Annotated in this window: 54 protein-coding genes (1 of these 54 running past the window's edge); 33 read left to right on the top strand and 21 right to left on the bottom strand. The window is 73.8% G+C overall.

Annotation, left to right across the window (positions count from 1 at the left end; translation table 11 throughout):
* Positions 1–579, bottom strand: the 5' portion of a protein-coding gene (locus DRV96_RS11925) for a pirin family protein (RefSeq protein WP_119291306.1). Its footprint begins 123 nt before the window's first position; only the first 579 of its 702 coding nucleotides appear in the window; the start codon lies at positions 577–579; the stop codon falls past the left edge of the window.
* Between the two features lie 95 nt (positions 580–674).
* Here DRV96_RS11925 and DRV96_RS11920 point away from each other — a divergent pair, with 95 nt between their 5' ends.
* The 4 genes from DRV96_RS11920 (at position 675) to DRV96_RS11905 (ending at position 4,216) form a co-directional block, all read left to right on the top strand.
* On the top strand, positions 675–1,691 hold the full coding sequence (locus tag DRV96_RS11920; protein ID WP_119291304.1) for a LysR substrate-binding domain-containing protein: 1,017 nt from the start codon (positions 675–677) through the stop codon (positions 1,689–1,691).
* Positions 1,688–2,614, top strand: coding sequence for a tRNA glutamyl-Q(34) synthetase GluQRS (gluQRS, locus tag DRV96_RS11915; RefSeq protein WP_235823375.1), 927 nt, complete (start codon positions 1,688–1,690; stop codon positions 2,612–2,614). The genes DRV96_RS11920 and gluQRS overlap by 4 nt, the downstream gene beginning before the upstream one ends.
* A gap of 57 nt (positions 2,615–2,671) precedes the next feature.
* Entirely contained in the window at positions 2,672–3,700 is a 1,029-nt protein-coding gene (locus DRV96_RS11910) for a YcjF family protein (protein WP_119291302.1), read from the top strand.
* 168 nt (positions 3,701–3,868) lie between these two features.
* Positions 3,869–4,216, top strand: coding sequence for an FKBP-type peptidyl-prolyl cis-trans isomerase (locus DRV96_RS11905; protein ID WP_119291299.1), 348 nt, complete (start codon positions 3,869–3,871; stop codon positions 4,214–4,216).
* A gap of 101 nt (positions 4,217–4,317) precedes the next feature.
* On the opposite strand, the gene DRV96_RS11900 is transcribed toward DRV96_RS11905, so the two are convergent.
* Positions 4,318–5,775: a DEAD/DEAH box helicase gene (locus DRV96_RS11900; RefSeq protein WP_119291297.1), complete on the bottom strand. Its 1,458-nt coding sequence runs from the start codon at positions 5,773–5,775 to the stop codon at positions 4,318–4,320.
* A gap of 297 nt (positions 5,776–6,072) precedes the next feature.
* Complete coding sequence (orn, locus tag DRV96_RS11895; protein ID WP_119291295.1) at positions 6,073–6,636, bottom strand: oligoribonuclease; 564 nt, start codon at positions 6,634–6,636, stop codon at positions 6,073–6,075.
* A gap of 83 nt (positions 6,637–6,719) precedes the next feature.
* Between orn and DRV96_RS11890 the strand changes: the two genes are divergently transcribed.
* The 3 genes from DRV96_RS11890 to rsgA are packed head-to-tail and all read left to right on the top strand — an operon-like array spanning position 6,720 to position 9,271.
* A complete protein-coding gene (locus DRV96_RS11890; protein WP_119291293.1) occupies positions 6,720–8,033 on the top strand; it encodes a M48 family metallopeptidase in 1,314 nt (437 codons plus the stop codon).
* Positions 8,034–8,080: 47 nt separating this feature from the next.
* Entirely contained in the window at positions 8,081–8,356 is a 276-nt protein-coding gene (locus DRV96_RS11885) for a 4a-hydroxytetrahydrobiopterin dehydratase (protein ID WP_235823377.1), read from the top strand.
* Positions 8,357–8,365: 9 nt separating this feature from the next.
* Positions 8,366–9,271 carry a ribosome small subunit-dependent GTPase A gene (gene rsgA / locus DRV96_RS11880; protein ID WP_119291289.1) on the top strand — a complete coding sequence of 302 codons (906 nt, stop codon included), beginning with the start codon at positions 8,366–8,368 and terminating at the stop codon, positions 9,269–9,271.
* Here rsgA and DRV96_RS11875 read toward each other — a convergent pair whose 3' ends face one another.
* Positions 9,272–9,931: an SOS response-associated peptidase gene (locus tag DRV96_RS11875; protein ID WP_119291288.1), complete on the bottom strand. Its 660-nt coding sequence runs from the start codon at positions 9,929–9,931 to the stop codon at positions 9,272–9,274. It lies immediately after the preceding gene.
* Between the two features lie 72 nt (positions 9,932–10,003).
* On the opposite strand from DRV96_RS11875, the gene DRV96_RS11870 reads away from it, so the two are divergent.
* The 9 genes from DRV96_RS11870 to DRV96_RS11830 all read left to right on the top strand — a co-directional run bounded on the left by DRV96_RS11870 (position 10,004) and on the right by DRV96_RS11830 (position 16,183).
* Positions 10,004–10,729, top strand: a complete 726-nt coding sequence (locus DRV96_RS11870; protein WP_235823374.1) for an energy transducer TonB — start codon at positions 10,004–10,006, stop codon at positions 10,727–10,729.
* 53 nt (positions 10,730–10,782) lie between these two features.
* A complete protein-coding gene (locus tag DRV96_RS11865) occupies positions 10,783–11,595 on the top strand; it encodes a MotA/TolQ/ExbB proton channel family protein (RefSeq protein ID WP_119291286.1) in 813 nt (270 codons plus the stop codon).
* A 21-nt stretch (positions 11,596–11,616) separates the two neighbouring features.
* On the top strand, positions 11,617–12,054 hold the full coding sequence (locus DRV96_RS11860) for an ExbD/TolR family protein (protein ID WP_119291284.1): 438 nt from the start codon (positions 11,617–11,619) through the stop codon (positions 12,052–12,054).
* Positions 12,055–12,070: 16 nt separating this feature from the next.
* Complete coding sequence (locus DRV96_RS11855) at positions 12,071–12,505, top strand: ExbD/TolR family protein (protein WP_119291282.1); 435 nt, start codon at positions 12,071–12,073, stop codon at positions 12,503–12,505.
* A gap of 40 nt (positions 12,506–12,545) precedes the next feature.
* Positions 12,546–13,517 carry an MBL fold metallo-hydrolase gene (locus DRV96_RS11850; protein ID WP_119291280.1) on the top strand — a complete coding sequence of 324 codons (972 nt, stop codon included), beginning with the start codon at positions 12,546–12,548 and terminating at the stop codon, positions 13,515–13,517.
* On the top strand, positions 13,514–14,305 hold the full coding sequence (locus DRV96_RS11845; RefSeq protein ID WP_119291278.1) for an SDR family NAD(P)-dependent oxidoreductase: 792 nt from the start codon (positions 13,514–13,516) through the stop codon (positions 14,303–14,305). The genes DRV96_RS11850 and DRV96_RS11845 overlap by 4 nt, the downstream gene beginning before the upstream one ends.
* A 38-nt stretch (positions 14,306–14,343) precedes the next feature.
* A complete protein-coding gene (locus DRV96_RS11840; protein ID WP_119291276.1) occupies positions 14,344–14,916 on the top strand; it encodes a TMEM165/GDT1 family protein in 573 nt (190 codons plus the stop codon).
* A gap of 94 nt (positions 14,917–15,010) precedes the next feature.
* The gene (gene gloA, locus DRV96_RS11835) at positions 15,011–15,409 is read left to right on the top strand and encodes a lactoylglutathione lyase (protein ID WP_119291274.1); all 399 of its coding nucleotides are present in this window, start codon (positions 15,011–15,013) and stop codon (positions 15,407–15,409) included.
* Positions 15,410–15,550: 141 nt separating this feature from the next.
* A complete protein-coding gene (locus DRV96_RS11830; RefSeq protein ID WP_119291272.1) occupies positions 15,551–16,183 on the top strand; it encodes an FMN-binding negative transcriptional regulator in 633 nt (210 codons plus the stop codon).
* Between the two features lie 19 nt (positions 16,184–16,202).
* Here DRV96_RS11830 and DRV96_RS11825 read toward each other — a convergent pair whose 3' ends face one another.
* The 4 genes from DRV96_RS11825 to DRV96_RS11810 all read right to left on the bottom strand — a co-directional run bounded on the left by DRV96_RS11825 (position 16,203) and on the right by DRV96_RS11810 (position 19,654).
* The gene (locus DRV96_RS11825) at positions 16,203–16,847 is read right to left on the bottom strand and encodes a hypothetical protein (protein WP_119291270.1); all 645 of its coding nucleotides are present in this window, start codon (positions 16,845–16,847) and stop codon (positions 16,203–16,205) included.
* Entirely contained in the window at positions 16,844–17,827 is a 984-nt protein-coding gene (locus tag DRV96_RS11820; protein ID WP_119291268.1) for an MlaD family protein, read from the bottom strand. The genes DRV96_RS11825 and DRV96_RS11820 overlap by 4 nt, the downstream gene beginning before the upstream one ends.
* Positions 17,828–17,834: 7 nt before the next feature.
* Positions 17,835–18,620 (bottom strand): MlaE family ABC transporter permease, encoded by a 786-nt coding sequence (locus DRV96_RS11815; RefSeq protein ID WP_119291330.1) that lies wholly within the window; start codon positions 18,618–18,620, stop codon positions 17,835–17,837.
* A gap of 83 nt (positions 18,621–18,703) precedes the next feature.
* A complete protein-coding gene (locus DRV96_RS11810) occupies positions 18,704–19,654 on the bottom strand; it encodes a LysR substrate-binding domain-containing protein (RefSeq protein WP_162911029.1) in 951 nt (316 codons plus the stop codon).
* 126 nt (positions 19,655–19,780) lie between these two features.
* Here DRV96_RS11810 and DRV96_RS18075 point away from each other — a divergent pair, with 126 nt between their 5' ends.
* The gene (locus DRV96_RS18075; protein WP_162911028.1) at positions 19,781–20,110 is read left to right on the top strand and encodes a DUF2917 domain-containing protein; all 330 of its coding nucleotides are present in this window, start codon (positions 19,781–19,783) and stop codon (positions 20,108–20,110) included.
* 144 nt (positions 20,111–20,254) lie between these two features.
* On the opposite strand, the gene DRV96_RS11805 is transcribed toward DRV96_RS18075, so the two are convergent.
* Entirely contained in the window at positions 20,255–21,937 is a 1,683-nt protein-coding gene (locus DRV96_RS11805) for a GMC family oxidoreductase (protein ID WP_119291264.1), read from the bottom strand.
* Entirely contained in the window at positions 21,934–22,908 is a 975-nt protein-coding gene (locus tag DRV96_RS11800; RefSeq protein WP_119291262.1) for an alpha/beta fold hydrolase, read from the bottom strand. Before DRV96_RS11800 ends, DRV96_RS11805 begins: the two co-directional genes overlap by 4 nt.
* A 118-nt stretch (positions 22,909–23,026) precedes the next feature.
* Here DRV96_RS11800 and asd point away from each other — a divergent pair, with 118 nt between their 5' ends.
* On the top strand, positions 23,027–23,872 hold the full coding sequence (asd, locus tag DRV96_RS11795) for an archaetidylserine decarboxylase (protein ID WP_119291260.1): 846 nt from the start codon (positions 23,027–23,029) through the stop codon (positions 23,870–23,872).
* 12 nt (positions 23,873–23,884) lie between these two features.
* Here asd and eda read toward each other — a convergent pair whose 3' ends face one another.
* Both eda and edd read right to left on the bottom strand, forming a co-directional pair.
* Positions 23,885–24,508, bottom strand: coding sequence for a bifunctional 4-hydroxy-2-oxoglutarate aldolase/2-dehydro-3-deoxy-phosphogluconate aldolase (eda, locus tag DRV96_RS11790; RefSeq protein WP_119291258.1), 624 nt, complete (start codon positions 24,506–24,508; stop codon positions 23,885–23,887).
* A gap of 11 nt (positions 24,509–24,519) precedes the next feature.
* Positions 24,520–26,343 (bottom strand): phosphogluconate dehydratase, encoded by a 1,824-nt coding sequence (gene edd, locus DRV96_RS11785; RefSeq protein ID WP_119291256.1) that lies wholly within the window; start codon positions 26,341–26,343, stop codon positions 24,520–24,522.
* A gap of 149 nt (positions 26,344–26,492) precedes the next feature.
* On the opposite strand from edd, the gene DRV96_RS11780 reads away from it, so the two are divergent.
* The gene (locus DRV96_RS11780; protein ID WP_119291254.1) at positions 26,493–27,098 is read left to right on the top strand and encodes a gamma-glutamylcyclotransferase; all 606 of its coding nucleotides are present in this window, start codon (positions 26,493–26,495) and stop codon (positions 27,096–27,098) included.
* A 13-nt stretch (positions 27,099–27,111) separates the two neighbouring features.
* Here the strand turns inward: DRV96_RS11780 and DRV96_RS11775 are convergent, their stop codons facing one another.
* Positions 27,112–27,702: a nucleotidyltransferase family protein gene (locus DRV96_RS11775; protein ID WP_119291252.1), complete on the bottom strand. Its 591-nt coding sequence runs from the start codon at positions 27,700–27,702 to the stop codon at positions 27,112–27,114.
* Between the two features lie 168 nt (positions 27,703–27,870).
* Here DRV96_RS11775 and pdxH point away from each other — a divergent pair, with 168 nt between their 5' ends.
* A complete protein-coding gene (gene pdxH, locus DRV96_RS11770) occupies positions 27,871–28,509 on the top strand; it encodes a pyridoxamine 5'-phosphate oxidase (protein ID WP_119291250.1) in 639 nt (212 codons plus the stop codon).
* Here pdxH and DRV96_RS11765 read toward each other — a convergent pair whose 3' ends face one another.
* From DRV96_RS11765 to DRV96_RS11730, 8 genes are all read right to left on the bottom strand, one after another.
* Positions 28,510–30,870, bottom strand: a complete 2,361-nt coding sequence (locus DRV96_RS11765; protein WP_119291248.1) for a PAS domain-containing hybrid sensor histidine kinase/response regulator — start codon at positions 30,868–30,870, stop codon at positions 28,510–28,512.
* Positions 30,871–30,937: 67 nt separating this feature from the next.
* Positions 30,938–31,405: a DUF3299 domain-containing protein gene (locus DRV96_RS11760; RefSeq protein WP_235823373.1), complete on the bottom strand. Its 468-nt coding sequence runs from the start codon at positions 31,403–31,405 to the stop codon at positions 30,938–30,940.
* Positions 31,406–31,649: 244 nt separating this feature from the next.
* The gene (locus tag DRV96_RS11755) at positions 31,650–31,904 is read right to left on the bottom strand and encodes a hypothetical protein (RefSeq protein WP_119291246.1); all 255 of its coding nucleotides are present in this window, start codon (positions 31,902–31,904) and stop codon (positions 31,650–31,652) included.
* Between the two features lie 23 nt (positions 31,905–31,927).
* Positions 31,928–33,133 carry an ABC transporter permease gene (locus DRV96_RS11750; protein ID WP_119291244.1) on the bottom strand — a complete coding sequence of 402 codons (1,206 nt, stop codon included), beginning with the start codon at positions 33,131–33,133 and terminating at the stop codon, positions 31,928–31,930.
* Positions 33,130–33,774: an ABC transporter ATP-binding protein gene (locus DRV96_RS11745; protein WP_119291241.1), complete on the bottom strand. Its 645-nt coding sequence runs from the start codon at positions 33,772–33,774 to the stop codon at positions 33,130–33,132. The genes DRV96_RS11750 and DRV96_RS11745 overlap by 4 nt, the downstream gene beginning before the upstream one ends.
* Before the next feature lie 11 nt (positions 33,775–33,785).
* Positions 33,786–34,316, bottom strand: coding sequence for a peptide-methionine (S)-S-oxide reductase MsrA (msrA, locus tag DRV96_RS11740; protein ID WP_119291238.1), 531 nt, complete (start codon positions 34,314–34,316; stop codon positions 33,786–33,788).
* A 28-nt stretch (positions 34,317–34,344) separates the two neighbouring features.
* Positions 34,345–38,202 carry a DUF748 domain-containing protein gene (locus DRV96_RS11735; protein ID WP_119291235.1) on the bottom strand — a complete coding sequence of 1,286 codons (3,858 nt, stop codon included), beginning with the start codon at positions 38,200–38,202 and terminating at the stop codon, positions 34,345–34,347.
* Positions 38,203–38,511: 309 nt separating this feature from the next.
* A complete protein-coding gene (locus DRV96_RS11730) occupies positions 38,512–40,074 on the bottom strand; it encodes a UbiD family decarboxylase (protein WP_119291234.1) in 1,563 nt (520 codons plus the stop codon).
* A 255-nt stretch (positions 40,075–40,329) separates the two neighbouring features.
* Between DRV96_RS11730 and DRV96_RS11725 the strand changes: the two genes are divergently transcribed.
* From DRV96_RS11725 to prsT, 13 genes are all read left to right on the top strand, one after another.
* The gene (locus DRV96_RS11725) at positions 40,330–41,247 is read left to right on the top strand and encodes a lytic transglycosylase domain-containing protein (RefSeq protein WP_119291325.1); all 918 of its coding nucleotides are present in this window, start codon (positions 40,330–40,332) and stop codon (positions 41,245–41,247) included.
* 293 nt (positions 41,248–41,540) lie between these two features.
* Positions 41,541–42,791: a serine hydroxymethyltransferase gene (glyA, locus tag DRV96_RS11720; protein WP_119291232.1), complete on the top strand. Its 1,251-nt coding sequence runs from the start codon at positions 41,541–41,543 to the stop codon at positions 42,789–42,791.
* Positions 42,792–42,807: 16 nt separating this feature from the next.
* A complete protein-coding gene (nrdR, locus tag DRV96_RS11715; protein ID WP_119291230.1) occupies positions 42,808–43,251 on the top strand; it encodes a transcriptional regulator NrdR in 444 nt (147 codons plus the stop codon).
* Positions 43,252–43,457: 206 nt separating this feature from the next.
* Complete coding sequence (locus DRV96_RS11710) at positions 43,458–44,006, top strand: pilus assembly FimT family protein (RefSeq protein WP_119291228.1); 549 nt, start codon at positions 43,458–43,460, stop codon at positions 44,004–44,006.
* A gap of 108 nt (positions 44,007–44,114) precedes the next feature.
* The gene (locus DRV96_RS11705) at positions 44,115–44,606 is read left to right on the top strand and encodes a type IV pilin protein (protein ID WP_119291226.1); all 492 of its coding nucleotides are present in this window, start codon (positions 44,115–44,117) and stop codon (positions 44,604–44,606) included.
* Positions 44,606–45,184, top strand: coding sequence for a GspH/FimT family pseudopilin (locus DRV96_RS11700; protein ID WP_119291224.1), 579 nt, complete (start codon positions 44,606–44,608; stop codon positions 45,182–45,184). The genes DRV96_RS11705 and DRV96_RS11700 overlap by 1 nt, the downstream gene beginning before the upstream one ends.
* Entirely contained in the window at positions 45,175–45,909 is a 735-nt protein-coding gene (locus DRV96_RS11695; protein ID WP_119291222.1) for a PilW family protein, read from the top strand. The genes DRV96_RS11700 and DRV96_RS11695 overlap by 10 nt, the downstream gene beginning before the upstream one ends.
* A gap of 4 nt (positions 45,910–45,913) precedes the next feature.
* Positions 45,914–47,248, top strand: a complete 1,335-nt coding sequence (locus DRV96_RS11690; protein ID WP_119291220.1) for a pilus assembly PilX family protein — start codon at positions 45,914–45,916, stop codon at positions 47,246–47,248.
* Positions 47,249–47,250: 2 nt separating this feature from the next.
* Positions 47,251–48,399, top strand: coding sequence for a type IV pilus modification PilV family protein (locus DRV96_RS11685; protein ID WP_119291218.1), 1,149 nt, complete (start codon positions 47,251–47,253; stop codon positions 48,397–48,399).
* 40 nt (positions 48,400–48,439) lie between these two features.
* Complete coding sequence (gene ribD, locus DRV96_RS11680; RefSeq protein ID WP_119291215.1) at positions 48,440–49,549, top strand: bifunctional diaminohydroxyphosphoribosylaminopyrimidine deaminase/5-amino-6-(5-phosphoribosylamino)uracil reductase RibD; 1,110 nt, start codon at positions 48,440–48,442, stop codon at positions 49,547–49,549.
* Between the two features lie 149 nt (positions 49,550–49,698).
* A complete protein-coding gene (locus tag DRV96_RS11675) occupies positions 49,699–50,532 on the top strand; it encodes a PEP-CTERM sorting domain-containing protein (RefSeq protein ID WP_162911027.1) in 834 nt (277 codons plus the stop codon).
* Positions 50,533–50,563: 31 nt separating this feature from the next.
* Complete coding sequence (locus tag DRV96_RS11670) at positions 50,564–51,181, top strand: riboflavin synthase (RefSeq protein WP_119291211.1); 618 nt, start codon at positions 50,564–50,566, stop codon at positions 51,179–51,181.
* 97 nt (positions 51,182–51,278) lie between these two features.
* Positions 51,279–54,098 carry an XrtA/PEP-CTERM system TPR-repeat protein PrsT gene (prsT, locus tag DRV96_RS11665; RefSeq protein ID WP_235823372.1) on the top strand — a complete coding sequence of 940 codons (2,820 nt, stop codon included), beginning with the start codon at positions 51,279–51,281 and terminating at the stop codon, positions 54,096–54,098.
* Positions 54,099–54,824: the final 726 nt, after the last annotated feature.

Raw genomic sequence — 54,824 nt, 5'->3', positions numbered from 1 at the left:
GCCGCGCGCGACGTGCACGTAGGCCAGACGGCCGGGCGCTACCGGCAGCGTCGCCGCCTCGTCGCCGTCGAACAGCCCGGCGTGGATCGCCGCGTCGGCGTGGATCGTCAACGCGCCATCGCGGCCGTCGGGCGACGCGACGAGCTTGAGCCGGCCGCGCTTGTCGGCGTCGGTGAAGCGCTTCTGCTCGTAGCCGGGCGGAATGCCGCGGTCGCTGGGCAGGATCCAGATCTGCAGGAAGTGCGTCTCGCGGTCGGTCGCGTGGTTGAACTCGCTGTGCAGCACGCCGGTGCCGGCGCTCATGCGCTGCACCTCGCCGGGCGTGATCGCGGCGCCGTGGCCCATGCTGTCCTTGTGCGCGAGCGCGCCGTCGAGCACGTAGCTGACGATCTCCATGTCGCGGTGGCCGTGCGTGCCGAAGCCGGTGCCCGGGGCGATGCGGTCTTCGTTGATCACGCGCAGGTTGCCGAAGCCCATGAACGCCGGGTCGTGGTAGTCGGCGAACGAGAAGCTGTGGTACGAGCGCAGCCAGCCATGGTCGGCGTAGCCACGGGACTCGGACTTGCGGATCGTGATCATCGGCAGGGCCTCCTTGCGATGGTCGCCATGTTGGGCCCGGCGCGCCGTCGTGCGGGGGTGGCGCGTTGAAGCAGGCGTTCAAATATGATGAAGTCATGCCGACGAGCCGCAGCGCGCTGACGCCCGACGCCCTCGCAATGGTCGACGCGATCGCTCGCACCGGCAGCTTCGCTGCGGCGGCGCGCGAGCTCGGCAAGGTGCCTTCGGCGCTGACCTACAGCGTGCGCCAGCTCGAGGAGGCGCTCGACGTGCTGCTGTTCGACCGCCGCACGGGGCAGGCACGGCTGACCGCGGCCGGCGAGGAACTCGTCGCCGAGGGGCGTCGGCTGCTCGCGCAGCTCGACGCGGTGGCCAACCGCGTGCGCCGCGTGGCCACCGGCTGGGAGACGCAGCTGACGGTGGCCGCCGACGGCGTGATCTCGCGGCTGACGCTGTTCGAACTCGCCGAGGCCTTCTTCGCGCTGCGCCCGAAGCCCCCGCGCGGCCAGACGCCCGACGCGACCCCCGAAGGCCCCGGCACGCGGCTGCGGCTGCGCACCGAGGTGCTCAACGGCACCTGGGAGGCGCTGATGTCGGGCCAGGCCGATCTGGCGATCGGCGTCAAGGCCGAGACGCCGCCGTCGCCCGGCGTCGAGATCCGGCCGCTGGGCGAGATCGACTTCGTCTTCGCCGTCGCGCCGCACCACCCGCTGGCAGCATACGAGGGGCCGCTCCCCGACGCCGAGCTCGTGCACCACCGCGCGGTCGCGGTGGCCGACAGCGCGCAGCGCCTGTCGGCGCTCACCGTCAACCTGCTGCCCGGGCAGGAGGTGTTCACGGTGGCCACCGTGCAGGCCAAGATCGAGGCGCAGCTGCGCGGCCTGGGCTGCGGGTTCGTGCCCGAGCCGCTGGCGCGCCAGCACATCCGCGCCGGTCACCTCGTCGTCAAGCCGGTGCAGCGCCCGCGCGCCAAGGGCGCGTTCGCGTATGCCTGGCGCACAGGCAGCGGTGCCAAAGGTGCGCGCGCGCCGCTGGGCCTGGCGCTGCAGTGGTGGCTGCGGCAGCTCGACAGCCCCGCGACGCGCAAGGCGCTGCTCGAACGCCACGGCGGGCTGCCGCAGCCGGTCGATTGAGCACCACCGCGCGCGTGTCCTACGTCGGCCGCTTCGCGCCGTCGCCCACCGGGCCGCTGCACGCCGGCTCGCTGGTGGCCGCACTGGCGAGCTGGCTCGACGCGCGCGCGCACCGCGGCCGCTGGCTCGTGCGACTCGAAGACACCGACACGCCGCGCTGCGTGCCCGGCGCCGACCGCGAGATCCTGCGCCAGCTCGACGCGCTCGGACTCGCCGCCGACGCACCGCCCACTTGGCAGTCGAACCGCGGCGACGCCTACGCTGCCGCGCTGCAGCGCCTCGTCGATGCCGGGCTGGCCTACCCCTGCGGCTGCAGCCGGCGCGAGATCGACGACGCACTCGCCGCCGCGGGCCGCAAGCCGCCGCGCCACGGCGAGCGCGTCTACCCCGGCACCTGCCGCCCGGAGCGCGGCGGCCTGAAGGGCAAGCCGGCGCGCGCGTGGCGCGTGATCGTCGGCCGCGACGACGACCCCGTGGTTATCGAGTGGCACGACCGGCGCCTGGGTGCGCAGCGGCAGGACGTCACGCACGAGGTCGGCGACTTCGTGCTCAAGCGCGCCGACGGCCCGTGGGCCTACCAGCTCGCCGTCGTCGTCGACGACGCCGCGCAGGGCATCACCGACGTCGTGCGCGGCGAGGACCTGGCCGACAACACGCCGCGGCAGATCCACCTGCAGCGCCTGCTCGGCCTGCCGACGCCGCGCTACCTGCACACGCCACTGGTGCGCGACGCGCACGGCGACAAGCTCAGCAAGCAGACCGGCGCGCCCCCGCTCGACGTCACGCAGCCGCCGGCCGCGCTGCGCGCGGCGGCCTCGGTGCTCGGCCTCGGCGACCCGGCGCCGTCGGCGACGACAGTGGCCGACTGGCTCGCCGCCGCGGTGGCGGCGTGGACGGAACGCTGGCTGCGCGCCGCGGTCTGATGCGGGCTTTGCCGCGCCGACAGGCCGTATTCCCACGAACGAAAGGAACCTCCCCCGATGGACCCCCGTGAACAACGCGCGCTGCTGGGCATCGCGCTGCTGGCTGCGTTCGCCGATGGTGCCAAGGCCGACGCCGAACGCGAAGAGATCCGCCGCCTGGCCGACTCGCTCGGCGCGAGTGCGGCCGGACTGCACGTCGGCACGCTGGTGCACGACGTGCTGCTCAAGCGGCTGACGCTCGCGCAGGCCGCCGGCGAGCTGCGCGCGCCCGAGCACCGCCAGCTCGCCTACGAAGTCGCCGTGTGCGTCGTCGACGCCGACGGCAGCAAGAGCGCCGCCGAGGCGGCCTTCCTCGCCGAACTGAAGCGCACGCTTGGGCTGGCCGACGGCGGCACCGCGGCCGTCGAGGCGCAGGCCGACGCGCTCGCCGAGGCGATCGACCACCCCGAAGGCGGCACGGTGGCCGCGATCGGCACCACCCGCGGCACCACGGCCGCGACGGCCCCCGCCGCAGCGTCGGCACCCGCGCGCCCGGCGCCGGCCACCGTGCTGCTGAGCGACGCCGAGTCGGCCGCACTCGACCAGTCGATCCTCAACCACGCGATCCTGTGCGGCGCGCTCGAGCTGCTGCCGCAGAACTGGGCCACGATGGCCATCATCCCGCTGCAGATGAAGCTGGTCTACGGCATCGGCCAGCGCTACGGCGTCACGCTCGACCAGGGGCACATCAAGGAATTCCTCGCCACCGCCGGCGTCGGGCTCACGTCGCAGTACCTCGAGCAGTTCGGCCGCAAGCTGATCGGCGGGCTGCTCGGCAAGGTCGCCGGCGGCGTCGGCCGCGGCGTCGGGCGCGCGGCCACCGGCGTCGCGTTCAGTTTCGCGACCACCTACGCGCTCGGCCAGCTCGCCAAGCGCTACTACGGCGGCGGGCGGCAGATGAGCACCGCGGTGCTGAAGGACACCTTCGCCGGCCTGCTCGGCCCGGCCAGGCAGCTGCAGCAGCAGTACCTGCCGCAGATCGAGCAGCGCGCGCGCACGCTCGACGCCGGGCAGATCATGAACCTCGTGCGTCAACCGCTGGCGTAGCCCCACCCCCGCAGCGCCTTCGGCGCCTCCCGCTCGAGGGGGCGCCGCCAGCGGAGCGGCGAAGCCCGATCCGCGGCGGCCACGCGGCAAGGGGCGCGCGGTGCCTCGCAGGCACGCGCCCTGGGCAGCTGGCATCATCCGCGACCCGAATACGACGAAAGCCGCACGATGATCACGACCCCCTCCGGCCTGCAGTACGAAGACACCGTCGCCGGCAGCGGCGCCACCGCGACCGCCGGCCGCCACGTCAGGGTGCACTACACCGGCTGGCTTTACGAGAACGGCGCCAAGGGGCGCAAGTTCGACAGCAGCAAGGACCGCGGCCAGCCGTTCAGCTTCCCGCTCGGCGCCGGCCACGTGATCGGCGGCTGGGACGAAGGCGTGCAGGGCATGCAGGTCGGCGGCACGCGCGTGCTCGTGATCCCGCCGCAGCTCGGCTACGGCGCGCGCGGCGCCGGCGGCGTGATCCCGCCGAACGCGACGCTGATGTTCGAGGTCGAGCTGCTCAGCGTCTGACGCGACGCCGGCCCGCCCCGTGAACCGGGAGCGGGCCCGCCGCGGCCTTCAGCCGCGGCGCTGCGCTGCGGCGCCCGACCGCGGCGCTCGACCGCCGCCGTTCAACCGCGGCGTGGCGGCGCCGACCGACCCGCGCGCGGGCGGAATTCGCCGCGCGGCGCGCCGGAACGCCCGTCCGCGCCCCGCGCCATGCCGGCGTGGCGCCGCGCGCGGCGGTCGTCGAAGCGCGCGTCGCCGCGGTCGCCGCGATCAGCGCGATGCGCCGGCGCATCGGCACGGGCCCCCTCGCGGCGGGGCTGCGCGAGCGCCGCACGGTGCGCCGCGCCAGGGCGGTGGCCCCTCGACGGGTGCGCCGGTCGCAGCGACGGCATCGCGCGCTGGGGCTCCAGCCCCGGCAGCGTCGCCACCGGGATGGCCTGCGTCGTGAAGCGCTGGATGCGGTGGATCATGCCGGCGTCGCGCGCCTCGGCCAGCGTCACGGCCAAACCGGCACGGCCGGCGCGGCCGGTGCGGCCGATGCGGTGCACGTAATCCTCCGCCTTCATCGGCAGGCCGTAGTTGATGACGTGGCTGATCGTCGGCACGTCGATGCCGCGCGCGGCGACGTCGGTGGCCACGAGCACGCGCAGCTGCCCGCGGCGCAGCCCGTCGAGCACGCGGTTGCGCCGGCCCTGCGGCATGCCGCCGTGCAGCGACGCGACGCGATGGCCGATGGCGGCCAGGCGGTCGGCGAGCTGGTCGGCGTCGCGCTGCGTGCTCGTGAACACGACCGCCTGCTCGACCTCGCGGCCGGCGAGCAGGCGGTCGAGCAGCGCGTCCTTGTGCGCGCCGTGGTCAGCCCAATGCAGGCGCTGCTCGATGTGCTCGTGGGTGTCGGTATGCGACGCGACCTCGATGGCCAGCGGCTCACGCAGCAGCTCGCCCGCCAGGCGCCCGACGTGGCCGGCGAACGTGGCGCTGTACATCACGGTCTGGCGCGCCTTGGGCGTGCAGCCGGCGATGAAGCGGATGTCGTCGATGAAGCCCATGTCGAGCATGCGGTCGGCCTCGTCGAGCACGAGCATCTCAACCGCGTCGAGCGTGCACTTGCCGCTTTGCACGTGGTCGATCAGCCGCCCCGGCGTGGCGATCAGCACGTCCAGCGGCCCGCGCAGCGCCTTGATCTGCGCGCCGTACGGCACGCCGCCGAGCACGGTGGCCACGCGCAGACCGGGCACGTGGCGGCCGTAGGTCGCGACGGCCTTGGCGACTTGCTGCGCGAGCTCGCGCGTCGGCGCGAGCACGAGGATGCGCGGGCCCGCCGGACGGGCTCCGCAGGCGCCTCGCGGGCCCTGCGGGTGCCCCTTCGGCGCCGCGGCGCACGCGGCGAGCACGCGCTGCAGCGCCGGCAGCACGAAGCTCGCCGTCTTGCCGCTGCCGGTGCTCGACGACACGCGCAGGTCGCGGCCTGCGAGCGCCGGCGGGATCGCGCGCTGCTGCACGTCGGTGGGTTTTTCGTAGCCGGCGTCGGCGACGGCGCGGGCCAGGGCGGGCGCGAGGCCCAGGGTGTCGAAACTCATCTTGCCTTCCAGTTCATTCACGGCACGGCGCAGGCCGCACCGGCAGCGCGCGAGGCGCCGCGGGGTCAGGTCGCGAGAAGAACGGGGGGCAGGCAGCACGGCCGCGCGGGAACGCGACCTGCGAGACACACCGGCTCGAGCGACGGCATCGCCGCCGACCGGTGGCCCCCGCGTCGGGCGGGGGGCGCGACGCCGGCGGAGCCGCCGGCGCAGGTCAGAGGGGATGAACGAACGCCGTCGGGATCGGCGGCGTGAGCCGCATTGTAGCCGCCGGCCGGGATCCGTGCCGGCGCACGCTCAGGCGCGCAGAAAGTGCTGCCGGTAGTACAGCAGCTCGTCGATCGACTCGTGGATGTCGGCCAGCGCGGTGTGCGACTGCTGCTTCTTGAAGCCGTCCATCAGCCCCGGCTGCCAGCGGCGCGCGAGCTCTTTGAGCGTGCTGACGTCGAGGTTGCGGTAGTGGAAGTACGCCTCGAGCTTGGGCATCGAGCGCGCGAGGAAGCGCCGGTCCTGGCAGATCGAGTTGCCGCACATCGGGCTCTTGCCCGCCGGCACGTACTGCGCGAGCCACGCGAGCACCTGCGCCTCGGCGGCGGCCTCGTCGACGGTCGAGGCCTTGACGCGGTCGATCAGGCCGGACTTGCCGTGCGTGCCCTTGTTCCACGCGTCCATCGCGTCGAGCACGGCGTCGCTCTGGTGGATCGCGAGCACCGGGCCCTCGACGCGCTGCGTGACCTGCGCGTCGGTGACGACGACGGCGATCTCGATGATGCGGTCGCGCTCGGTGTCGAGCCCCGTCATCTCGAGGTCGATCCAGATCAGGTTCTGCTCGGAGGGCGGCAGCGGGGAGCCGTCGGTCATGCGTGTCTTTCGTCAATCTTCGTCGGCGCGGCGCGTCCGGTGGGGCCGCCGCTCGGGCATTGTCGCAGCCCTACACTGACGGCATGTCCGAATCCCCCTCTTCGCTGCCGACGGTCCTCTCGCTCGTCTTCGCCGCCGCGGTGGCGCTGTCGTTCTCGCTGCGCCTGTGGCTGGCGACCCGGCAGATCCGCCACGTCGCGCGCCACCGCGACGCCGTGCCGGCACCGTTCGCCGGCTCGGTCACGCTCGAGGCGCACCGCAAGGCCGCCGACTACACCGTCGCTCGCGCGCGCTTCGGCGTGCTGGCCACCGCGTTCGCGACCGCCGTCGTGCTCGGCTGGACGCTGCTCGGCGGACTCGACGCACTCAACGTCGCGGTGCGCGACGTCGTGCAGCCGCGCTTCGGCGACCTGGCCTACCAGCTCGCGCTGCTGGCGGCGTTCGCACTGATCGCCGGTGTGCTCGACCTGCCGTTCGAACTGTGGCGCATCTTCGGCCTCGAGCAGCGCTACGGCTTCAACCGCATGACGTGGCGGCTGTACGTGGCCGACACCGTCAAGGGCCTGCTCGTGGCGGCGGTGATCGGCCTGCCGCTGGCCGCGCTCGTGCTGTGGATCATGGCCGCCTCGGGGGGCTGGTGGTGGCTGTGGGCCTGGGGTGTGTGGGTCGGCTTCCAGCTGCTCATCCTGGTGCTGTACCCGACCGTCATCGCGCCGCTGTTTAACCGCTTCGAACCTCTCACCGACGAGGCGCTCGCCGCGCGCGTGCGCGCGCTGATGCAGCGCTGCGGCTTCGCGGCGAAGGGCCTGTTCGTGATGGACGGCAGCCGCCGCTCGGCACACGGCAACGCGTACTTCACCGGCCTGGGCGCGTCCAAGCGCGTCGTCTTCTTCGACACGCTGCTGGCCAAGCTGACGCCGGGCGAGGTCGAGGCCGTGCTCGCGCACGAGCTGGGCCACTACAAGCGCCGCCACGTGCTGCAGCGCATGGCGCTGATGTTCGCCGTGAGCCTGGCCGCGCTCGCGCTGCTCGGCGCGCTCGCGGCGCAGCCGTGGTTCTATCTGGGGCTCGGCGTCGAGCCGAACCTGGGCGCGCCGAACGACGCGCTCGCGCTGCTGCTGTTCTCGCTCGCGCTGCCGCCGTTCGCGTTCCTGCTCGCGCCGCTGGCCGCGGCGCTGTCGCGACGGCACGAGTTCGAGGCCGACGCGTTCGCCTGCGCGCACGCCGACGGGCGCGAGCTGGCCAGCGCGCTGCTGAAGCTGCACGCCGACAACGCGTCGACGCTGACGCCCGACCCGCTGTACGTGCGCTTCTACTACTCGCACCCGCCCGCGTCCGAGCGCCTGGCGGCGCTGGCCGCGCACACCCCCTCCACGCCCCTGCCGCAGCCGACATGAACGTCCTGAAGACCCAGCACTGCGAGCCGCTCGAAGGCCAGCCGCCGATGACCGACGTGCAGATCAGCGCGCACCTGGCGCGCGTGCCCGGCTGGGCGCTCGTCGACGGCGCGATCGAGAAGACGTTCCGCTTCGACGACTTCCACCGCACGATGGCCTTCGTGAACGCGCTGGCGTGGATCGCGCACCGCGAGGACCACCACCCCGACCTGCGGGTGAGCTACGACCGCTGCACGGTGCGCTTCAATACGCACTCGGTCGGCGGCATCTCGATCAACGACTTCATCTGCGCGGCGCGCGTCGACGCGCTGCTCACCGACTGACGCGAAGGCTTGGGCGCGCCGGCCGAACTCGACATCGCCCGCGTCGTCGCCGGGCACGGGCGCCACGTCGTGCTCGAGACGCCCGAGGGCCGGCGCCTGATCGGCCACCCGCGCGGCAAGAAGAGCGAGTGCGTCGTCGGCGACCTCGTGCGCTGGCAGGCCAGCGGCGACGAAGGCGTCGTCGAGGCGATCGAGCCGCGGCGCAACCTGCTGTTCCGCCAGGACGAGTGGCGCACCAAGTCGTTCGCGGCCAACGTCGACCGCCTGCTCGTGCTGGTGGCCGGCGAGCCGATGTTCAGCGAGTCGCAGCTCGCGCGCGCGCTCGTCGCCGCCGAGGACGCCGACGTGCCGGCCACCGTGCTGCTCAACAAGACCGACCTGCCGGCCGCCGACGCGGCACGCGAGCGGCTCGCGCCGTACGCGCGCATGGGCGTGCCGGTGCTCGAGGTCGCGCTGAAGGCGCGCCCCGACGAGGCACGCGCGCGGCTGGCGCCGCTGCTGGCCGACGGCGCGACGCTGTTGCTCGGCCCCAGCGGCAGCGGCAAGAGCACGCTGGTGAACCTGCTCGTGCCGAGCGCGCAGGCGCAGGTCGGCGAGATCTCGCGCGCGCTGCACTCGGGTCGCCACACGACGACCGCCACCACCTGGTACTGGCTCGACGAGGCGAAGCGCGCGGCGCTGATCGACTCGCCGGGATTCCAGGAATTCGGCCTGCGCCACATCGACGCGCAGCGCCTGCCGGCGCTGATGCCCGACCTGCGCGCGCACGTGCACGCGTGCCGCTTCTACAACTGCACGCACCGCGAGGAGCCGGGCTGCGGCGTGCGCGCGGCGGTCGAGCGCGGCGAGATCGCCGCATCGCGCTACCGCATCTACCTCGAGATCCTCGACGAGCTGACCCGCCCGCGCTGGTGATCAGCGCCGTGGCGGCGCGGGCGGTCGCGGCGCCGGCTCGGCGACCAGCCGCTCGGCCGGGTACGGCACGAGCAGCGCACGCGCGCTGTCCACGTCGCCGTCGAGCCAGCGGTCGTGGTCGGCCTCGTCGAGGATCGCGACCATGCGCTTCTCCTCGCCCGGGCGGTGCATGCGGCCGAACACGGCGTGGCCGTCGGCGTTGACGGTGAGCATCGTGAAGCTCAGCCACTCGCGGCCGTCGGGCGCGCGCCACCAGCCCCACAGCCCGGCGATGCCCATCGGCAGCCCGTCGCGCCGCGCGATGCGCCAGCGCACCGCCTTGCCGCTTTCCCAGTTCGGCTCGTAGACGGCTTCCGCCGGCACGATGCAGCGCCGGCCCTGGCGCCACGCGTCGCGAAAGCTCGGCTTCTCGTGCACCGTCTCGCTGCGCGCGTTGTAGGTGCGCCGGCCGAACGCGAGGTCCCGCGCCCAGTGCGGCACCAGACCGAACAGGCCGAGCCGCGCATCGCGGGCCAGTTCGGCGCGGTCGCGCGCGCGCACGACGAACGGCGCGAAGCCGCCCGGATAGACCTCGGGCGGCACCTCGTCGCGCGGGCGCTGCGCGCCGAAGTGCGCGAGCAGGCGGTCCTGCGCAGTGACGGGCTGGTAGTTGGCGCACATTGTCGGACGGCGGCTTGCGCGCACTGTAGCCCGCGGCCGGCGACACGGCGGCGCGGCACCGACAATGTCGGCGTGAACTACAGCGAGCCGCCGCGACTGCCGATGCGCCACCTCGTCGGGGGGGCCGTCGTCGTGCTGCTGCACGTGCTGCTGGGCTGGGCGTTGGTCAGCGGCCTCGCGCGCCAGGTGGTCGAGGTCGTCGTGCGCCCGATCGAGACGCGCATCGTCGACGACGTGCGCCCGCCCCCACCACCACCTCCGCCGCCCCCGCCACCACCGGCGCCGCAGCGCCCGCCACCGCCGCCGCGCGCCGCGGTGGCGCCACCCCCACCGCCGGCGCCGCCGTCGTTCGTGCCGCCACCCGAAGTCACGGTGCCGGCCCCGGCACCGGCATTCACCGCGACGCCCGAGCCGCCGCCCGCGGCGCCGGTGACGGTCGCGCCGCCGCCGGCCGTGCTGCCGCCGCCGGCGCCGCCGTCCGCCGCGGCCGCGCCGGCCAAGCCGGCGGCTCGGCCCGCGCGCATCGACTTCGCCAGCTGCGCGCGGCCCGACTACCCGGCCGCCGCACGCCGCGCCAACGTCGAAGGCGTCACGCGCATCCGCTTCACGATCGACGCCAGCGGTGCCGTCGTGAAGGCCGAGATCGAGCGCGCGTCGGGCACCTCGCGCGAGCACCGCCTGCTCGACCGCACCGCCGTCGACGCGCTGAGCGCGTGCCGCTTCCAGCCCGGCGTCGACGAAGACGGCCAGCCGGTCGGTGCGACGTCGGTCGTCGAGTACGCGTGGCGGCTGGAGTGACCGATCCTTTTCGTGATGCCGAAATGACCGTGACCGGAACCCCTGGAGAAAGCATGCCCCTGTCGAAGACCGTGCGCGCCGCCGCGGCCGCGCTGCTGCTGGCACTGACCGTGTCGATCGCCGCATGGCCGCCCGCCGCGCGCGCGCAGATGGCGCCCGCCACCGCCACCGCGCCGCTGCCCCCGCCGCCACTGCCCGACAGCGTCGTCGTCGACAACCCGTACGGCCTGCAGGCGCTGTGGGCGCAGGGCGACTGGGTCGCGAAGGCGACGCTGCTCGTGCTGCTCGCGATGTCGGTGGGCAGCTGGTGGGTCATCGTCGTCAAGCTCGTCGAGCAGCGCCGGCTGATGGCGCACGCCGCGGCGGCGCAGCCGTCGTTCTGGCGCGCGCCGACGCTGGCCGACGCCGCGCGCGCACTGCCGGCCGACAGCGCGCTGCGCTTCATCGCCGAGCAGGGCCTGAAGGCCAGCGAGGCGCAGGCCGGCACGCTGGTGGCGAACGTCGACCGGCCGACGTGGATCGCGACGAGCGTGCAGCGCGCCGTCGACGCGGTGCAGCTGCGGCTGCAAGACGGCCTGGCGCTGCTGGCCACCGTCGGCTCGACGGCGCCCTTCGTCGGCCTGTTCGGCACCGTGTGGGGCATCTACCACGCGCTGGTGGCCATCGGCGTGTCGGGCCAGGCGTCGATCGACAAGGTCGCCGGCCCGGTCGGCGAGGCGCTGATCATGACCGCGATCGGGCTGGCCGTCGCGGTGCCGGCCGTCATCGGCTACAACGCGCTCGTGCGGCGCAACAAGGTCGCGATGGAGAAGGTGCGCGCCTTCGGCGCCGACCTGCAGCAGGTGCTGCTCGCGGCCAGGCCCTGAACCCCGCACGGACGCACCGCGATGGCCATCCCGCTGCCCGGCGCCGACGGCGACGACGACGCGCTGAACACGACGATCAACACGACGCCGCTGGTCGACGTGATGCTCGTGCTGCTGATCATCTTCCTGATCACGATCCCCGTCGTCACCGCGTCGATCCCGCTCGAGCTGCCGAAGGAACGCACGACGCCGGCACAGAGCCCGCCGCCGACGATCGTGCTCGCCGTCAACCGCGACGGCGCGATGTTCTGGGGTACCGAATACGTGCCCGACGTCGCGACGCTCGTCGAGCGGCTGAAGGCCGAGGCCGTGAAGACCCCGCAGCCCGAGGTGCACATCCGCGGCGACGCGCAGGCGCGCTACGAGGCGGTCGGCCGCCTCGTGCTCGCGTGCCAGCGCGCGGGCATCCGCAAGGTCGGCTTCCTGACCGAGCCGCCGGCGCGGGCCGCGGCGCGCTGACGACAGGAGCCAGGCGATGGCGATCCCGCCCGGACCCCAGCGCGACGACGACGAGCCGATGGTCGACATCAACACCACGCCGCTGATCGACGTGATGCTGGTGCTGCTGATCATGCTGATCATCACGGTCCCGATCCAGACGCACGCGGTGAAGATGGCGATGCCGGTGCCCGCGACGCAGCCGCCGGCGCCGCCGCGTGCGCCGGTGCGCATCGACATCGAGGCCGACGGCACGCTCGGCTGGAGCGGCGAGGTGCTCGCCGGCCGCGCCGAGCTCGAAGCGCGGCTCAAGCGCGTGGCCGCCGACCCCGACCCACCCGAGGTCCACGTGCGCCCGAGCAAGGACGTGGCCTACGAGCACGTCGCCGCCGTGCTCGCGAGCGCGCAGCGCGTGGGCGTCGCGAAGATCGGCATCGTCGGGCACGAGCAGTTCGTCGACGCGCTGCGCTGAACGCGCGGGCCGCGGCAAGGCGCTGCCTAGAATGCCGCGCATGACGGCCACCCTTCCCGCCTGGATCGAGCCGCTGGGCCACGGCATCCACGCGATCGACACCGGCTTCCACCGCGCGCGCTTCGACGCCGCGTACCTGATCGTCGAGCGCGGGCGCGCCGCGTTCGTCGACACCGGCACGCACTTCGCGCTGCCGCGCCTGCTCGGTGCGCTCGACGCGCTGGGCATCGCGCGCGACGCGGTCGACTACGTGATCCCGACGCACGTGCACCTGGACCACGCCGGCGGCGCCGGCTCGCTGATGCGCGAGCTGCCGCGCGCGACGATGCTCGTGCACCCGCGCGGCGCGCGGCACATGATCGATCCTTCGGCGCTGTGGGCTGGCGCGACCGCCGTCTACGGCGCCGACGAGATGGTGCGCTCGTACGGCGAGATCGTGCCGGTGCCGGCCGAGCGCGTACGCGCGACCGACGACGGCATGACGGTCGAGCTGGCCGGGCGGCCACTCGCGTTCATCGACACGCCGGGCCACGCGCGCCACCACCACTGCGTCTGGGACGCCGCCAGCCGCGGCTGGTTCACCGGCGACACGTTCGGGCTGAGCTACCGCGAGTTCGACGTCGACGGCCGCGCGTGGATCCTGCCGACGTCGACGCCGGTGCAGTTCGAACCCGACGCGCTCGAACACTCGATCGGCCGCCTGCTCGCGCGTGATCCGGCGTGCATGTACCTGACGCACTATGGGCGCGTGGACGACGTGCAGCGGCTCGGCGCGCTCGGGCTCGGCCTGCTGCGCGAGATGGTCGCGATCGGGCAGCGGCTGCGCGACGCCGACGACCGCCACGCGCGGCTGAAGGCCGCGCTCGCGGCGCTGTACGTCAACAGCCTGGACGACCACGGCTGCCGGCGCCCCGCCACCGAGATCGAGGCGCTGCTGGCAATGGACATCGAACTCAACGCGCAGGGCATGGCCGCGTGGCTCGACCGCGACCGCCGCAAGGAGGGCGCATGACGGCGATCCGCTTCGGGCTCGACGGCCGCGTCGTCGTCGTCACCGGCGCCGCGCAGGGCATCGGCGAGGCCTGTGTGCGCCGGCTCGTCGACGACGGTGCCGCCGTCTCGCTGTGGGACGTCGCCGACGACGCCGGCCGCGCGCTCGCGCAGTCGCTGAGCCAGCAAGGCGCACGCACGCACTACGTGCACTGCGACGTCGCGCGCAAGGCCGACGTCGACGCGGCGCTGGCCGCGACGCTGGCCGCGTTCGGACGCATCGACGGCTTGGTCAGCAACGCCGGCATCTTCCGCGCGGCGCCGTTTCTCGAGATCACCGAGGCCGACTGGGACGCGGTGATCGGCGTGAACCTCAAGGGCGCGTTCCTCGTCGGCCAGGCGGTCGCGCGCCAGATGGTCGCGCAGGGCAGCGGCGGCGCGATCGTGCAGATGAGCTCGGTCAACGGGCGCCTGGCGATCCCGACGATCGCCAGCTACAACGCGAGCAAGGGCGGCATCGACCAGCTCACGCGCGCGATGGCGCTGGCGCTCGTCGACCACGGCATCCGCGTCAACGGCGTCGCGCCCGGCACGATCGCCACCGAGCTGGCGAAGAACGCCGTGCTGACCAGCGACGAGGCCAAGGCGCGCATCATGAGCCGCACGCCGATGCGCCGTCTGGGCGAGCCGCGCGAGGTGGCCGACGTCGTCGCGTTCCTGCTCAGCGATGCGGCGAGCTACGTCACCGGCGAGACGGTGCTCGTCGACGGCGGGCGCATGACGCTGAACTACACGATGCCGCCGGCCTGAGCCGCGCCGCGGTCCCCGGCCCGCCTGCGTCCGCCTCCTTGCTCGAAGCCTTCTTCGTCTCCACCGGCGTCGTCGCGCTCGGCGAGGTCGGCGACAAGACGCAGCTGCTCGCGCTGCTGCTGGCCGCGCGCTACCGCAAGCCGCTGCCGATCATCGCCGGCATCCTCGTGGCCACGCTGCTCAATCACGCGGCCGCGGCCGCGCTAGGCGCCTGGCTCGCGCGCACGATCGACCCGCAGTGGATGCGCTGGGGGCTCGGGCTGTCGTTCCTCGCCGTCGCGGTGTGGCTGCTGGTGCCCGACGACGCCGGCGAGGTCGAAGGCCGCGGCCAGGGGCGACTCGGCGTGTTCGCGCTGACGGTGGTGGCCTTCTTCGTCGCCGAGATGGGCGACAAGACGCAGGTCGCCACCGTGATGCTGGCCGCGAAGTACGACCAGCTCGTCGCCGTCACCGCCGGCACCACGCTGGGAATGATGATCGCCAACGTGCCGGCGGTGCTGCTCGGCGACCGCGCGGTCAAGGTGGTGCCGGTGGCGTGGGTGCACCGCATCGCGGCGGCGGTGTTCGCGCTGCTGGGCGTCGCGGTGCTGGCGGGCTACGGGATGTCCTAGGGCCGAACGCCGGCGGCGCTGCAGCGGGGCGCACGACGCGGTACGCTGACGGCATCGCAACCCCCCGTCGCCGGCGCCCGCCGGCCCCACGACGATGAGACTGCTCCACACGATGCTGCGCGTCGGCAACCTGCAGCGTTCGATCGACTTCTACACCCAGGTCCTGGGCATGAAGCTGCTGCGCACGACGCGCCGGCCCGACCAAAACTACGACCTCGCGTTCGTCGGCTACGCCGCGAACCCCGAGCAGGCCGAGATCGAGCTGACCTACAACTACGGCGTCGACCGCTACGAGATGGGCACCGCCTACGGCCACATCGCGATCGGCGTCGACGACGTCTACGCGTCCTGCGCGGCGCTGCGCGAGAAGGCCGCGCAGTACGGCGGCGCGATCACGCGCGAGCCGGGGCCGGTCAAGGGCGGCACGACGGTGATCGCGTTCATCACCGACCCCGACGGCTACAAGATCGAGCTGATCCAGCGCGACGCGTGAACCTCCCCCTACGCGCTTCGCGCGCCCCCTCCCGGGGAGGGGGCACCGCCAGCGGACCGGCCGAGCCGGATCCGCGGCGGTCGCTTGAAGGCGCAAGGCCCATCGGCGACGTGTGCCACATGCTCGACGTGGACCCCTGACATGTACCGGCCCGCGCACTTCGCCACCGACGAGCCCGCGGCGCTGGCCACGCTGATGCGCGCGCACCCGCTGGCCACGCTGGTGCACCGGCACGACGGCGCGCTCGACGCCGACCCGATCCCGCTGCTGTACGACCCGGCCGCGTCGCCCGAGGCGCCGCACGGGTGGCTGCGCGGCCACGTCGCGCGCACCAACCCGCTGTGGCGCACCGCGGACGGCCGCGACGTGCTCGCCATCTTCCATGGCCCGCAGGCCTACGTGACGCCGTCGTGGTACCCGAGCAAGGCCGTCACGCACAAGGTCGTGCCGACGTGGAACTACGCCGTCGTGCACGCACATGGGCCGCTGCGCGCCGTCGACGACGCGGCGTGGCTGCACGCGCTCGTCACGCGGCTGGCCGACACGCACGAGGCGGCGCGCGCGCAGCCGTGGGCCGTGTCCGACGCGCCGCCCGACTACATCGCGCAGATGCTGCGCGCGATCGTCGGCATCGAAATCGCGGTGACGCGGCTCGAAGGCAAGTTCAAGCTCAGCCAGAACCGCGACGCCGCCGACCGGCGCGGCGTGGCCGACGGGCTCGCGCACGACGGGACACCCCAGGGCGCCGACCTCGCACGCTGGATGTCGCGCTGAGCCGCCGGCGGCGCAGCCCTCAGCGCGTGCCGCCGGCGACGTCGATGCGGCGCTGGATGCGTGCCGCCTCGGCCGCGTCGCCGGCGCGCTCGGCCTGCCTGCGCTGCACGTGCAGCCAGGCCAGCAGCGCGCGCCGCCAGCCCTGCGACGACGCGGCGTCGACGGCCTGCGCGACGACCTCGTGCGTCGCTCGTCCCGACTGCAGCAGCACGGCCGCGGCCACGAGGCGGCCCAGCGGGTCGCCGGTGGCCATCGGCGCCTTCGTGTCGCCCGCTGCGGCGCGGCGGTGGTGCTCGGGCAGCCGCGCGGCATCGGCCGGCTCCAGGCGGCCAGCGAGATAGTCGGCATACGCGCGGTCGGCCGCCGTCGCGTCGGCGCGCAGCGCGTCGAAGCCCGGGCACGGCCCCACGTCGAGCCGCGCCGCGTGCGCGGCGCAGCGCATCAGCTCGACGCGCGCGAGCAACTCGGGCCGTCCGGTGCGCGCGACCTGCGTGCGGGCGCGCTCGAACTCGACCGCCTCGACGCGCGCGTGGCCCTCGAGCGCCGCGGCCACGGCGCGGTCGAGCGCGCCCTTCGCGTCGGCGGCCCAGTCGGGCGGCGGCGTGCCAGCGCAGCCGGCCAGTGCCACGGCGATGACGAGCGCCGACACCGCGCGGCCGCTCATGGCAGCTTCACCTCGGTGTCGCGCGCGAACGGCCAGCGGCGGTTGACCTCGCCGATCAGGTGGTCGATGCGGCGCAGCGTCGCCTCGACCTCGGCGCGCAGCGCGTCGAGGTCGACGGTGGCCGCGCGCACGTTGCCGGCGATGCCCTTCGTCTCGTCGAGCACGGCGTTGACCTTCTCGACACTCGCGCGCGCGTCGGCGAGCAGCGCGCGCAGCTCGACGACGCCGGCCTGCACGTCGGCGAGCACGCCGCCGTCGCCGAGCACGCGCGCGTCGGCGCGCGCGACGACGCCGTCGATGCGCGCGATCAGCGTGTCGGTGCGCGCGACGGCGCCCTCCAGACGGCTCACGAGCCGGCGCGCCTGCTGCTCGTCGCCAACGACGGCCCCGAGCGCACCGCCGGGCGCGTTGAGCCGCTCGGCGAAGCGCTGCGCCTGTGCCAGCGTGCCGGCCAGCGGCGCGTCGGCGGCCGTCAGCGCCCTCAGGTTGGCGATCAGGTCGCGCGCGTCGCGCACGAGCTGCGGGATCTCGGCGGTGGCGTCGCCGAGCAGCACGCGCCGCTCGGCACCCGGCGGCAGCGGCGGGTCGCTCAGCACGCCGCTGTAGGCGCGCAGGCTGGTGCCGCCGACGAGGTTACGCACCAGCACGAACACGCTCGACTCGCGCAGCCACTTCGCGTCGCGCACCGGCACGTCGACGACGATGCGCACGCTGCCGTCTTCGGCCAGCGCGATGCGGCGCACGCGCCCGATCGCGAAGCCCGAGAACGTCATGTCCATGCCGACGCTGACGCCCTCGGAGTCGTCGGCGACGAGCACCAGCTCCTGCGTGCGCTCGAACGCGCCGCGCGCGTACAGCAGGTACGTCACCGAGGCGACCAGCAGCAGCGCGAGCGCGACCAGCAGCAGCGTGGCCTTGAGCTCAAGCCGCGCGTCGCGCGCCGGCGTCGGCGGCGCAGGGCTGTCGGGCGCGGGCAGCATCGCGTCGTCAGTAATAGTTGCCCATCAGCGAAGCGATCTCGACGAGCAGCAGCAGCACGAACATGCGCACCAGCGCGCGCAGCTCGACGCGCGTGCGCGAGGCGCCCGGCGGAGCGTCGTACACCGCCGAGGCGATCGGGATCAGCGCGACCGTCAGGCTGAAGGCGAGCGTCTTCAGGCTGAAGATCAGCACCACTGGCGGGTTGAAGATGTGACCCACCGTACGCGTGTAGCCCGCCAGCGCCCACGGTGTCAGGCCGTGGATCGACACGTACGCGATCACGAGCGCGACGACGCAGCTGACGGCAGCCAGCATCAGCACCGCGAACACGCCGGCCGCCACGCGCGGCAGCAGCTCGCCAACCAGCATCGCGCGCGAACGTATCGCCGCCGTGTCCAGGCCCAGGCGCCGGCGCAGCCCCACCAGCTCGGCGCCGGCCGGCAGGCTGTAGCGCAGCGCGACGAACAGCGCACCGGCCAGCGGGATCAGCTCGAGCACGAGCACGCGCACGACCATCTCGAGCGCGTACTGCGACAGGCCGTAGCTTTGCGCCGTGACGATCACGATGCGGATCAGCACGACGCTCAGGAACGCCGACAGCAGCGTGAACCACGCCAGCGTCGGCGCGGTGCCGAGCACGAGCTGGCGCGCCATCTGCGGCCGGTGGCGCGCCGCGTAACTCGACGGCGACAGCGCGAGCACGAGCAGCACCGCGCCGAGGTGGATCACGCGCCACCAGCCGGCGAGCCAGCCCGTGACGGCCCGCCAGGGCGCCAGGCGTGGCAGCGACATCCATGCGTCGCGGGCGTCGGCGTTCGAGTCGAGGCGCACCATGGCCGGATGATAGGCAACGCCGGCGCCGCGTCCCGGCGGCGTCAATCGGCCAGCCGCGGTGCCTGCTGGAACTGCGCGTGCAGCCACGCGACGAAGGCTTCGACGTGCGCGCGCCGCGCCGTCGCCGGGTTGACCACCAGCACATGGCGAAAGCCCGCGGGCATGCGCAGCTGCGGCAGCGGCATCACGAGGTCGCCGCTGGCCACGCAGTCCTGCAGGAACGGCGAGCGCACCAGTGCGACGCCCTGGCCGCGGATCGCGGCCTGCACCGCCTGGTCGACGAACGAGAACACGAGCCGGCCCGCGCGCGGTGCGACGACGCCGGCGCCGGCGAACGCGAACCACGACGCCCAGCCCAGCCGCCGCGCCCCGGCGACGCTGTCGTCGAGGTCGAGCAGCGGCCAGCGCGCGAGGTCGGCCGGCGCGTGCACCGCGGCCTGCTCGAGCAGGCGCGGGCTGAGCGCAGGGGCGACGACGTCGTCGACGAGCAGCGTCGCACCCGGCGGCGTGCGCTCGTGCGGCACCCAGCGGATCGCGAGGTCGACGTCTTCGGCGCGCAGGTCGACGACGCGGTCCGACGCGTCGAGGCGGATCTCGATGTCGGGGTGCGCGCGCTGGAACCCGGCCAGCCGCGGCACCAGCCACAGCGACGCGAACGACGCGTAGGTCGTCAGCGTGACGCGGCGCGCATGGCCGACGCCGCGGATCTCGCCGACGCACTGGTCGATCGACGCGAGCGCCTGCTGCACCGCGCGCTGCAGCGCGGCGCCGGCGGCCGTGAGCTCGAGCGCGCGCGTCTTGCGCACGAACAGCGCCGTGCCGACCTGGCGCTCGAGCGCCGCGACCTGGCGGCTGATCGACGACTGCGTCAGGTGCAGCTCGTGCGCCGCCGCGGTGAACGACAGCCGCCGCGCGGCGGCCTCGAAGCCGCGCAGCGAAGCGAGCGCGATCGGGCGCGTGCGTCGGCCGCGGGGAGCGGATCGGGTCGGCATCGCCGGACGATACATGCACGAGACGCATGCATCAACTGCATTCTTTTCGTTTGTCGGCGCCGATGTCTTCGTCGTTGAATGCCTGCGTGCGTCACTCACCGATGCACGCAACGAATGGAGAACGCGATGGACACGATCGAACTCGGCGCCGGCCAGCTGCTGGTCGTCGACCGCGCCGCGCGCCAGCGCCTGCGCGTGCTGTGCGGCCGCCTGTGGCTCACGCATGAGCGCGACGCGGCCGACACCGTACTGGACGCCGGCGACGAGGTCGCGCTGGGCAGCGGCCGCGTCGTCGTCGAGGCGCTGGCTGCCGCGCGGCTGCAATGCCTGCGCGCCGAGCCCACCGCCGTCGCGGCGCGCACGCTGCCGGCACTCGCGCGCGCGGCGCGGCGCGTGCGCGCGCATCTGGCCGCCGCGGTCGCGCGGCTGCAGCTCGGCCCGGCGCCATGCCACTGACCCGCGGCGCCGACACCGGCCGACGTGCTGCGCGCGCCGGGGCTCGACACCGCCGCCTGCATCGTCTCAGGCGCGCTGGCGTGGCGGCACGCGCTCGAGGCGGCAAGGGCCGCGCACGCCGCGCGGGTCTGACGGCGGTGGCCGTCAGACGCCGGCGGCGATCCAGCGCGCGGCCTTCTCGGCGATCATCAGCGTCGGGCTGTTGGTGTTGCCGCTCGTGATCGTGGGCATCACGCCGGCGTCGACGACGCGCAGCGCACGCACGCCGCGCACGCGCAGGTGCGGATCGACGACGGCCAGCGGGTCGTCGGCGCGGCCCATGCGCGTCGTGCCCACCGGGTGGAAGATCGTGCTCGCGATGTCGCCGGCCAGCCGCGCGAGCTCGTCGTCGCTCTGGTACTGCACGCCCGGCCTGAACTCCTCGGGGCGAAAGCGCTGCATCGCCGGCTGCGCGACGATGCGCCGCGTCACTCGCAGGCTGTCGGCGGCCACGCGCCGGTCGGCGTCGGTGCTCAGGTAGTTCGGCGCGATCGCCGGCGCGTCCTCGAAGCGCGGCGTCTTGATGCGCACGTGGCCGCGGCTGGTCGGGTTCAGGTTGCACACGCTCGCGGTGATCGCGTCGAAGCGGTGCAGCGGCTCGCCGAACGCATCGAGCGACAGCGGCTGCACGTGGTACTCGATGTTGGGCCACGGCTGCTGCGCGTCGCTGCGCGTGAAGGCACCGAGCTGGCTCGGCGACATGCTCAGCGGGCCGGTGCGCCACAGCGCGTACTCGAGCGCCATGCGCACCTTGCCCCACCCCGAGTGCGCCAGCGTGTTGAGCGTGCGCGCGCCGTGCACCTTGTAGACCGCGCGGATCTGCAGGTGGTCCTGCAGGTTCTCACCGACGCCGGGCAGATCGTGCGCGACGGCGATGCCCAGCGACTGCAGCAGCGGTGCCGGCCCGATGCCCGACAGCTGCAGGATCTGCACCGAGCCGATGCTGCCGGCCGCGAGGATAACTTCGCCGCGCGCACGCACCTCGACCGCGTGGCCGTCGCGCACGACGCGTGCGCCGGTGCAGCGCAGCGCGCCGTCGGCGTCGCGCTCGAGCAGCAGGTGCGGCACGCGCGCGCCAGTCCACACGGTGAGGTTCTTGCGGTGCCGCACCGGGCGCAGGAAGGCCTTCGCCGCGTTCCAGCGCCAGCCCCCCTTCTGGTTGACCTCGAAGTAGGCGACGCCCTCGTTGTCGCCGCCGTTGAAGTCGCGCGTGGGCGGGATGCCCGCCTGCTGCGCCGCGAGCGCGAAGGCGTCGAGCACGTCCCAGCGCAGCCGCTGGCGGTCGACGCGCCACTCGCCGGTGCTGCCGCGGCGGCCGTGGCCGTGCAGCGCGGCGAACGCGGGGTCGCGCTCGCCGTCGCCGCCGGCATCGAGCCGCCAGTGGTCTTCGTGCGCGACGAAGTCGGGCAGGCAGTTCGCCCACGTCCACGCGTCGTCGCCCGTCAGCGCGGCCCAGCCGTCGTAGTCGCGCCGCTGGCCGCGCATGTAGATCATGCCGTTGATGCTCGAGCAGCCGCCCAGCGTGCGCCCGCGCGGGTAGCGCAGCCGGCGGCCGTTGAGCCCGGCGTCGGGCTCGGTGTGGTAACACCAGTCGGTGCGCGGGTTGCCGATGCAGTACAGGTAGCCGACCGGGATGTGGATCCAGGGATAGTCGTCCTTGCCGCCGGCTTCGAGCAGCAGCACACGCTTGGCGGGGTCGGCGCTCAGCCGGTTGGCGAGCAGGCAGCCGGCGGTGCCGGCACCGATCACGAGGTGGTCGAACGTGAGGTCGCTCGGGGAAGGGCTCATGGGTTGGCATTGTCGTCGGCGGCGCGCAGCAGCGCGTGCACGGCAGCGACGACCTCGCGCTGGTGGCCCAGCAGCAGGTGGCCGCCGCGCTCGAAGCCGACGAAGCGCGCGCCGGGGATGTGCGCCGCGCTGTAGCGCGCCGACTCGAAGGTACCGAAGCCGTCGTCACGCGCGCTGATGGCCAGCGTCGGCGCACCGATCGCCTCGAGCGCGACGCGCGCGGCGCCGGTGGTCAGCCGCGAGTCGTTGAGCAGGCCCAGGCGCCGCGCGCTGACCGGCAGGATCTGGTGCAGCACGGTGTCGGCGCGGCCTCGCTCGTTGGCATCGGCGGCGTGGTAGACGGCCGGCGGCGTCGCGAGCACGAGGCGGCGCACGACGTCGGGCGCGAAGCGCGCGAGCAGCCAAAACGGGGCGTCGGCGCCGATCACGGCGTCGAGCGCGGCCAGCGCCCAGTGGGGCATCGGCACCGCCGGGTCGGGGCGGTAGACGGCGGGCACCATCAGCACCAGTGCGCGCGTGCGCTGCGGGTGGCGCAGCGCGAAGTGCAGCGCCGAAACGGCGCCGGCCGACACGCCCATCACGGCCGCCGCGCGCACCCCGAGCGCGTCGAGCAGGCACGCGAGGTGGTCGGCCTGGTGCTCGCCCGAGGGGTCAGCGGGCATCGGCGTGCGCAGGTAGCCGAAGCGCGACGGCGCGATCACGCGATAGCCCAGCGCGGCGTAGTCGGCGCCGAGCGTGAGCCCCTGGTCGAAGCCGCCGCCGCTGCCGTGGATCACGAGCAGCGGTGCGCCGTCGGCGGGGCCGGCCTCGGCGACCTCGACCGCCCCGCAGGCGGTCGCGACGACGCGGCTGCCGCTGGCCACGCGGGCGTGCTGCTCGCGCAGGTCGCGCCGGTACTCGCCGGCCAGCCAGAGCGCACCCAGCGCCGCGGCGAGCAGCGCGACCCCGACGACGGCGCCGCTGCGTCCCATGCGGGCATTGTCGGTGCGCGGCCGCGGCGCCGGTGGCGGTGCATCGGCGCGCCGATACACTGCGCGGCCTTGCCGGCGGCGGCGTTGCGCGCCGCGCGCACCCCACCGACTGCCCGCGATGTCCGACCGCCTCGCCGTTCTCGCCCAGCACCTGCTGCCCAAGCTCGCGCTCACGCGACTGATGGGCCGCCTGGCCGACGCCGAGGCCGGCGCGGCGACGACGGCCGTGATCCGCTGGTTCGTGCGCCGCTACGGCGTCGACCTGACCGAGGCGGCCGAGCCGGATGCGGCGGCGTACCGCACGTTCAACGCGTTCTTCACGCGCGCGCTGAAGCCCGGCGTGCGGCCACTCGCCGATGCAGCGTGGATCTGCCCGGTCGACGGCGCGATCAGCCAGTTCGGCGCGCTCGACGGCGAGCGCCTCGTGCAGGCCAAGGGCCACGACTACACCGCCACCGCGCTGCTCGGCGGCGACGCCGCGCTGGCGCGGCGCTTCCACGGCGGCCACTTCGCGACGCTGTACCTGAGCCCGAAGGACTACCACCGCATCCACATGCCGGCCGACGGCCGGCTGCGGGCGATGACGCACGTGCCGGGGTCGCTGTACTCGGTCAACCCGACGACGGCGCGCGCGCTGCCGGGGCTGTTCGCTCGCAACGAGCGCGTCGTGTGCGTTTTCGACGGCGCGACGGGGCCGTTCGTGATGGTGCTGGTCGGCGCGACGGTCGTCGGCAGCATGGCCACCGTCTGGCACGGCGTCGTCAACCCGCCGCGCCCGGGCACCGTGCGGCGCTGGACCTACGGCGACGACGCGCCGCGGCTGCGCCAGGGCGACGAGATGGGCCGCTTCCTGCTCGGCTCGACCGTCGTGGTGCTGCTGCCGCCGGGGCCGCTCGCGTTCAACCCGCAGTGGGCGCCGGGCCGCCCGATCCGCATGGGCGAGGCGATGGCCGACGCGCGCTGAGCGCGCGGCGCGTCAACCGCGCAGCGCCGCCGCCTCGCGCGCGAGTGCCGTGATGCGCGGCCAGTCGCCGGCGTCCAGCGCGTCGGCCGGCGTCAGCCACGAGCCGCCGACGACCCGCACGTTGGACAGCACGAGGAACTGCGGCGCCGTCTCGGCCGTGATGCCGCCGGTCGGGCAGAACGCGACGTCGGGAAACGGGCCGGACAGCGCCCGCAGCATCGGGATGCCGCCGGCCGCGGTCGCGGGGAAGAACTTGAGGAACGAGTAGCCGTCGGCCTGCGCGCGCATCACCTCGCTCGCGGTGGCCACGCCGGGCAGCAGCGGCAGGCCCGCGTCGCGGCACGCGGCGCCGACCTCGCCGGTGTAGCCGGGGCTGACGGCAAAGCGTGCGCCGGCATCGCGCGCCGCGCGCGCGTCGGCGGCGCTGCGCACCGTGCCGGCACCGACGATCGCGTCGGGCACCTCGCGCGCGATCGCCTCGATGCACGCCAGCGCCGCCGGCGTGCGCAGCGTCACCTCGAGCACGCGCACGCCGCCGGCCACGAGCGCACGCGCCAGCGGCACCGCGTCGGCGACGCGCTGCAGCACGATGACGGGAATCACCGGGCCGTGGCCGGCGAGCTCGAGCGGGTCCATCGGCCCCGTGCTCAGGCGGGCAGCCACGTGCAGGCGCCCTGCTCGGCGCTGGTGACGAGCCGGCGCATGCCGGCGAACAGCTCGCGCCCGAGGCCGTGCGCGTGGTCGTCGGCCTGCGCGGGGTCGATCGTGGCCGGTGTGCGCGCCGCCCACTCGGCGGCATCGACGAGGGCGTCGAGCGTGCCGGCCACCGCGTCGACGCGGACGCGGTCGCCGTCGCGCAGCTTCGCGAGCGGCCCGCCGTGCAGCGCCTCGGGCGTCACGTGGATCGCCGCCGGCACCTTGCCCGACGCACCGCTCATGCGCCCGTCAGTGACGAGCGCGACGCGGAACCCCTTGCCCTGCAGCACCGAAAGCGGCGGCATGAGCTTGTGCAGCTCGGGCATGCCGTTGGCCGCCGGCCCCTGGAAGCGCACGACGACGACGACGTCGCGCTTGAGCTCGCCGGCCTTGAACGCCGCCTGCATCGCCTCCTGCGACGCGAACACGCGCGCCGGCGCCTCGACGACGTGGCGGTCGTCGGGCACGGCCGAGGTCTTGATCACCGCGCGGCCGAGGTTGCCTATCAGCAGCCGCAGCCCACCCGTCTCCGAGAACGGCCGCGCGGCCGGGCGCACGATCGTCTCGTCGCCGCTCGCGGCCGGCAGCGGCTGCCAGCGCAGTGCGTCGCCGTCGAGCGCGGGCACGCGGCCGTAGGCGGCGAGGCCGCCCTCGGCCACCGTCATCACGTCGGCGTGCAGGCAGCCGGCGTCGAGCAGCTCGCGCAGCACGAAGCCGGGACCGCCGGCGGCCTGGAACTGGTTCACGTCGGCGCTGCCGTTGGGGTAGACGCGCGCCAGCAGCGGCACCGCGGCCGACAGGTCGGCGAAGTCGGTCCAGTCGATCACGATGCCCGCCGCGCGCGCAACCGCGACCCAGTGGATCAGGTGGTTCGTCGAGCCGCCGGTGGCCAGCAGCGCGACCATCGCGTTGACGATGCAGCGCTCGTCGACGAGCCGCCCGATCGGCGCGAAGCGCGGCGTGCGCGCCGTGATGCCGAGCAGCGTGCGCACCGCCTCGCGCGTCAGCGCCTCGCGCATTGCGGCGTGGGGGTGCACGAACGCGCTGCCCGGCACGTGCAGACCCATCGCCTCGAGCAGCATCTGGTTGCTGTTGGCGGTGCCGTAGAAGGTGCAGGTGCCCGGGCCGTGGTAGGCCGCCGACTCGGCCTCGAGCAGCTGGTCGCGGCCGACGAGCCCCTGCGCGGCGAGCTCGCGCACCCGGGCCTTCTCGCTGTTGGCCAGGCCCGAACTCATCGGCCCGGCCGGCACGAACACGCACGGCAGGTGGCCGAAGTGCAACGCGCCGATCAGCAGCCCCGGCACGATCTTGTCGCACACGCCGAGCAGCAGCGCGCCGTCGAACACGTCGTGCGTCAGCGCGACGGCGGTGGCCATCGCGATCGTGTCGCGCGAAAACAGGCTCAGCTCCATCCCCGGCGTGCCCTGCGTGACGCCGTCGCACATCGCCGGCACGCCGCCGGCGACCTGCAGCGTGGCACCCTGGCGGCGCGCCTCGTCGCGCAGCACGGCCGGGAAGCCCTCGTACGGCTGGTGGGCCGACAGCATGTCGTTGTATGCGGTGACCACCGCCAGGTGCGGCGCGCGCTCGGCGACGACGCGCAGCTTGTCGGCCGCGGGCAGCGCCGCGAACGCGTGCGCGACGTTCGCGCAGCCGAGGCGGTCGCTGCCGCGCGGGCGGGCGATCAGCCGCTCGACGCGCTCGAGGTACGCGCGCCGCGTGGGCGCGCTGCGGGTGCGGATGCGCTCGGTGATCTCGGCAACGGCGGCTCGCATCGGGGGCTCTCCGGAGGCGCGGCACGGCGGCCGGCGGCCGCCTGTAACCGGTGTGGCGATTCTGTGGTAACCGAGTTACATCGTCAAACGCTGTGCACGCAAACGCAGGCTCGCGCGCTGAGATCATTGCCAGACGCGTCCCGGTTCCGATGACCCCCCAGCCACCCACCGTCCATCGCGACCCGCAGCACCTGCTGCACCACGTGCGCGCGCAGTGGGGCGGGCGCGGCGACCTGTGGGTGTTCGGCTACGCGTCGCTGATCTGGCGCCCCGAGTTCGAGCCCGACGAGCAGCGCCCGGCGTTCGTGCACGGCTATCACCGCGCGCTGCGCATGGTCTCGCGCATCAACCGCGGCACGCCCGAGCGCCCGGGGCTGGTGTTCGCGCTGCTGTCGGGCGGCGCGTGCCGCGGCCTGGTCTACCGCATCGACGCCCACCGCGCGCACGACGAACTCGAGCGGCTGTGGGCGCGCGAGATGCCCACCGGCGTCTACGAGCCGCGCTGGCTCGAGTGCCGCACGCCGCAGGGTCCGGTGCGCGCGCTGGCGTTCACGCTCAGCCGGCGCAGCCCGAGCTACACCGGCCCGCTCGCCGACGACGCGCTCGTCGAGATCCTGCGCGAGGCGCGCGGGCGCTACGGCACGACGCTCGACTACCTGGTGCGCACCGCGCAGGCGCTGCGCCACCACGGCATCGCCGACCGCGAGATCGAGCGGCTGGTGGCGCTCGCGCGCCGCCACCGGCTGCTCGACTGAACGCAGCGCGCCGCTAACGCGATGCGCTCGTCACCGCGGTGCCGCCGGCGGCGGTGCGCAGCAGCGACATCGCATCGACCGGTCCGGCCTCGCGCAGCGTGCCGGGGTCGTCGACATCGACGCCCATCGATGGGTAGCGTGCGACGAGGCGGCGCGCACCGGCGGCACCGTCGAGCACGACGAGCTCCGAGTACAGCTCGGCGGCGAAGCCCACCGGCTGCCCGGGCCGGCCGGCGTGCTGCGCGTAGGCCACCGGATGCTCGTCGAGCGCGCGCGCGACGGCGGCGATCGTCGACGGCTGCACGAGTGGCATCTCGGCCGGCAGCAACACCCAGCCGCGCGCATCGGCGCACGCGGCCACGCCGGCAGCGATCGTGCGGCCGAGCCCGCGTGCGGCGTCGTCGTCGCTCAGCACGACGACGTCGTGCACGGCGGGGTGCGCGCGCACCTGCGGCGCGTGCGCCAGCGTCGTGACGACGACCACCGGCAGCAGGCTCGCGAGCGCGTGCTCGATCGTCGTGGCCAGCACCGCCGGCACGAGCCCGAAGGCCCGCGCACCGCCACCGGCAGCGAGGACGACGACAAAGGGTCGGGACGGCGACATGGCGTTGCGGGCTTCGGGCGGGCAGCGCGTGGGCGCCCGCCCGCTGCACCGAGGATCGCCGTCATGTGCTGCCGACGGAACCCGGACCTGTACCTAAGGCCCACTCCGTACGCGCAACGGCGTACCCCGTCGGGGGGATGGCCACGCGCGGGCGGGTATCCTCTTCGCATGAACCCCCGCATCGCCGAACTGCGCAAGAGCTACGAGAAGGCCGAGCTCGACGAGTCGAGCGCGCTGCACGACCCGCTGGCCCAGTTCCACCTCTGGCTGACGCAGGCCATCGAGGGCGAACTGCCCGAGCCCAACGCGATGACGCTGGCCACCGTCGGCGCCGACGGCCGGCCGTCGACGCGCGTCGTGCTGATCAAGGGCTACGACGAGCGCGGCATCGTCTGGTACACGAACTACGAAAGCCGCAAGGGGCGCGAGCTCGCTGTCAATCCCTATGCCGCGCTGCAATTCCACTGGGTCGAGCTCGAGCGCGTCGTGCGCATCGAGGGCCGCGTCGAGAAGACGAGCGCCGAGGAGTCCGACGCCTACTTCGCCAGCCGCCCGCTCGATTCGCGCATCGGTGCGTGGGCCTCGCCGCAGAGCCAGGTCATCGCGTCGCGCGCGGTGCTGGTGGCCAACGCGGCGAAGTACGCGGCGCGCTTCGCGTTGCACCCGCCGCGCCCGCCGCACTGGGGCGGCTTCCGGCTGGTGCCCGACGCGTGGGAGTTCTGGCAGGGCCGCAAGAGCCGGCTGCACGACCGGCTGCGCTACCGTCGCGACGGCGAGACCTGGGTGCGCGAGCGCCTGGCGCCCTGATCAAAGCGTCGTGTCGGCGCCACCGGCGCGGCGCTGGATCAGCGCGTCGATGCCGGTGAGGAAGCGCGTGACGTCGATCGGCTTGGTCCAGTAGTCGTCGCAGCCGGCGTCGAGCGCGGCGCGGATGTCGTCGGGCAGCACGTTGGCCGACAGCCCTATCACGGTGCAGTCGACGGTGCGCGGGTCGGCGCGCAGCCGTCGCAGCACCTCGTGGCCGTGCAGGTCGGGCAGCTGCATGTCGAGCAGCACGACGTCGGGCGGGTCGGCGAACGCCTGCGCGAGGCCGTCGGCGCCGTCGACCGCGGTGCGCAGCCGCAGCTGCGGCCGCAGGCCGAACAGCCCCTCGAGCAGCGCGCGGTTGACCTCGTTGTCCTCGATGCACAGCACGGACAGCGGCGCGAGCGCGCCGGGTGCGGTGTCGACCGCCGGCGGCGGCATCGACGTCGACGCCTTCGGCGCGGCGGGGGCCGCGGGCAGCCAGACGCAGAACTCGGAGCCCTCGCCGGGCGTGCTGTCGACCTCGATCGAGCCGCCCATGCGCTCGACGAGCCGGCGCGCGATCGCCAGCCCGATGCCGTTGCCGGCGATGCCTTCGCGCTCGACGCCGAGCCGCTCGAACGGCTGGAACAGCCGCGCGCGCTGCTCGGCGCTCAGGCCGCGGCCGCTGTCGCGCACGACGACGGCGCACTGGCGCTGGCCGTCGCGCGTGCGCTTGCGGCTCTCGAGCCGCACCCAGCCGCCGCGGCGGTTGTACTTGACCGCGTTGGTCAGCAGGTTGCTCGCGACCTGCAGCAGCCAGCGCGCGTCGGCGCGCACCGTGCCGCCCAGCCGTGCCGGCGCCTCGACGCGCACGCCGTGCTGCGCGGCCAGCGTCGCGACCCACGGCAGCGCCTGCGCGGCCACCGACGCCAGCGACACCGCCTCCCACTGCGGCACGCGGTCGGCGGCGTCGACGGCCGCGAGTTCGAGCAGGTCGTCGATCAGCGACAGCAGGTGGCGCCCGGCTTGGCGGATGCGCGCGACGTGCTCGGCCTGCGCCGGCGAGAGCGCGCCGCCGGCGTCGGCAGACAGCAGGTCGGCGAAGCCGAGCACGGCGTTCATCGGCGTGCGCAGCTCGTGGCTCACGCGCGCCAGCAGCGCCGCCTGCGCGCGGCCGGCCTGCTCGAGCCTTTCGCGCTCGCGACGCTCGGCCTCGGCGACGTGGCGGTCGGTCACGTCGACGTTGACGCCGAAGGCGTAGCGGCGGCCGTCGCGCTCCTCGCGCCCGGCCCAGCTGTAGATCCAGCGCTCGCGCCCGTCGGCGGTGCGCACGCGGTAGTCGTGGTGCCGCACCGGACGGCCGCTGCGGTCGGCCTGCGCCGCCTCGGCCAGCACGCGCTGGCGGTCGTCGGGGTGGACGAAGCGCTCGACGAACTCGGTCCACGACGGCGGCGCGTCGTCGTGCAGCAGGCCGTGCAGCTCGAGGTTCGGCACGTTCCACCACATCTCGCCGGTGTCGACGTCGCGGCTGAACAGCCCGATGCCGGCGGCATCGGTGATCAGTGCGAGCCGCTCGGCCAGCCGCGCCGCGTTCTCGCGCTCGGCCACCAGCTCGGTCAGGTCGATCGACACGCCGTGCAGCTGCGTCGCGCGCCCGGCGGCGTCGCGCGCGGCCACGCGCCGGGTCAGCAGCGTGCGCCAGCTGCCGTCGCTGCGGCGGTAACGCGCGATCACGTCGACCGGGGCGTCGCCGTGGACGGCCTGCTCGAACGCCGCGGCGACGGCGGCGCGGTCGTCGGGGTGGATCGTCGCGCGCACCTCGTCGAGCGGCACGCCGTCCGGCGGCGGCGCCGCACCGCGCACGGCGCCACCCGAGGTGCTGAAGTGCAGCCGCATCGTGGCCAGGTCGATGCGCCACACCGTGATGTCGGCCAAGTCGACGGCACGCTCGAGCTCGGCGCTGCGTTCGCGCGCGGCCTGCGCCTCGGCGGCGGTCTCGGTCTCGTCGATCAGCACGCCGCGCACCAGCACCGGCGTGCCGTCGTCGTCGAAGTGAACGTCGACGTACGAGCGCACGTGGCGCACGACCCCGTCGCGGCGGCGCAGGCGGAAACGGATGTCGGCGCGCGGCTGCCCCGTGGCGCGCACGTGGGCGTGGAACTGGCGCAGCCGCTCGACGTCGTCCTCGTGGGCGTACGACAGCGCCTCGTCGAGCGACGGCGTGCCCTGCGCCGGGTCGAGCCCGTGCAGCGCGAACATGCCCGCGTCCCAGCGGCCCGCGCCGGTGCGCAGGTCGCGCTCGAACACGCCGATGCGCCCGGTGCCGCGCAGGGCGTGCGGCACCGGCGGCAGGCGGGACGGCGGTCGGCGGGGAGCGTCCATCGGCGGGGTCGGGCGCCGCGCAGTGTAGCGACCGCGGCGCCGCGGGCCGACGCCGGCGCCCGCCGGCTCAGCGCACCTCGGCAGCCTCGCTCAGGCGGTAGAACAGGCCGTAGCGGTCGTCGGTCAGCACCGCCAGGCGCCCCTCGAGCGTCACCGCGTCGACGCTGTAGCGCACCGGTGCGCGCGTGCGCACCTCGACCAGGCCTTCGGGCCCGGCGGGCACGCAAAACGAACACGTCGTCGGCACGGCCGACAGCAGGAAGTGCGACTGCCGCTCGCCCGGCTCGAGCGGCAGCATGAAGCCCTGCAGCCTGACCGTCTGCCCGTCGAGCGCCTTGACCGGGTCGGGAAACGTCGGCACGACGCGGTGGCCACTGACGCGCGTCGTCACCATCGCGAGCAGCTTCCAAGAGACGACACCCTCGCGCTCCTGCAGCGGCGCAATCGCGCTGCGCGGGTCGTGGTAGCCCGGCCCCTGCCCGGGCAGCGGCGGGGCGGCGGGCTGCGCCACCGCGGCCAGCGCAGCGGCCAGCAACGCCGCCGCCAGGCCGGCGCGGCCGCCCCTGCCGCTCGTAGCACTCGCGGCCTTCGCGCCGTCCGAGCCCGCACAGGCCGAGCCCGGCGGCTCCGCGCCCGCCTGCGCGGGCGCGGACCAGGCGAGGGCCGGCCGCGTCCCCGCGGCCGACCGGGGCTTGGAGCCGCAGACGCCCATGCCGCTCGCAGAGCTCGCGGCCTTCGCGCCGTCCGAGCCCGCGCAGGCGGGCTTGGAGCCGCGGCGCTCAGTGCTCATGGCGCATGCCGCAGTAGCGGCCGATCGCCAGCCCCTTGCACTCGGTGCGCAGCCGCTCCTGGCACTCCTGCTCGGGCTTGCCCGCTTCGAGGCAGCGCGCCGCGTTCTCGTGCGCGGCGGCCATCGCGCGGTGGCGCTCGATGTCCTTGCGCACGTGCTCCGACACCTTGGGCTGCGCGAATGCACTCGCCGACGTGGCGATTGCGGCCAGCGCCAGCCACCATCTCCATCGGGCCTCGTTCATGGTCGACGAACTCCCCTGTTCCTTCATCGTGCCGCTTGCAGCAGCGTCGTCACGTCCAGCGTCGCGGCACGCCGCGCCGGCCACGCCGCCGCGATCCACGCGAGCGCGAACGCGGCGATCACGAGCACGGCCTCGGCAGCGCTGAACCACGTGCCGGTGACCGCCAGCGAACGCTCGGCGGCCAGATACCAGCCTGGCAAATGTGTCAAGCCGTGGCCCAGCGCCAGGCCACCGGCGACGCCGAGCGCCGCGAGCCACGACGCCTCGGCCGCGACCAGCGCCGCGACGCGCGCCGGCGGGGCGCCCAGCATGCGCAGCATCGCGAGGTCGCCCTCGCGCTCGCGCACCGCGTGCGTCAGCGCGACGAACACCGACAGCGCCGCCACCAGCACCATCAGCGCGCCGAAGCCGCGCAGCACCTCGGTGCCGGCGCCCACCAGCCGCAGCAGCCGCGCCGACTCTACCGCCGGCGCCGCCGCCTGCAGCCCGGCCTGCGCGTTGACCCAGCGTGGCAGCGTGGCTGCCGCCAGCGGCGAGCGGTAGCCCACCAGCAGCAGCGTGACCTCGCGCTCGGCTTCGAGCACGGCGCGGTCGGTCTCGTCGGTCGCGGTGTCGTCCTCGTGCACCTGCCACACCGACTCGAGCGCGGTCAGCACGAGGCGGTCGAGCACGCAGCCGCAGCGCGCGAGCACGCCGGCCACGGTGTATGGCGTGCCGTCGTGCGCGTGGCCGTCGCGGCCGAGACCGTGCTGGCCGGCGAAGGTCGCGCCTGGCGCGAGGCCGGTGGCCGCGGCGACGTCGGCACCGAGCACCGCCTGCATCGGCGCGTCCCATGCACGTCCACGCGCGAGCGTCGCGCCGTACAGCGCGAGGTAGTCGGGCGTCGTGCCGACGATGCGAAAGCCCTGCACGCTGTCGCCGAGCGAGAGCGGGATCACGCGCTCGACGAGCGGATGCGCGCGCAGCGTCTGCACCGCCGCCAGCGGGATGTTGCCGGTCGGCACGTCGAGGTGGAACACGCCCGACAGGATCAGCTGCAGCGGGCTGCCCTTGGCGCCGACGACGAGATCGATGCCGGCCAGGTCGCGCTGCACGGCGCGCTCGACCTGTTCGCTCACGAGCAGCACGAACGTGATCGCGCCCAGTCCGAGCGCCAGCAGCGCGAGGTTCAGCGCCGCGGCCAGCGGCCGCGCCCACAGGTAGCGCCACGCGAGCGCGGCCAGGCTCACGCGTGCGCCTCCAGCCGCAGTTCGACGGCGTCGGGCAGCGCGGCGGCCACGCGTGCGTCGTGCGTGGCGACGACCAGCGTCGCGCCCTGCTCGGCCGCGCCCTCGGCGAGCAGCGCGACGACCTCGCGCGCGTGGTCGTCGTCGAGGCTGGCGGTGGGCTCGTCGGCCAGCAGCAGCCGCGGGCGGCGCAGCAGCGCCCGCGCGAGCGCGACGCGCTGTGCCTGGCCGACGCTCAACTCGCGCGGCCGCCCCGCACCCAGCCCCGCGAGGCCGAGCCGGCGCATCAGCGCGTCGATGCGCGCGCGGTCGACCGCTTCGCCGGCGGCCACGTACGGCAGCGCGAGGTTGTGCGCGACGTCGAGCGCCTCGCTCAGGTGCAGCCGCTGCGGCACGAAGCCCAGGTGCGCGCCGCGCCACGCGTCGCGCTGGCGCGCGCTCATCGCGAGCAAGTCGGCGCCGGCGGCGACGACGCGGCCCGCCGTGGGCGTGAGCAGCGCAGCGACGATCGCCAGCCACGTCGACTTGCCGCTGCCCGAGGGCCCGCGCAGCAGCACGCGCGCGCCCTGCGGCACGTCGAGGTCGGGAAAGGCGATCGCCGGCCCGCCGCGGTAGGCGTGGCGCAGCCCGTGCACCGCGAGCATCGGTCGCGCTTTCAGCCGCGCACGCGCGCGGCGAACTGGCGCCGGAACTTGTCGACCTTCGGTGCGACGACGAACGCGCAGTAGCCCTGGTGCGGGTGCTTCGCGAAGTAGTGCTGGTGGTACTCCTCGGCGCGCCAGTAGTTGGCCACCGGCAGCAGCTCGGTCACGACACGCCCGCCGTGCGCGGCGTCGACCTCGGCCAGCACCTCGCGCGCGACCGCCTCCTGCGCCGCGTCGTGCACGTAGATGCCCGAGCGGTACTGCGGCCCGACGTCGTTGCCCTGGCGGTCGCGCGTCGTCGGGTCGTGGATCGCGAAGAAGATCTCGAGGATCTCGCGCAGCGAGATGCGCTGGGGGTCGAAAGTCACGCGCACGACTTCGGCGTGGCCCGTGGTGCCGGTGCACACCTGCTCGTAGGTCGGGCGCACGACGTGCCCGTTGCTGTAGCCCGACTCGACGGCGAGCACGCCGTCGACCTGCTCGTAGACCGCCTCCAGGCACCAGAAGCAGCCCCCGGCCAGCGTGATCGTCTCGGTCGTCATCGTCGTCGTTCCTGCGCGGCGCATTGGGTCAGCGCAGCGCGAGCGAAAGTTCCGCGCGCGGCGTCCACGGTGCGGTCTCGCCCGCCGCGTCGGCCGCGCCATCGGCGGCGCCATCGGCCGCCGGATCGCCCGCCGCGGTGCCCGCCGCGCCGGCCGGCGCCGCGGCGCCGCCGGCGCGCAGCTTCGGCGCACCGAGGAACAGGCGGTCGGGCTCCATCCCGCGCGCGACCAGCGCCTCGCGCACCGCCAGCCCGCGCTGCAGCGCGAGCTCGCGCGCGGCATTGTCGTCGACGGGGATCGCGGCCAGCAGGCGCGCCTCCATCTCGGCCAGCGGGATCGCCTTCGGCAGCCCGAGCACGTTGCGCGGCTTGTCGGGCAGCGGCGTCTCGCGGTACAGGCGCGCGATGAGGGCCTCGCGCGCCTGGCCCGTCAGCGGCGGCAGCGGCGCGTCGGCCGCCGCGCCGGCGCGCAGCGCGTCCTTGCGCTGCTCGGCCACGAGACGCGCCTGCAGCGCAGTGCGGCGGATCGCGTCGCGCTCGAGTTCGCGGTCGGCGCTGCCGGCCACCGTCATGCGCAGCGCCGGGCGATCGGCCATCGCCTTGGCGACGCGGTCGAGCACGTCGGCGGCCGACGGCGCGAACGCGGAGGTGCCGGCGACGAATTCGACGCGGCTGAGCTCGGGGCCGCCGCCGCCGGCAAAGACCGCGAACGGCGCCGTGACGACCTTGACGATCAGGTTGCCGACGATGCGCCATACCAGCCCCCAGATGCTGAACTGCGGGTCGTTGATGCTGCCGCGGATCGGCAGGTTGATGTCGACGACGCCGTTGCGGTCCGACAGCAGCGCGAGCGCGAACTTGATCGGCAGCTTGGTGGCCAGCGGCGAGTCGACCTTCTCGCCGAAGGTCAGCTGGTTGAGGATGACCTGGTTGCGCGCCTCGAGGCGACCGTCGGGGTCGATGCGGTAGGCCACGTCGACGCTCAACTTGCCGCGCTCGATCGTGTAGCCGGCGTACTTGCCGGCGTACGGCGACAGCGGTGCGAGCTCGAGCCCGGTGGCGCGCGCCTGGATGTCGAGCGCGAGCGGGTCGGCGCTGGGGTTGAGCGCGCCGCGGATCTCGAGATCGGCGGTGCCGGCCGCCTTGCCGCGCAGCTCGAGCGCGGCCATCTCGCGCGTGCCGCTGCGAAACGCGCCGAGGCGGCCGTTCAGCGCGGTCAACTCGGCGTGGTAGTTCGGGCGGATGAAGCGGTCGGTGAAGTCGACGCGGCCGTTGACGAACTGCACGCCGCCGACGGCGAGGTCGAACGGCCACGACGCACCGAACCCCGCCGAAGCAGCCGCAGCGCTCGGTGCCGCATCCGAAGCGGGCGCGGCAGGAGGCGGTGCCGCATCCGGCGCCGCACCGCCCGGCGCCGCGGGCGCGGGGGTGGGCGCGCCGCCCGCTGCGCGCGCGCCGGCGACGTCGCGCAGGTTGAAGCGGCCCTGCTCGTCGAGCAGCAGCCGCGTGTCGAAGTCCGACCACACGACCTCGCCGAGTTCGATCGAAGGCCGCCCGCCGGCGGGGACCTCGACGGCCACCTGCCGCAGCGCCAGCGACTGCCAGCCGATCAGCTCGCTGCCGGTGCGCGCGTCGCTGCCACGCGTGTGCACGCGCACGTCGCCGAGCGCGCCGTCGCCGCGCACCGACACGGCCCAGCCCTGCGGCGCCTGCCGCACGTCGAGCGGTCCGCGCCAGCTCGCCTGCGCGCGCACGACGTCGACGTCGAGCGCGGTGCCGACGTAGGGCATGAACGCGTGCAGCGGCAAGCGCTCGGCGTCGAGCGTGCCGGTGAAGCCCAGCGGCTGCACGCGCGCGCGGCCGCGCAGGTCCAGACGCCCCTCGGTGCGCGTGGCGGTGGCGTCGTCGGCGGCCGTCGCGGCCGCCGCCGTTTCGATGCGCGTGGCCAGCTGCACGCGCGCCGCGGGCGCCTGCGGCCCCTGCGGCCACTGGAAGTCGCGCACGTCGGCGCGCAAGCCGCGCAGCTCGAAGGCGACCGCCGCGGGGGCCGCCGCGCCAGTGGGCGCGGCGGCCGCGGGCGGCGCCGGGCGCTCGTCGGCGAATTGCAGCCGGCCGCCGTCGATGCGCAGCTGCGCGGCCTGCAGCTGCCACGGCGCCTGGCCCGCGCCGGCCGCGGCGGACCCACCGGCCGCGTCGGCCCCGCTGGCGCCGGCGGCGGTGAACCACTGCAGCACGTTCCAGCGGCCCTGCGCGTCGCGACGCAGCCGCGCGCTCGGCTGCGTCAGCGTCAGTTGCGCCAGGCGCACGCGCCGCGCGCGCAGGTCGACGGTGGCGTCGGCGACCTCGAGCCGCCGCCACGCGGCGGCCGGCTCGCCGCGCGGCGCGTCGCGCACACGCAAGCCGTCGACGGCGGCCGACGGCAGCGCCACGACGAGCGCCGGCGCGTCGCCGCCGGCCCACTCGAGCGCGAGCTGCCCGGCCAGCCGTCCCTCGACGCGTGGCGTGAGCGCCGCTGCCAGATACGGCGCGACGCGCTGCAGCTCCAGCGGCTGCACGTCGACGCGCACGCGCGCGCGCTCAGCCGTGAACTCGCCCTCGCCGCTGACCGTCGTCGCCGCCGCCCCGCCCGCGTCGACGGGGCCGGCGATGCTGAACTGCAGCGGCACCGGCGCCGTCGTCGGCCACGCCAGCGGACCGACCGCGGCCGTGATCGGTGCGAACTGCCAGTCGACCGCCGGCCGCACCGCGGCGTCGCGCCAGCGCAGCCGCGCGTCGTCCAGTTCGACGCGCTCGACGGCCACCTGCCACGGCGACGCCGCGGGCGGCGGGGACGTCGAGGCGGCGCTCGGCGAGGCGGTGCCCCACGCGGGCACCACCAGTTCGCCGCGCGCGTCACGCCCGAGCTCGAGCTGCAGCCCCCGCAGCGCAACGCCGCCGAGTTGGACGCGCCGCTGCAGCGGCTGCACGTCGGCAAGCGCGACCTCGAGTGCAGCCCAGCGCACGCGCGGCGCCAGCGTCGCGTCGCCGCTCACGACGCCTTCGAGCGCGACGTCGCGCGCCGTCGCCTGGCCGCTGAGCGTCACGCGCGGCTGCCGGTCGGCACCGACCTCGAAGTCGATCTGAACCTCACCGGCCAGCCGTGCCGAGCGCAGTGCGAACGGCCAGTCGCGCGGCAGGTACGGCAGGTACGGCGCGAGGTCGAGGTCGCCGATGCGCAGCGTCATGCGCGTGCGCCGGTGGGGCGCGAACGGCGTCGACACGCCGCCGGTGTCGAACGCGGCGCCGTTGAGGACGAACGCGAGCCGCGGCTCGACGTCGATGTCGGCGTCCAGCGGCAGACTCGACAGGAACGGCAGCCCGAGGTCGAAGGCACGCACGTCGTGCACCACGCCGGCGCCTTCGTCGGCGACGTGCAGTTCGCCATCGCCGACGCGGATGTTGTGCAGCGCGAACTTCGGCGGCGCGTCGGCGGCTGGCGCCGCACCGGCGTCGGCCGCGGCCAGCCGGGCGCGGATGTCGTCGACGTCGGTCGAGCCGTCGGTGCGCACGCGAAGCCGCAGCCGCGGCGCCTCGACGGTGAGCCGATCGAGCACCGGCGCGCCGGCCCACAGCGAGCGCCAGCGCGCATCGACCGCCAAGCGCCGCAGCTCGAGCTGCGGCGGTTGTGTCGCGTCGCGCGCGGCGACGCGCACGTCACCAAAATCGACCGACAGACGCCACAGCGACGTCTCGACACGGCCGATCGTCACCTCGCGGCCGAGCAGCGCCGACAGCCGCTGCTGCGCCTGCGACTGCACCAGCGCGGGCAGTCCCCAGACGACGGCCGCCGTCACGGCGGCCGCGAACACCGCCGCCGATGCCAGCCAGACCCTGATGCGACGACTCACGCGGTCAGTGTAGTGGCGCCGGCGAGCGCCCCCGGCGGGCGGCCGCCGGGGCAGGCGACGCAGAGGGCAACACCGATCAAGCGCGGCCCAGAAAAAGGAAACCCCTCCGCGCCGAAGCGGGGAGGGGCTGGCGGCTGACGCCGCCGATTCGGGGATCCGGAGAGATGTGGTCCGGGGCCCCTGGGGGGCAGAAGACTGCCTCCACCTGAAGGCCTGCCCGCGGCAGGCGGGTAAACCTTACCGCCGCCGCCAGCAGCGGGCAAGCCCGATCGGCAGGTGCAGCGCGAAATTCGATCTATCGCGACCGGCTCAGCGCTTGGCCGGCTGCATCAGGTCGTCGAACAGGCCGGCCACGCGCGCCTCGACGGCCGCGTCCATCGCGATCGGCCGTCCCCACTCGCGGCTCGTCTCGCCGGGCCACTTGTTCGTCGCGTCGAATCCGACCTTGCCGCCGAGCCCCGACACCGGCGACGCGAAGTCGAGGTAGTCGATCGGCGTCGAGTCGACGAGCGTCGTGTCGCGCACCGGGTCCATGCGCGTCGTGATCGCCCACACGACTTCCTTCCAGTCGCGGATGTCGACGTCGTCGTCGGTCACGACGATGAACTTCGTGTACATGAACTGGCGCAGGAAGCTCCACAGGCCGAACATCACGCGCTTGGCGTGGCCGGGGTAGCTCTTGCGGATGCTGATGACGGCCAGCCGGTAGCTGCAGCCCTCGGGCGGCAGGTAGAAGTCGACGATCTCCGGAAACTGCTTTTGCAGGATCGGCACGAACACTTCGTTCAGTGCGACGCCGAGCACCGCCGGCTCGTCGGGCGGCTTGCCGGTGTAGGTGGAGTGGTAGATCGGCTCGCGCCGGTGCGTGAGGCGCTCGATGCGAAACACCGGGAACCAGTCCTGCTCGTTGTAGTAGCCGGTGTGGTCGCCGAACGGCCCTTCGAGCGCGTGCCAGTAGCCGCCGATTTCCTTCATCGGCACGCCGTGCTCGCTGGTGGCGGTGGCCCCCGGCTCGGCCGGCGGGATGTGGCCCTCGAGCACGAACTCGGCGCTGGCCGGTACGTCGAGTCTCGTGTCGCCCTCGCCGACCGACGACGCGACGACTTCGGTGCGTCCGCCGCGCAGCAGACCTGCGAACTGGTACTCCGACAGCGTGTCGGGCACCGGCGTCACCGCGCCGAGGATCGTCGCCGGGTCGGCGCCGAGCGCGACGGCGATCGGGAACGGCCGCCCGGGGTTCGCGCGCGCGAAGTCGCGGAAGTCGAGCGCGCCGCCGCGGTGCGCGAGCCAGCGCATGATGACCTCGCGCCGGCCGATGACTTGCTGGCGGTAGATGCCCAGGTTCTGCCGCCGCCTCGGGTTCGGTACCGACTGCGGCCCGCGCGTGATCACGAGCCCCCATGTGATCAGCGGCCCGGCGTCGCCGGGCCAACACCACTGCACCGGGATCTGCCCCAAGTCGACGTCGGCGCCGTCGAGCACGACCTCCTGGCACGGGGCCGAGCGGACGTTGGCGGGCTTCATGTCCCACAGCGCCTTGGCCATCTGCAGCAGGCGGCCAGCGTCCTTCAGACCCTTCGGCGGCTCGGGCTCCTTCAGGCTCGCCAGGACGCGTCCGACGTCGCGCAGGTCGGCGAGGCTGTGCGCGCCCATGCCGCGCGCCACCCGTTCGGGGGTGCCGAAGAGGTTGCCGAGCACCGGCGTCGTGTAACCGTCGGGCCGCTCGAACAGCAGCGCCGGCCCGCCGGCGCGCAGTACGCGGTCGCACAAAGCCGTCATTTCGAGGCGCGTTGACACCACGTTGGCGACGCGACGCAGCTCACCAGCCGCCTCGAGCTGCCCGATGAAGTCGCGCAGGTCGCGGTACTTCATGCCTTTCGAGAATTAAATTATGTTTCTTTATGCTTGACCGGTTATTTTTGGCGTTCCTAGAATCCGCCCAACCCGAATCGATAAGGGTTTACCCGTCGCCGCCGCAAGTTGGGACGCCGACGACGGACGCTGCAGCGCAGGCCATGCGCGCCGCTGCAGGCTGCACCGAGGTGCAGCAAACCATTATCGCCACCGCATCGCGGCCGTCTGCCGACGACCGCCTCCGCAGCGGTGACTTGAAGAAAGGAGCGTGTGATGAGCGTTCGCGATATCGCACACAAGGCCCGCGAAGGCGCGTCGGTGTTCTTGCGCGACGTCGGCCACGGGCTGCTCGAAGTCGGCCACAACGGGCTGGCACTGCTGGGCTTCACGGTGCTGCTGGCCGCGGTGTTCGCCGTCGGGCACGACGACCTGCGCCACCGCGCCGAGGTCGCCGCGCTGGACTGGCTGCAGTCGCGGCAGGAAGCGCGCATCGACGCCGACGCCGACCTCACGGTCGCGCTGGCCGAGCCGACGGCGGTCGAACGCGCCACGGCGACCGACCCCGGCGCCCTCGACCGCCAGCAGGCGGCCGTCGCGCAGTGGATCTCGCGCCGCTACCGCGTCGCGCTCGAACCGGTGAGCCGTCTGGTGCAGGAGGCCTGGCACCTGGGCGAGCGCGCCGGGCTCGACCCGACGCTGATCCTCGCCGTGGTGGCCATCGAGTCGCGCTTCAACCCTTTCGCGCAAAGCCCGGTCGGTGCACAGGGTCTGATGCAGGTGATGACGCGCGTGCACACCGACAAGTACGAGCCCTTCGGCGGCGCACACGCCGCGTTCGACCCGGTGGCCAACCTGCGCGTGGGCGTGCAGGTGCTCAAGGAATACGTCGCGCGCAGCGGAAGCGTCGAGGACGGGCTGCGCTGGTACGTCGGCGCGGCCAACCTCGACAGCGACGGTGGCTACGTCGGCAAGGTGCTCGGCGAGCAGAGCAAGCTCGCGCAGGTCGCGCAGGGCAAGTCGCTGTCGCCGTTCACGCCGCTGCGCCCGCAGCCGCCGGCCACGCCGGTGGCCGCGCCAGAGGCGCCGGCCGATGACGGTGCGCCCGACGCCGCGCACCCGGCCACCGCGGCCCCGGCGCCCGCGCCGGCGTCGGACGGCCCGCAGGGCTGGCCCAAGCTCGCGATGAACTGAAAGCCGCCGGACGCGCGCAGCCACGCGGCGTCCGAGACGCGTCCGATACACTTTCGCCCTCTGCGCGACTGGCGATAGGCGCGCCCTCCCTGCGGCCCGCGGGCCGGGGTCGGCGCCCGAGGTGGACGACCACCGGGAAGCGCGGGCCGCCGTGCCACCGCCTGCGGTGCCGCGGCGGCGTGTGCCGTTCGCCTGGGCAGCCCTCGCCCCGCGCCGCCACGGCGGCTGTGCGCGGTGCGCGAAGGCCCTTCACTCCGACGCCTTGCGTGACTGTCCACGAGAAGGGAACTGCCATGTTCGACCGCACCCACCACACCCTCGCCGCCATCGATCCCGAGATCTGGGCCGCGATCGAGGCCGAGAACCGCCGCCAGGAAGAGCACATCGAGCTGATCGCCAGCGAGAACTACACCAGCCCCGCCGTGATGGCCGCGCAGGGCTCGCAGCTGACCAACAAGTACGCCGAGGGTTACCCCGGCAAGCGCTACTACGGCGGCTGCGAGAACGTCGACGTCGTCGAGACGCTGGCCATCGAGCGCTGCAAGCAGCTGTTCGGCGCGAACTTCGCCAACGTGCAGCCCAACTCGGGCAGCCAGGCCAACCAGGCCGTGTTCTTCGGCCTGCTGCAGCCCGGCGACACGATCATGGGCATGAGCCTGGCCGAGGGCGGGCACCTGACGCACGGCATGCCGCTGAACATGAGCGGCAAGTGGTTCAAGGTCGTGAGCTACGGGCTCGACGCCAACGAGGCGATCGACTACGACGCGATGGAGCGCCTGGCGCACGAGCACAAACCGAAGCTGATCATCGCCGGCGCGAGCGCCTACAGCCTGCGCATCGACTTCGAGCGCTTCGCGAGGGTCGCAAAGGCCGTCGGCGCCTACTTCATGGTCGACATGGCGCACTACGCGGGGCTGATCGCCGCTGGCGTCTACCCGAACCCGGTGCCGCACGCCGACGTCGTCACCAGCACGACGCACAAGAGCCTGCGCGGGCCGCGCGGCGGCATCATCGTGATGAACGACGAGGCCATCGCGAAGAAGGTCAACAGCGCGATCTTCCCCGGCATCCAGGGCGGGCCGCTGATGCACGTGATCGCCGGCAAGGCGGTCGCGTTCAAGGAAGCGCTGTCGCCCGAGTTCAAGGCCTACCAGCAGCAGGTCGTCGCCAATGCCAGGGTGATGGCCGACACGCTGATCGAGCGCGGGCTGCGCATCGTCAGCGGCCGCACCGAGAGCCACGTGATGCTCGTCGACCTGCGCGCGAAGGGCCTGACCGGCAAGGAGGCCGAGGCCATCCTCGGGGCCGCGCACATCACCTGCAACAAGAATGGCATCCCGAACGACCCGCAAAAGCCGATGGTCACGAGCGGCATCCGCCTGGGCACCCCGGCGATGACGACGCGCGGCTTCAAGGAGGAGCAGGCGCGCCTGACGGCGCACCTGATCGCCGACGTGCTCGACCGCCCGCACGACGAGGCCAACATCGCCGCGGTGCGCGCGAAGGTCGCGGCGCTGACGCGCGATTTCCCGGTGTACCGGTAATCCGACCCGGGGCCCCATGCGCTGCCCCTTCTGCGGCCACGAGGAGACACAGGTCGTCGAGACGCGCGACACCGACGAGGGTGGCGTCACGCGCCGGCGCCGGCGCTGCCTGAAGTGCGACAAGCGCTTCACGACCTACGAGCGGCCCGAGCTCGCGCTGCCCACCGTCGTCAAGAAAGACGGCTCGCGCGTCGACTTCGACCCGGCCAAGCTGCGCGCGTCGATGCAGCTTGCGCTGCGCAAGCGCCCGGTGAGCACCGAGCAGATCGACGCCGCGCTCGAGCGCATCCAGGACCGCCTGCTCGCCAGCGGCGCGCGCGAGGTGCCCTCCAGCCGCCTCGGCGAGCTCGTGATGCGCGAGCTCAAGCGCATCGACAAGGTGGCCTACGTGCGCTTCGCCAGCGTCTATCGCAGCTTCGAAGACGTCGACGAGTTCCGCCAGCTGATCCGCGACATCTGACGCGGTCCCGGCGCCCGCTGCCGCGCGCGCCCACCGGCAGGCCAACGGCACGGCGTGTCGGCTGGCGCTGCGCCGCGCTGCGGCGTGCCGTCCCCCCGTTCTGACGCCCTCCTCGTTCCCCCCGCGCCTCCCACCGGCGCGGGACGCGCCGGGCGCGGCCGGTTCCTACAGTGACGCCATCGTCCACGCGTCACCCGCCGCCCGCCATGCACACCGCGCCGCACCCCACCGCCCGCCGCCAGCGCGGCATCACGCTGGTCGAATCGACGACCGTGCTCGCCGTCGCGGCCGTCGTCGTCGGCATCGCGGTGCCGTCGTTCGACCAGATGCGCCAGCGCCAGCACCTCGAAGGCATCGCGCTGCAGTTCGAGACCGACGTGCACCACGCGCGCAGCGTCGCGGTCGCACGCCAGCAGACGGTGCGCATCAGCTTCGCCAGCGACGCCGCGGCGAGCTGCTACGTGCTGCACACCGGCGCGGCCAGCGCCTGCCACTGCGGCGCCGACGGCGCACCGGTGTGCGGCGCGGGCGCCGAGCCGCTGCGCACGGTGCGGCTCGACGCGGCGCGCGAGGCGCGGCTGACCGCCAACGTTGCGTCGATGGTCTTCGACCCGGTGCGCGGCACCGTGACGCCCACCGGCACCGTCACCGTGGCCACCGCCAACGGCCGCGCGCTGAAGCAGACCGTCAACATCATGGGCCGCGTGCGCTCGTGCTCGCCCGACGGCGCCGTGCCCGGCTACCGCGCCTGCTGAACGTCGCGACGCACTGCCAAGCGCCTGCCGACGAGCGGTCAGGAACGGAGGACGAACGGCGGCCGCGTCCCGGTGCCTCACCGCCGGCTTCCTGCTAAGGTGTGAACGATGTCACGGCAAGTATCCGGGTCGTTGGGAAGGCACCGGCGGGCTGGTTTCACGCTGGTCGAGCTGCTTATCGCCGTCGTCGTGGTCGGCATCCTGGCCGCGGTGGCGCTGCCGTCGTTCGTCGACTCGGTGCGCAAGAGCCGCCGCACCGACGCCTTCGCCGCGCTGTCCGCGGTGCAGCAGGCGCAGGAGCGCTGGCGCAGCAACCGCGCCGCGTACGCGTCGTCGCTCACCGCGGCGGCCACCGACGACCCGCCCGGCCTCGGCCTGCTGGGCACCAGCGCCAAGGGCTACTACACGCTGGCGATCTCCGACGCGACGGCCACCGGCTACACCGTCACCGCGACGGCCAACGAAGGCACGACGCAAGCCGGCGACGGCAGCTGCCAGCGCCTGCGCGTGCGCGTGGCCGGCGGCAACATCTTCTACGGCTCGGCGGGTGCCACGGGCGACTTCGACGAGTCGGCGGGCAACCGCTGCTGGGCGCGGTGATGAAGACGCCGCGCGGGTTCACGCTCGTCGAACTGATGGTCGTCCTGGCCGTGCTCGGCGTCATCGTGGTGCTGGCGGCGCCGTCGCTGCGCGACTTCATCCTCACCCAGCGCCTGAAGAGCATCAACGCCCAGCTGGTCACCGACCTGCAGTTCGCGCGCAGCGAGGCCATCGCGCGGCGAACCTGGGTGCGCGTGGCGTTCCGCTCGAACAGCAGCGTGACCTGCTACACGCTGTACACCACCGTCAACAACGTCAACAGCGTGCGCTGCAACTGCCTGCTCGGTGCCGGCGCCGCCTGCGGGACCAACGCCACCGAGATCAAGACCGTGCAGGTGCCGGCCCGGCTGTCGGTGCGCGTCACGCCTGCGCAGGCCGATACCGCGTTCGCGTTTGACCACATCACCAATTCGATCGCGCGCATCCCGCTGGACAACGTCTCGCAGCCGGTCAACCGCTTCATGGTCGATGCGTCGATCGATTCGAGCCGCGTGCTGCGCACCATCGTCAACCGCGCCGGACGCACCTCGGTGTGCAGCCCGCCGGGGTCGACGCTGTCGGAGCCGCCATGCACGTGATGCACACCCGTCGGCACCGCGCTGCGGCGCCCGGGCTGGCGCGGCAGCGTGGTCTCACGCTCGTCGAGCTGATGGTGGGCATTGCGGTGGGCCTGTTCATCGTTGCTGCCGCCGCGATGCTGGTGGCCACCCAGCTCAACGACAACCGCCGTCTGCTGCTGGAAACCCAACTGCAGCAGGACCTGCGCGCCGCGGCCGAGATCATCACGCGTGAACTGCGCCGTGCCGGTCACTGGACACTGTCGGAGCGCCTGGTGTGGACGGCTGCCGGCCCGAACGAGAACAACCCCTTCGCCGAGGTCAGCCCCACGGACGAGGAAGCGACGCAGGCGTCGTTTCGCTACATGCGGCGCCCCGGCGAGGAGGGCCCCTTCGGGTTCCGGCTCGCCACCGTCGGCAGCGGCAGCGCCGCGCGCGGCGTCGTGCAGACGCTGCTGGCCGGCGGCGGCTGGCAGGACTTGACCGACAGCCTCGTGCTCGACGTGACGACGTTTTCCGTGACTCCGCGCCACGGCCCGCCGCTGCCGATCGCGTGTGCGCGCCTGTGTGCCGACGGCAGCACCGACTGCTGGCCGACGCTGACGGTGCGCGAGTTCGTCGTCGACATCGTCGCGCGCTCGGTGCGCGACCCCCTCGTCGAGCGCCGCCTCACCACCGTCGTGCGGCCACGCAACGACCTCGTCGAGTTCCGCACCGGCGTCGCCCACCAGGCTTGCCCCGGCTGACCCCATGCGCCACGCCGCTTCCATCACCACTGCGCGCCCCAGCGCCGCCCGCCAGCGCGGCGCAGCGACGCTCGTCGTCGTGATGGCGCTGCTGTTCGTCGTCGCGCTGACGGCGGCCTACACCGCGCGCAACCTCGTCTTCGAGCAGCGCACGGCCGCCAACCAGTACCGCTCGACGCAGGCCATCGAGGCCGCCGAGGCCGGCATCGAGTGGGCCATCGGGCAGCTCAACAGCGGGCGCATCGACGAGTTCTGCCGCCCGCACGACGACGCCGGCGCCACCCCGCTGCCCACGAGCTTTCGCCAGCGCTACCTCGCGATCGACGCCGCCACCAGCGCGATCACGGTGCGCACGAGGTCCGACGGCGGCGTGCTCGCGGCCGGCTGCGTGTTCGACGCCGATGCCGACCCGCCGTCGTGGCGCTGCAGCTGCCCGCTCGACGGCCCGGTCGATCTGACACCACCCACCGGCGCCGACGCGGCCCCGGCGTTTCGCGTGCGCTTCGTCAACGTGCCGAGCCGCCCCGGCGTCGTGCGCGTCGAGGCCAACGGCTGCACGCGCCTGGACGATGCGTGCCTGGCCTTCCCGGCGCAGGCGGTCGGTGGCGAAAGCCGCGCGACCGTCTCGACCCTCGTCGCGTTGAAGAGCGCGCTCGTCACCCCCCCGGCAGCGGCCGTCACGGTGCGACGCACGATCGGCGGCGCGTCCGCGCTCGAGGCGTACAACGCCGACGCGGCGTCGGGTGGCCTCACGCTGCACGTCGGCGTCGGCATCGACGAGGCCCCCGCGGCGATCGCCGGGCCGGCGGGCATGCCACCCGAGCGCACCCAGCTTCTCGGCGACGCCGCGATGGCGGCGCTGACGCCCGAGCGCATGTTCGTCTCGGTGTTCGGCATGTTCCGCTCGACGTACCGCGAGCAGCCTGCCGCGTTGCGTCTGGACTGCGCCAGCGGCTGCGGCCGCGCAATGCTGGCCGATGCCGTGCGGCTGAATCCCGGGCGCCTGCTGTGGATCGACGGCACCGCCGACCTCGACACCAGCGGCGCGATCGGCGCGGCCGATGAGCCCGCGCTGCTGGTCTTCAACGGCGACGTCGTCGTGCGCGCCGGCAGCGACGTGCGGCTGCACGGTCTGGCGCACTTCGTCAACGCCGGTGGCGGCTCGGCCTGGGACGGCGACGGGCGCCTCGTCGTCGTCGGCGGCCTCGTCGCCGAAGGCGACTGGACCCTCACCGGCGCCGGTCGCACGGTGGTCGCCTACGACGGCGCCGCGCTCGCGCGGCTGCGCACGACGCACGGCTCGTTCGTGCGCGTGCCCGGCAGCTGGAAGGACTTCTGACGATGGCACGGCAGCGCCAGCTCGGCATCTCGCTCGTCGAAGCGCTCGTCGCGCTGGCGGTGATGGCCTTCGGCCTGGTGGCCTACGTCGGCGTGCAAAGCGCGCTGCGCGCCAACGGCGACATCGCGCGCCAGCGCGCCGAAGCCACGCGCATCGCCCAGGAAGCCATCGAGTCGTGGCGCGCGTTCACCGCGATGCACGCCGACCCCGACCACCCCGAGTTCGTCACGTACGACGCCGTCGCGACGCAGCCGAGCGAGACCGTCGAAGGGCTCAACGCCACCTACACCGTCGCGCGCTTCGTGCTCGACGACGCGCCGCTCAACGCCAAGACCCTGGTCGTCGACGTCGACTGGCGCGACCGCAACGACGAGCCGCAGCGCGTGCGGCTGGCCACTGCGATCGCCGCGGTGCCGCCCGAGCTGGCCGGCACGCTGAGCGTGCGCGGCGCCGGCAACCCCGGGCGGCTGCCCGCTGGCCGCCACCCGGCCATCCCGCTCGATGCGGTGCCGATCGAAGGCGGCCGCAGCCGCCTGCAGTTCGAACAGCCCGACGGCGGCACGGTGGCCCTCGTCTTCAACGACCTGACCGGCGCGATCACGACGGTGTGCAGCCCCGCGAGCGTCTGCACCGCCGTCGACGCGCTGCTGCTCGCAGGCCACGTGCGCTATGCGACGACGTCCACCGCCCCCACGGCGGCGGATGCCGAAGTGCCGCCGAGCCCCGTCGACCCGCTGGTCGGCGTCACGCTGCAGCGCACCGCACCGTCGGCGCGCACCGTGACCTGCTTCGTGCAGCGCCGCACGACCGACCTGCGCTACCTGTGCGCGGTGCCGGTGGCCACCGAAGGCGATGGCGCGCTGCGCTGGTCGGGCCGGTCGCAGCTGACGGGCCTGCCGCTGGCCGCGAACCGCGACGACGCCAGCGCAGCGCGCTACCGCGTGTGCCGCTACACCACGCAGCGCTCGCACGAGACGCTGCCCAACGACCAGCACCCGCTGGACTACAGCAACGTCACGGCGCCGCTGGCCAACCAGAACTTCCTCGTGATCCGCGCCGGCGACGGCACGCTCGCCTTCGACTGCCCCGACGACGACCCGGCCACCGAGTTCGTCAACGGCCGCACCTGGCACCACCAGCCGCCGAACTGAGCCTCGCCGGCGGGTGCAGCCCCGCCCGTAGACTGCGCGCATGCTCAGCGACGTCGACCGCCAGCACCTGCAGCGCGCGCTCGCGCTCGCGCACCAAAGCATCGGCCTGAGCGACCCCAACCCGCGCGTGGGTTGCGTGATCGTCGGCAACGGTTGGCAGGCCGAAGGCTTCACGCAGGCGGCCGGCCAGGCGCACGCCGAGGTGATGGCGCTGCGCGCCGCGCGCGCGGCCGGGCGCGACCTGCGCGGCAGCACCGTCTACGTGACGCTCGAGCCCTGCGCTCACTTCGGGCGCACGCCGCCGTGCTGCGACGCGCTGGTCGAGGCGGGCGTCGGCCGCGTCGTCGTGGCCGTCGGCGACCCGAACCCCAAGGTCGCCGGCCAGGGCATCGCCCGGCTGCGCGCCGCGGGCATCGCGGTGGAGATGGCCGACGACGACCTCGCCAGCGCGTCGCGCGAGCTGAACATCGGGTTCTTCTCGCGCATGGAGCGCGGGCGGCCGTGGGTACGCGTCAAGATCGCCGCCTCGCTCGACGGGCGCACCGCGCTGCCCGACGGGCGCAGCCAGTGGATCACCGGCGAGACGGCGCGCACCGACGGCCACGCGTGGCGCAAGCGCGCCGGCGCCGTGCTCACTGGCATCGGCACCGTGCTCGCCGACGACCCGCGGCTCGACGTGCGGCGGGCACCCACCCACCTACAGCCGCTGCGCGTCGTGCTGGATTCGGCGCTGCGCACGCCGCCGGCTGCACGGCTGATCGCACCGCCCGGGCGCGCGCTGATCGTCGCCGGCACCGCGGCGGCGCCACGCGCGCCGCAGCTGCGCGATGCCGGCGCCGAGGTGTTGCTGCTGCCGCCCGGGGCCGACGGCCGCGTCGACCTGGTCACTGCGCTCGCACTGCTGGACCAGCGCGAGGTCAACGAAATCCACGTCGAAGCCGGCCCCACGCTGCACGGCGCACTGCTCGAAGCGGGTCTGGCCGACGAACTGCTCGTCTACCTCGCGCCGCGCCTGCTCGGCCCCGGCCGCGAGATGGCCACGCTGCCAGCAGCCGCATCGCCCGCAGGCCGCATCGCGCTGCGGCTGCACGAAGCCAGCGCCTGCGGCGACGACCTGCGGCTGAGGTACCGGCTGCGGGCATCGGGCTGAGCGCCGCGAAGCGGCCGGCGCCCGAGGGTCGGGAAATTTGACATCTTCACGATGTCAAGGCGGCAAGTCCTTGATTTCTAGGGATGTCTGCGCGGGCGTGCAACTTGCTTGCCTCTGGGCCCGCGACGAAAACGAATCACTGGCACCCCATGAAGAACACGATCCGAGGACTGATGCACGTGCTGGGCTGCGCGGCTCTGACACTGGTGACGATGGGCGCCGTGCATGCGACGCCGACGGTCTACAGCGGGACGGTTGCCGACGGCGACAAGCCGCTGACGGACTTCGGCGATGCCGGGCAAGCCCGTAAGGATTTCCTTGGGAAGCTGGCGAATGGATCGGTACGTACGGAAGGGTTTGAGCAACTCTCACTCGGCCAGTACGCAGACGACAAGGAAGTTGCCCTGTTTAAGGTTAAGGATAAGGACGCGGACGCGGCTTCACTGAAAGGCGCCGGCGAAGTCAAGAGCGATCCCTACGGCCCCTCCAATAACGGATCGCAGGGCGAATACTTTGGCCGCTTCAACACCACCGAGGGCGGCGGGCAGTGGTGGGAAACCTCGACCCCGTTCTCGATCACATTCACGAGCCCCGTCTCCGCGTTCGGCTTCTACCTGACCGACCTCGGCGACTTCGACGGCACCCTGTGGTTGCTGCTGTACGCCAGCGCAAATGACGACACTCCCTCCGCCCAACTCGCGATCGACGCGCCGCAAGACGCCGCGAACGGCTCGCTGACGTTCTTCGGATTCATCGATGACAAGGGCCAGTACGCCCGCATCGGGTTCGACATCGCTCAACCCACCTGTAACCTAGGCAATGCGTGCCCCGAGGATTTCATCGGTTTCGACGACCTGACTTTCGGTGCGCTGCGTCAGGACGAACCGCCGATCAACGGCGCCCCCGAGCCCGCATCGCTGGCGCTGCTGGCGCTGGCGCTGCTGGCGCTGGCGTGGAGTTCGCGCTTCCGTCGCTCGCGCTGAGCCTGCGCCGCCGTCCTGCGACAATGCCGGCATGTTCACCGGCATCGTCACCGCCGTCGGCCGCATCGTCGATTCTGCCCCGCTGGGCACCGAGCGCGAACACGGCCGCCGGCTCACGGTCGAGACGCCGGCCGGCTACCTCGCCGACGTCGCCGTGGGCGACAGCATCGCGCTCAACGGCGCGTGCATGACGGCCACGTCGCTCGACACGACGGCGTCGCGCTTCACCGTCGACGTCTCGGCCGAGAGCCTGGCGCGCACCGCCGGTCTCGGGCAGACCGGCCCGGTCAACCTCGAGAAGGCGCTGCGCGCGAACGACCGGCTGGGCGGCCACCTGGTCAGCGGCCACGTCGACGGCATCGGCACCGTCACGCACTTCGCCCCCGTGGGCGAGTCGTGGGAACTGCGCGTGCTGGCGCCGAAGGAGCTGGCGCGCTTCGTCGCGTACAAGGGCTCGATCACCGTCAACGGCGTGAGCCTGACCGTCAACCGCGTCGACGACCGGCCCGACGGCTGCGAGTTCAGCATCAACCTGATCCCGCACACGGTCGCCCACACGACGCTCGGCACGCTGGCCGCCGGTGCGCGCGTGAACCTGGAAGTCGACCTGATCGCGCGCTACGTCGAGCGCATGCTGCGCCCGGCGTGACGACACCCCCGATTCGCGGGGCAGGCGCGGGCAGTTTGGCACGCCGGCCGGCGCCGCCGGGATCTTCCGGGCTGCGACGCGGGTCTCGACGGCTACGATGACGGCCGTGAAGTCAAGATTTCCGACACCGGCACTGCGAGCGCTCGCGTTGGCCGCGCTCGTGGCCGGCGCCCCCCTCGCCCACGCCGCCGTCGACACGCGCGCGTCGCGCTACTACGAGGACGCGCTCGCGCGCTACGAGAAGAAGGACCTCGCCGGCGCGATCATCCAGCTGAAGAACGCGCTGCAGATCGACAAGAACTTGCTGCCGGTGCAGGTGCTGCTCGGGCGCGCCTTGCTTGACAGCGGTGACGTGGTCCAGGCCGAGGTGGCCTTCAGCGAGGCATTGCGGCTTGGCGTCAACCGCGCCGAAGTCGTCGTGCCGCTGGCGCAGGCGCTCGTCGGCCAGGGCAAGCCCGATGCGGTGCTCAACGACCACCGATTCGCGCTCGACGGGCTGCCGCGAACCACGCAGTACCGGCTGCTGCTGCTGCGCGCCGGGGCGGCGGCCGAGATGGCCGACATGCGCACGGCGCTGAAGGCGGTCGACGACGCGCGCGCCATCGACGCCACCGACGCCGGAAGCTGGATCGCCGAAGTGCCGATCCGCATCCGCTCGCGCCAGCTGCGGGAGGCGCTGGCTGCCGCCGACCGCGCCGTGGCGCTGGCGCCGCGGCTCGCCGATGCGCACTACGCGCGCGGCGAGGCGCTGCACGTGGTGCCCGACCTGCGCGCCGCACTGGCCAGCTACGACAAGGCGATCGAGCTCGACCCCGGCTACGTCGCCGCGCGCGTCGCGCGAGCCGGCATCTACGTCGACCAGAATCGCCTCGACGCCGCGCAGCGTGACATTGCCGAAGTCGACAAGTCCGGCGGCGCGGACCCGCGCGTGTTGTTTCTCAAGGCGGTCGTCGCTGAGCGCCAAGGCCGGGCGGCCGACGCGCGCGCCGCACTCAACGAGGTGACCGCGTTGGTCGACCGCGTGCCGTCGCAGTTCCTGCGCTACCGGCCGCAGACGCAGATGCTCGGCGGCCTGGCGCACTACGGTCTGGGCCAGCGCGAGAAGGCACGCCCCTATCTGGAAGGCGTGCTGCGTTCGCACCCCGGCAGCCCGGTCGCCAAGGTGCTGGCCAGCCTCTACATCGCCGATCGCAACCCCGACGGCGCGATCGACGTGCTGGGCAAGTACACGCGCGCCAACCCGGGCGACGCGCAGGCCTTGGTGCTGCTGGCCAGCGCGCACATGGCGCAGGGTCGCCACGGCCGCGCGACCCAGATCCTGCAGGACGCGCTGAAGCAGGCGGACCAGCCGCAGCTGCGCACCGCGCTCGGCCTGAGCCTGGTCGGCGGTGCGCGCTTCGGCGACGCGATCAAGGAGTTCGAGGCCGCCTTCGCGAAGGACCCGAAGTCGCTGCCCGCCGGATACGCGCTGGCCTCGATGTACGTGTACGCCGGCCAGGGCCGGCCGGCCGTGCGCGTGGCCGAAGCGGTGAACAAGGCACACCCCGGCAATGCCGGGGTGCTGGCGCTGCTCGGTTCGGCACGGCGGCTCGCCGGCGACTCGGCCGGTGCGCGCAGCGCGCTGCAAGCGGCGGTCGAAACCGACGCGTCGCTCGTTGCCGCCCACCTCGGGCTGGCACGGCTGGAGATCGACGCCGGTGCGCTGCCGCGCGCGCGCGAACACCTCGACCGGGCACTGAAGCTCGATGCCAACAACACCCAGGCGCTGATGACACTGGCCGAGGTGGCCGAGCGCGCCGGCCAGTTGGCCGACGCACAGCGCTGGCTGACCCGTGCCGACGAAGTGGCCGGACCGAGCAGCGCCGCGCCGGCGCTGGCCCTGGTCGACTTTCACCTGCGGCATCGGCAACTCGACGCGGCGCGCGAGGCCGTGGCCAGCGCGATCGGCAAGGCGCCCGAGGCGGCGCCGACCTCACTGGCCGCCGCCCGGGTCGCGCTGGCGCGCGGCGAGGCCGCGGCCGCGCGCAGCCACCTGCAGCGCGCTGCGACGTCGGCGGGCTACAACGTGCCGCTGCTCAGGCAGATTGCGGCGCTGCAGCTGCAGGCCGGTGCACCGCAGGCGGCGGCGCACAGCCTGGACAAGGCGCTCGACGAGCGGCCCGATGACATCCCGTTGTTGGTACTGCGCACCGCAGCCGACATTCAGCTCGGCAACCTGGCGGCGGCCGAACAGCGCGCCCGTCGCGTCCTGGCGAGCCAGCCGCGCTCGGGGCTGGGGCACGCGCTGCTCGGCGACGTCGCTGCCGCTCGAGGCCAGCGCGATGCGGCACTCGCGGCCTACCGACAGTCGCACGAACTCGAGCGCAGCTCGGCCAGCCTGATGCGCGTCTTCGCTGCGATGGCACCGCGCGACACCGCCGGTGCCATGCGGCTTGCCGAGCAGTGGCTGGCCAGTCATCCGGGCGACGCCGTGGTCTGGCGCGCGCTGGCCGACACGCAGATCAACGCCGGCCAGCTCGCCGCCGCCCGACGCAGCTACGAGGCGCTGCTGAAGCTCAGGCCCGATGACGCCGACGCGATCAACAACCTCGCCAACATCCTCGTGCAGCAAAACGACCCCGGCGCGCTGCCGATGGCCGAGCGCGCGCTGGCGGTGGCGCCCGCAGCCCCGCACATCGTCGGCACCGTCGGCTGGGCCGCGTTCAAGGCGGGACAGACCGACCGCGCGCTGCAGCTGCTGCGCGACGCGCGGCTGCGCGATCCGTCCAACGGCGACACGCGCTTCTTCCTCGGCAGCGTGCTCGCGAGCCTCGGGCGCGACGCCGAGGCGCGGGAGGAACTCAATGCGGCGCTGGCCGCCGGCACCGGCAGCCAGCACCGGGCGAAAGCCCAGCAGCTGCTGGCAAGGCTGAAGTAGCGGTGAGCCCCCGCCGCGACCCGGTGCCAGCACGTCCAGCGGCCGCTTTCGAGTCGGCGGCCGGCTGGCCACGGGGGCTTCTCGTCGCGGGGCTGGCCGCGATGCCACGCGAAGCCCCGGATCACGGGGGTGTCTGGATCTGTCGGCCCGGCTTACACTCCGTCACGCCTGATCGGGATTCGAACTGCAAGTTGATGTCAGGCAAACACTTTTCATCGTGGCCCGCTGATTGCTTGAAGCTGCAAAAGCCCGCTCTTGCGGCGAGCACCGCGATCCAGAAGGATTCCATCATGCCGAGCTTGCGCCTTGTCTTCGCCGCCCTCGTGATCGGCTCTGCGTTCGCCGCCCCGGCGATGGCTCAGACCAAGACCTGGAGCTTCGGTGATGCCACGTCGCCCGGCTCATGCTCGATCAACAACGGTTCGTACGGCAACCTGGCCAGCTGCACTCAGCAACCGGCCGGGACGGTCACCGACTTGACCGTGCGTGCCTACAGCTCGACGGGCACTGGGACCGTCTATGAGACAGCAGCGCTGAACCTAAATCCGGCAGTTACCCCGTCGCTGGCAGGCCAGCCGCGGGTCGTGGTGGGCCGACGATCGGGGCTATGCGGTCGCTGACGTAGCGCAGCAGGCAGCCCCAGCGGTCGAGGTCCTTGAACTGCTCCGCAGCTGACCGAACGTGCTGCAAGGCCGCGCCGATGTTGGCGATCAGCCGCTTGAGCAT

It is taken from the genome of Azohydromonas sediminis (genome assembly GCF_003574675.1).
In the GTDB taxonomy this organism is placed as follows: domain Bacteria; phylum Pseudomonadota; class Gammaproteobacteria; order Burkholderiales; family Burkholderiaceae_C; genus Calidifontimicrobium; species Calidifontimicrobium sediminis.
This window is presented reverse-complemented; position numbering and strand designations above follow the sequence as displayed.

Excerpts from the sequence above, each read along its gene's own strand:
- DRV96_RS11920 (WP_119291304.1), top strand. The coding sequence starts at position 675 with ATGCCGACGAGCCGCAGCGCGCTGACGCCCGACGCCCTCGCAATGGTC.
- DRV96_RS11910 (WP_119291302.1), top strand. The coding sequence starts at position 2,672 with ATGGACCCCCGTGAACAACGCGCGCTGCTGGGCATCGCGCTGCTGGCT.
- DRV96_RS11905 (WP_119291299.1), top strand. The coding sequence starts at position 3,869 with ATGATCACGACCCCCTCCGGCCTGCAGTACGAAGACACCGTCGCCGGC.
- DRV96_RS11900 (WP_119291297.1), bottom strand. The coding sequence starts at position 5,775 with ATGAGTTTCGACACCCTGGGCCTCGCGCCCGCCCTGGCCCGCGCCGTC.
- orn (WP_119291295.1), bottom strand. The coding sequence starts at position 6,636 with ATGACCGACGGCTCCCCGCTGCCGCCCTCCGAGCAGAACCTGATCTGG.
- DRV96_RS11890 (WP_119291293.1), top strand. The coding sequence starts at position 6,720 with ATGTCCGAATCCCCCTCTTCGCTGCCGACGGTCCTCTCGCTCGTCTTC.
- DRV96_RS11885 (WP_235823377.1), top strand. The coding sequence starts at position 8,081 with ATGACCGACGTGCAGATCAGCGCGCACCTGGCGCGCGTGCCCGGCTGG.
- DRV96_RS11875 (WP_119291288.1), bottom strand. The coding sequence starts at position 9,931 with ATGTGCGCCAACTACCAGCCCGTCACTGCGCAGGACCGCCTGCTCGCG.
- DRV96_RS11865 (WP_119291286.1), top strand. The coding sequence starts at position 10,783 with ATGCCCCTGTCGAAGACCGTGCGCGCCGCCGCGGCCGCGCTGCTGCTG.
- DRV96_RS11860 (WP_119291284.1), top strand. The coding sequence starts at position 11,617 with ATGGCCATCCCGCTGCCCGGCGCCGACGGCGACGACGACGCGCTGAAC.
- DRV96_RS11855 (WP_119291282.1), top strand. The coding sequence starts at position 12,071 with ATGGCGATCCCGCCCGGACCCCAGCGCGACGACGACGAGCCGATGGTC.
- DRV96_RS11850 (WP_119291280.1), top strand. The coding sequence starts at position 12,546 with ATGACGGCCACCCTTCCCGCCTGGATCGAGCCGCTGGGCCACGGCATC.
- DRV96_RS11845 (WP_119291278.1), top strand. The coding sequence starts at position 13,514 with ATGACGGCGATCCGCTTCGGGCTCGACGGCCGCGTCGTCGTCGTCACC.
- gloA (WP_119291274.1), top strand. The coding sequence starts at position 15,011 with ATGAGACTGCTCCACACGATGCTGCGCGTCGGCAACCTGCAGCGTTCG.
- DRV96_RS11830 (WP_119291272.1), top strand. The coding sequence starts at position 15,551 with ATGTACCGGCCCGCGCACTTCGCCACCGACGAGCCCGCGGCGCTGGCC.
- DRV96_RS11825 (WP_119291270.1), bottom strand. The coding sequence starts at position 16,847 with ATGAGCGGCCGCGCGGTGTCGGCGCTCGTCATCGCCGTGGCACTGGCC.
- DRV96_RS11820 (WP_119291268.1), bottom strand. The coding sequence starts at position 17,827 with ATGCTGCCCGCGCCCGACAGCCCTGCGCCGCCGACGCCGGCGCGCGAC.
- DRV96_RS11815 (WP_119291330.1), bottom strand. The coding sequence starts at position 18,620 with ATGTCGCTGCCACGCCTGGCGCCCTGGCGGGCCGTCACGGGCTGGCTC.
- DRV96_RS11810 (WP_162911029.1), bottom strand. The coding sequence starts at position 19,654 with ATGCCGACCCGATCCGCTCCCCGCGGCCGACGCACGCGCCCGATCGCG.
- DRV96_RS18075 (WP_162911028.1), top strand. The coding sequence starts at position 19,781 with ATGGACACGATCGAACTCGGCGCCGGCCAGCTGCTGGTCGTCGACCGC.
- DRV96_RS11805 (WP_119291264.1), bottom strand. The coding sequence starts at position 21,937 with ATGAGCCCTTCCCCGAGCGACCTCACGTTCGACCACCTCGTGATCGGT.
- DRV96_RS11800 (WP_119291262.1), bottom strand. The coding sequence starts at position 22,908 with ATGGGACGCAGCGGCGCCGTCGTCGGGGTCGCGCTGCTCGCCGCGGCG.
- asd (WP_119291260.1), top strand. The coding sequence starts at position 23,027 with ATGTCCGACCGCCTCGCCGTTCTCGCCCAGCACCTGCTGCCCAAGCTC.
- eda (WP_119291258.1), bottom strand. The coding sequence starts at position 24,508 with ATGGACCCGCTCGAGCTCGCCGGCCACGGCCCGGTGATTCCCGTCATC.
- edd (WP_119291256.1), bottom strand. The coding sequence starts at position 26,343 with ATGCGAGCCGCCGTTGCCGAGATCACCGAGCGCATCCGCACCCGCAGC.
- DRV96_RS11780 (WP_119291254.1), top strand. The coding sequence starts at position 26,493 with ATGACCCCCCAGCCACCCACCGTCCATCGCGACCCGCAGCACCTGCTG.
- DRV96_RS11775 (WP_119291252.1), bottom strand. The coding sequence starts at position 27,702 with ATGTCGCCGTCCCGACCCTTTGTCGTCGTCCTCGCTGCCGGTGGCGGT.
- pdxH (WP_119291250.1), top strand. The coding sequence starts at position 27,871 with ATGAACCCCCGCATCGCCGAACTGCGCAAGAGCTACGAGAAGGCCGAG.
- DRV96_RS11765 (WP_119291248.1), bottom strand. The coding sequence starts at position 30,870 with ATGGACGCTCCCCGCCGACCGCCGTCCCGCCTGCCGCCGGTGCCGCAC.
- DRV96_RS11755 (WP_119291246.1), bottom strand. The coding sequence starts at position 31,904 with ATGAACGAGGCCCGATGGAGATGGTGGCTGGCGCTGGCCGCAATCGCC.
- DRV96_RS11745 (WP_119291241.1), bottom strand. The coding sequence starts at position 33,774 with ATGCTCGCGGTGCACGGGCTGCGCCACGCCTACCGCGGCGGGCCGGCG.
- msrA (WP_119291238.1), bottom strand. The coding sequence starts at position 34,316 with ATGACGACCGAGACGATCACGCTGGCCGGGGGCTGCTTCTGGTGCCTG.
- DRV96_RS11730 (WP_119291234.1), bottom strand. The coding sequence starts at position 40,074 with ATGAAGTACCGCGACCTGCGCGACTTCATCGGGCAGCTCGAGGCGGCT.
- DRV96_RS11725 (WP_119291325.1), top strand. The coding sequence starts at position 40,330 with ATGAGCGTTCGCGATATCGCACACAAGGCCCGCGAAGGCGCGTCGGTG.
- glyA (WP_119291232.1), top strand. The coding sequence starts at position 41,541 with ATGTTCGACCGCACCCACCACACCCTCGCCGCCATCGATCCCGAGATC.
- nrdR (WP_119291230.1), top strand. The coding sequence starts at position 42,808 with ATGCGCTGCCCCTTCTGCGGCCACGAGGAGACACAGGTCGTCGAGACG.
- DRV96_RS11710 (WP_119291228.1), top strand. The coding sequence starts at position 43,458 with ATGCACACCGCGCCGCACCCCACCGCCCGCCGCCAGCGCGGCATCACG.
- DRV96_RS11705 (WP_119291226.1), top strand. The coding sequence starts at position 44,115 with ATGTCACGGCAAGTATCCGGGTCGTTGGGAAGGCACCGGCGGGCTGGT.
- DRV96_RS11700 (WP_119291224.1), top strand. The coding sequence starts at position 44,606 with ATGAAGACGCCGCGCGGGTTCACGCTCGTCGAACTGATGGTCGTCCTG.
- DRV96_RS11695 (WP_119291222.1), top strand. The coding sequence starts at position 45,175 with ATGCACGTGATGCACACCCGTCGGCACCGCGCTGCGGCGCCCGGGCTG.
- DRV96_RS11690 (WP_119291220.1), top strand. The coding sequence starts at position 45,914 with ATGCGCCACGCCGCTTCCATCACCACTGCGCGCCCCAGCGCCGCCCGC.
- DRV96_RS11685 (WP_119291218.1), top strand. The coding sequence starts at position 47,251 with ATGGCACGGCAGCGCCAGCTCGGCATCTCGCTCGTCGAAGCGCTCGTC.
- ribD (WP_119291215.1), top strand. The coding sequence starts at position 48,440 with ATGCTCAGCGACGTCGACCGCCAGCACCTGCAGCGCGCGCTCGCGCTC.
- DRV96_RS11675 (WP_162911027.1), top strand. The coding sequence starts at position 49,699 with ATGAAGAACACGATCCGAGGACTGATGCACGTGCTGGGCTGCGCGGCT.
- DRV96_RS11670 (WP_119291211.1), top strand. The coding sequence starts at position 50,564 with ATGTTCACCGGCATCGTCACCGCCGTCGGCCGCATCGTCGATTCTGCC.
- prsT (WP_235823372.1), top strand. The coding sequence starts at position 51,279 with ATGACGGCCGTGAAGTCAAGATTTCCGACACCGGCACTGCGAGCGCTC.